The organism is Kitasatospora sp. NEAU-69, from assembly GCF_057158765.1.
On the sequence record NZ_JBWXUE010000002.1, the window covers coordinates 54640 to 112310 of the forward strand.

At 72.8% G+C, this 57671-nt stretch carries 49 protein-coding genes and 4 tRNA genes; 30 read left to right on the forward strand and 23 right to left on the reverse strand.

The window, feature by feature from the left end; genetic code table 11:
• Window positions 1-71: 71 nt before the first annotated feature.
• The 6 genes from AC060L_RS02345 to AC060L_RS02370 all read right to left on the reverse strand — a co-directional run bounded on the left by AC060L_RS02345 (window position 72) and on the right by AC060L_RS02370 (window position 6504).
• Complete coding sequence (locus AC060L_RS02345; RefSeq protein ID WP_483796680.1) at window positions 72-1166, reverse strand: C40 family peptidase; 1095 nt, start codon at window positions 1164-1166, stop codon at window positions 72-74.
• Complete coding sequence (locus AC060L_RS02350; protein ID WP_483796682.1) at window positions 1163-2434, reverse strand: SPFH domain-containing protein; 1272 nt, start codon at window positions 2432-2434, stop codon at window positions 1163-1165. The genes AC060L_RS02345 and AC060L_RS02350 overlap by 4 nt, the downstream gene beginning before the upstream one ends.
• 271 nt (window positions 2435-2705) lie before the next feature.
• Window positions 2706-5729 carry an Ig-like domain-containing protein gene (locus tag AC060L_RS02355; protein WP_483796684.1) on the reverse strand — a complete coding sequence of 1008 codons (3024 nt, stop codon included), beginning with the start codon at window positions 5727-5729 and terminating at the stop codon, window positions 2706-2708.
• A 194-nt stretch (window positions 5730-5923) separates the two neighbouring features.
• Window positions 5924-5999: transfer RNA gene (locus AC060L_RS02360), tRNA-Arg, on the reverse strand.
• A gap of 121 nt (window positions 6000-6120) precedes the next feature.
• Window positions 6121-6193 (reverse strand) — tRNA-Arg (locus AC060L_RS02365).
• A 220-nt stretch (window positions 6194-6413) separates the two neighbouring features.
• A tRNA-Ser gene (locus AC060L_RS02370) sits at window positions 6414-6504 on the reverse strand.
• 219 nt (window positions 6505-6723) lie between these two features.
• Between AC060L_RS02370 and AC060L_RS02375 the strand changes: the two genes are divergently transcribed.
• Entirely contained in the window at window positions 6724-10392 is a 3669-nt protein-coding gene (locus AC060L_RS02375) for a PAS domain-containing protein (RefSeq protein WP_483796686.1), read from the forward strand.
• Between the two features lie 50 nt (window positions 10393-10442).
• Here AC060L_RS02375 and AC060L_RS02380 read toward each other — a convergent pair whose 3' ends face one another.
• Together AC060L_RS02380 and AC060L_RS02385 are read right to left on the reverse strand one after the other, a co-directional pair.
• Entirely contained in the window at window positions 10443-12119 is a 1677-nt protein-coding gene (locus tag AC060L_RS02380; protein ID WP_483796687.1) for a long-chain fatty acid--CoA ligase, read from the reverse strand.
• 156 nt (window positions 12120-12275) lie between these two features.
• Window positions 12276-13202, reverse strand: a complete 927-nt coding sequence (locus AC060L_RS02385; protein ID WP_483796688.1) for a glycoside hydrolase domain-containing protein — start codon at window positions 13200-13202, stop codon at window positions 12276-12278.
• A gap of 169 nt (window positions 13203-13371) precedes the next feature.
• On the opposite strand from AC060L_RS02385, the gene AC060L_RS02390 reads away from it, so the two are divergent.
• Window positions 13372-14355 (forward strand): EamA family transporter, encoded by a 984-nt coding sequence (locus AC060L_RS02390; RefSeq protein WP_483796689.1) that lies wholly within the window; start codon window positions 13372-13374, stop codon window positions 14353-14355.
• 100 nt (window positions 14356-14455) lie between these two features.
• Here the strand turns inward: AC060L_RS02390 and AC060L_RS02395 are convergent, their stop codons facing one another.
• The 5 genes from AC060L_RS02395 to AC060L_RS02415 form a co-directional block, all read right to left on the reverse strand.
• Window positions 14456-14761: a hypothetical protein gene (locus AC060L_RS02395; protein ID WP_483796690.1), complete on the reverse strand. Its 306-nt coding sequence runs from the start codon at window positions 14759-14761 to the stop codon at window positions 14456-14458.
• Between the two features lie 354 nt (window positions 14762-15115).
• Entirely contained in the window at window positions 15116-16492 is a 1377-nt protein-coding gene (locus AC060L_RS02400) for an FAD-binding oxidoreductase (protein ID WP_483796691.1), read from the reverse strand.
• A 41-nt stretch (window positions 16493-16533) separates the two neighbouring features.
• On the reverse strand, window positions 16534-17355 hold the full coding sequence (locus AC060L_RS02405) for a COG4705 family protein (RefSeq protein ID WP_483796692.1): 822 nt from the start codon (window positions 17353-17355) through the stop codon (window positions 16534-16536).
• A 291-nt stretch (window positions 17356-17646) separates the two neighbouring features.
• Entirely contained in the window at window positions 17647-18186 is a 540-nt protein-coding gene (locus AC060L_RS02410) for a GNAT family N-acetyltransferase (protein WP_483796693.1), read from the reverse strand.
• A complete protein-coding gene (locus AC060L_RS02415; RefSeq protein WP_483796694.1) occupies window positions 18183-18965 on the reverse strand; it encodes a GntR family transcriptional regulator in 783 nt (260 codons plus the stop codon). Before AC060L_RS02415 ends, AC060L_RS02410 begins: the two co-directional genes overlap by 4 nt.
• A 768-nt stretch (window positions 18966-19733) precedes the next feature.
• Here AC060L_RS02415 and AC060L_RS02420 point away from each other — a divergent pair.
• From AC060L_RS02420 to AC060L_RS02510, 19 genes are all read left to right on the forward strand, one after another.
• Window positions 19734-19982 (forward strand): hypothetical protein, encoded by a 249-nt coding sequence (locus tag AC060L_RS02420; protein ID WP_483796695.1) that lies wholly within the window; start codon window positions 19734-19736, stop codon window positions 19980-19982.
• Window positions 19982-20365, forward strand: coding sequence for a WhiB family transcriptional regulator (locus AC060L_RS02425; protein ID WP_483796696.1), 384 nt, complete (start codon window positions 19982-19984; stop codon window positions 20363-20365). The genes AC060L_RS02420 and AC060L_RS02425 overlap by 1 nt, the downstream gene beginning before the upstream one ends.
• Window positions 20362-20526: a hypothetical protein gene (locus AC060L_RS02430; RefSeq protein WP_483796697.1), complete on the forward strand. Its 165-nt coding sequence runs from the start codon at window positions 20362-20364 to the stop codon at window positions 20524-20526. Before AC060L_RS02425 ends, AC060L_RS02430 begins: the two co-directional genes overlap by 4 nt.
• Before the next feature lie 128 nt (window positions 20527-20654).
• Window positions 20655-22169, forward strand: coding sequence for a DUF2637 domain-containing protein (locus AC060L_RS02435; RefSeq protein ID WP_483796698.1), 1515 nt, complete (start codon window positions 20655-20657; stop codon window positions 22167-22169).
• Between the two features lie 116 nt (window positions 22170-22285).
• The gene (locus AC060L_RS02440) at window positions 22286-22930 is read left to right on the forward strand and encodes a RapZ C-terminal domain-containing protein (RefSeq protein ID WP_483796699.1); all 645 of its coding nucleotides are present in this window, start codon (window positions 22286-22288) and stop codon (window positions 22928-22930) included.
• A 164-nt stretch (window positions 22931-23094) separates the two neighbouring features.
• Complete coding sequence (locus AC060L_RS02445) at window positions 23095-23652, forward strand: hypothetical protein (protein WP_483796700.1); 558 nt, start codon at window positions 23095-23097, stop codon at window positions 23650-23652.
• 22 nt (window positions 23653-23674) lie between these two features.
• On the forward strand, window positions 23675-24301 hold the full coding sequence (gene traA / locus AC060L_RS02450) for a plasmid transfer protein TraA (protein WP_483796701.1): 627 nt from the start codon (window positions 23675-23677) through the stop codon (window positions 24299-24301).
• Window positions 24302-24325: 24 nt separating this feature from the next.
• A complete protein-coding gene (gene traB / locus AC060L_RS02455) occupies window positions 24326-26395 on the forward strand; it encodes a plasmid transfer protein TraB (protein WP_483796702.1) in 2070 nt (689 codons plus the stop codon).
• 263 nt (window positions 26396-26658) lie between these two features.
• A complete protein-coding gene (locus tag AC060L_RS02460) occupies window positions 26659-26850 on the forward strand; it encodes a hypothetical protein (protein WP_483796703.1) in 192 nt (63 codons plus the stop codon).
• 16 nt (window positions 26851-26866) lie between these two features.
• A complete protein-coding gene (locus AC060L_RS02465; RefSeq protein WP_483796704.1) occupies window positions 26867-27019 on the forward strand; it encodes a hypothetical protein in 153 nt (50 codons plus the stop codon).
• A 25-nt stretch (window positions 27020-27044) separates the two neighbouring features.
• Window positions 27045-27449 (forward strand): hypothetical protein, encoded by a 405-nt coding sequence (locus AC060L_RS02470; RefSeq protein WP_483796705.1) that lies wholly within the window; start codon window positions 27045-27047, stop codon window positions 27447-27449.
• 119 nt (window positions 27450-27568) lie between these two features.
• Entirely contained in the window at window positions 27569-28060 is a 492-nt protein-coding gene (locus AC060L_RS02475) for a single-stranded DNA-binding protein (protein WP_483796706.1), read from the forward strand.
• 118 nt (window positions 28061-28178) lie between these two features.
• On the forward strand, window positions 28179-28766 hold the full coding sequence (locus tag AC060L_RS02480; RefSeq protein ID WP_483796707.1) for a hypothetical protein: 588 nt from the start codon (window positions 28179-28181) through the stop codon (window positions 28764-28766).
• 26 nt (window positions 28767-28792) lie between these two features.
• Window positions 28793-29800 carry a DNA cytosine methyltransferase gene (locus AC060L_RS02485; RefSeq protein WP_483796708.1) on the forward strand — a complete coding sequence of 336 codons (1008 nt, stop codon included), beginning with the start codon at window positions 28793-28795 and terminating at the stop codon, window positions 29798-29800.
• Window positions 29797-30162 carry a hypothetical protein gene (locus tag AC060L_RS02490; RefSeq protein ID WP_483796709.1) on the forward strand — a complete coding sequence of 122 codons (366 nt, stop codon included), beginning with the start codon at window positions 29797-29799 and terminating at the stop codon, window positions 30160-30162. Before AC060L_RS02485 ends, AC060L_RS02490 begins: the two co-directional genes overlap by 4 nt.
• Before the next feature lie 20 nt (window positions 30163-30182).
• Window positions 30183-31091 carry a bifunctional DNA primase/polymerase gene (locus tag AC060L_RS02495; protein WP_483796710.1) on the forward strand — a complete coding sequence of 303 codons (909 nt, stop codon included), beginning with the start codon at window positions 30183-30185 and terminating at the stop codon, window positions 31089-31091.
• Window positions 31092-31175: 84 nt separating this feature from the next.
• On the forward strand, window positions 31176-32450 hold the full coding sequence (locus AC060L_RS02500) for a DUF3631 domain-containing protein (RefSeq protein ID WP_483796711.1): 1275 nt from the start codon (window positions 31176-31178) through the stop codon (window positions 32448-32450).
• A 171-nt stretch (window positions 32451-32621) separates the two neighbouring features.
• Window positions 32622-32810, forward strand: coding sequence for a helix-turn-helix transcriptional regulator (locus tag AC060L_RS02505; protein ID WP_483796712.1), 189 nt, complete (start codon window positions 32622-32624; stop codon window positions 32808-32810).
• A gap of 62 nt (window positions 32811-32872) precedes the next feature.
• A complete protein-coding gene (locus AC060L_RS02510; RefSeq protein ID WP_483796713.1) occupies window positions 32873-34258 on the forward strand; it encodes a site-specific integrase in 1386 nt (461 codons plus the stop codon).
• Window positions 34259-34397: 139 nt separating this feature from the next.
• Here AC060L_RS02510 and AC060L_RS02515 read toward each other — a convergent pair.
• A tRNA-Ser gene (locus tag AC060L_RS02515) sits at window positions 34398-34485 on the reverse strand.
• 70 nt (window positions 34486-34555) lie between these two features.
• Window positions 34556-36280 (reverse strand): S1C family serine protease, encoded by a 1725-nt coding sequence (locus AC060L_RS02520; RefSeq protein WP_483796714.1) that lies wholly within the window; start codon window positions 36278-36280, stop codon window positions 34556-34558.
• 364 nt (window positions 36281-36644) lie between these two features.
• Between AC060L_RS02520 and AC060L_RS02525 the strand changes: the two genes are divergently transcribed.
• The 4 genes from AC060L_RS02525 to AC060L_RS02540 all read left to right on the forward strand — a co-directional run bounded on the left by AC060L_RS02525 (window position 36645) and on the right by AC060L_RS02540 (window position 41086).
• Window positions 36645-38036 (forward strand): purine-cytosine permease family protein, encoded by a 1392-nt coding sequence (locus AC060L_RS02525; protein WP_483796715.1) that lies wholly within the window; start codon window positions 36645-36647, stop codon window positions 38034-38036.
• A 94-nt stretch (window positions 38037-38130) separates the two neighbouring features.
• Entirely contained in the window at window positions 38131-38976 is an 846-nt protein-coding gene (locus tag AC060L_RS02530; RefSeq protein ID WP_483796716.1) for a glycerophosphodiester phosphodiesterase family protein, read from the forward strand.
• A gap of 341 nt (window positions 38977-39317) precedes the next feature.
• Window positions 39318-39938 carry an ATP-binding protein gene (locus tag AC060L_RS02535; protein WP_483797049.1) on the forward strand — a complete coding sequence of 207 codons (621 nt, stop codon included), beginning with the start codon at window positions 39318-39320 and terminating at the stop codon, window positions 39936-39938.
• A gap of 164 nt (window positions 39939-40102) precedes the next feature.
• Window positions 40103-41086 (forward strand): DUF5926 family protein, encoded by a 984-nt coding sequence (locus AC060L_RS02540; RefSeq protein WP_483796717.1) that lies wholly within the window; start codon window positions 40103-40105, stop codon window positions 41084-41086.
• A gap of 219 nt (window positions 41087-41305) precedes the next feature.
• On the opposite strand, the gene AC060L_RS02545 is transcribed toward AC060L_RS02540, so the two are convergent.
• Window positions 41306-42028, reverse strand: a complete 723-nt coding sequence (locus AC060L_RS02545; protein WP_483796718.1) for a bifunctional DNA primase/polymerase — start codon at window positions 42026-42028, stop codon at window positions 41306-41308.
• A 616-nt stretch (window positions 42029-42644) separates the two neighbouring features.
• On the opposite strand from AC060L_RS02545, the gene AC060L_RS02550 reads away from it, so the two are divergent.
• From AC060L_RS02550 to AC060L_RS02560, 3 genes are all read left to right on the forward strand, one after another.
• Window positions 42645-44396, forward strand: coding sequence for a PP2C family protein-serine/threonine phosphatase (locus AC060L_RS02550; RefSeq protein WP_483796719.1), 1752 nt, complete (start codon window positions 42645-42647; stop codon window positions 44394-44396).
• 120 nt (window positions 44397-44516) lie between these two features.
• Entirely contained in the window at window positions 44517-45494 is a 978-nt protein-coding gene (locus tag AC060L_RS02555; RefSeq protein ID WP_483796720.1) for a hypothetical protein, read from the forward strand.
• A 150-nt stretch (window positions 45495-45644) separates the two neighbouring features.
• Window positions 45645-47141 (forward strand): aminopeptidase P family protein, encoded by a 1497-nt coding sequence (locus tag AC060L_RS02560; protein ID WP_483796721.1) that lies wholly within the window; start codon window positions 45645-45647, stop codon window positions 47139-47141.
• 75 nt (window positions 47142-47216) lie between these two features.
• Here AC060L_RS02560 and AC060L_RS02565 read toward each other — a convergent pair whose 3' ends face one another.
• Complete coding sequence (locus AC060L_RS02565) at window positions 47217-47744, reverse strand: rhodanese-like domain-containing protein (protein ID WP_483796722.1); 528 nt, start codon at window positions 47742-47744, stop codon at window positions 47217-47219.
• Between the two features lie 145 nt (window positions 47745-47889).
• Between AC060L_RS02565 and AC060L_RS02570 the strand changes: the two genes are divergently transcribed.
• Window positions 47890-48912 (forward strand): helix-turn-helix domain-containing protein, encoded by a 1023-nt coding sequence (locus AC060L_RS02570; protein ID WP_483796723.1) that lies wholly within the window; start codon window positions 47890-47892, stop codon window positions 48910-48912.
• A gap of 37 nt (window positions 48913-48949) precedes the next feature.
• On the opposite strand, the gene AC060L_RS02575 is transcribed toward AC060L_RS02570, so the two are convergent.
• The 6 genes from AC060L_RS02575 to AC060L_RS02600 form a co-directional block, all read right to left on the reverse strand.
• Window positions 48950-50191 (reverse strand): hypothetical protein, encoded by a 1242-nt coding sequence (locus AC060L_RS02575; RefSeq protein ID WP_483796724.1) that lies wholly within the window; start codon window positions 50189-50191, stop codon window positions 48950-48952.
• Window positions 50192-50484: 293 nt separating this feature from the next.
• Window positions 50485-51855: an ABC transporter substrate-binding protein gene (locus tag AC060L_RS02580; RefSeq protein WP_483796725.1), complete on the reverse strand. Its 1371-nt coding sequence runs from the start codon at window positions 51853-51855 to the stop codon at window positions 50485-50487.
• A 64-nt stretch (window positions 51856-51919) separates the two neighbouring features.
• Window positions 51920-52738, reverse strand: a complete 819-nt coding sequence (locus tag AC060L_RS02585; protein ID WP_483796726.1) for a carbohydrate ABC transporter permease — start codon at window positions 52736-52738, stop codon at window positions 51920-51922.
• Complete coding sequence (locus tag AC060L_RS02590) at window positions 52735-53634, reverse strand: carbohydrate ABC transporter permease (protein ID WP_483796727.1); 900 nt, start codon at window positions 53632-53634, stop codon at window positions 52735-52737. The genes AC060L_RS02585 and AC060L_RS02590 overlap by 4 nt, the downstream gene beginning before the upstream one ends.
• Before the next feature lie 223 nt (window positions 53635-53857).
• Window positions 53858-55981 (reverse strand): hypothetical protein, encoded by a 2124-nt coding sequence (locus tag AC060L_RS02595; RefSeq protein ID WP_483796728.1) that lies wholly within the window; start codon window positions 55979-55981, stop codon window positions 53858-53860.
• Between the two features lie 195 nt (window positions 55982-56176).
• Window positions 56177-56734: a GNAT family N-acetyltransferase gene (locus tag AC060L_RS02600; RefSeq protein ID WP_483796729.1), complete on the reverse strand. Its 558-nt coding sequence runs from the start codon at window positions 56732-56734 to the stop codon at window positions 56177-56179.
• 95 nt (window positions 56735-56829) lie between these two features.
• On the opposite strand from AC060L_RS02600, the gene AC060L_RS02605 reads away from it, so the two are divergent.
• Entirely contained in the window at window positions 56830-57663 is an 834-nt protein-coding gene (locus AC060L_RS02605) for a MerR family transcriptional regulator (protein WP_483796730.1), read from the forward strand.
• Window positions 57664-57671: the final 8 nt, after the last annotated feature.

A 57671-nucleotide genomic window follows, 5' to 3' on the forward strand; every position in this document is an offset into this window, starting at 1 on the left:
GGGGAAGAGGTTTTGTGTGTTTTCCCCATGGGTTGGAAAGACCCCCCGACGCGCTTTGCTCTTCGCTCGCGTTACGCCGGCCGGCCGAGGTGGGTCGGGTAGTACGCGCTGTTGAGCGTGGCGATCCGGACGTTCCTGCCCGGACGCGGCGCCTCGACGTACTGGCTGTCACCCAGGTAGATGGCCACGTGGTGGATGCCGGAGGCGCGGGTGCTGTCCGACCAGAAGATCAGGTCGCCGCGGCGCAGTTGGCCGGCGCTGATCGGGGTGGTCGCGGCGTACTGGTCGTCGGCGACCCGTGGCAGGTCGATCCCGGCGCGCTGGTAGGCCTGCTGGACCAGGCCCGAACAGTCGTACCCGTCCGGCCCGTTGCCACCCCAGACGTACGGCTTGCCGAGCTGGGCGAGAGCGTAATCGACCGCGGGTTCGAGACCGGCGGACTGGCCCGACTGCGCGGCGGGCGCGGGCGCGGGCGCGGAGCCGGCGCCCGAGCCGGCAACCGGAGCCTGGGCGGTGCGGCTCAGGTAGACGTCGTAGTGGCTGGTGTACCGCCACTCGCCACTCTCGTTCCTGAACCAGTACCGCGAACCGTCCCACCCCTGCCGCATCCCGTCATCACCGGCGGCGGCCGGCGCGGGGGTGGGCGCGGCAACCGGAGCCTGGGCGGTGCGGCTCAGATAGACGTCGTAGTGGCTGGTGTACCGCCACTCACCACTCTCGTTCCTGAACCAGTAGCGCGAACCGTCCCACCCCTGCCGCATCCCGTCATCACCGGTGGCGGCCGGAGTGGGGGCAACCGCGGGCGACTTGGATGTGTGGCTCAGATAGACGTCGTAGTGGCTGGTGTAGCGCCACTCACCGCTCTCGGTCCTGAACCAGTACCGCGAACCGTCCCACCCCGGGCCGCTCGGCGCCGGCTCGGCGGCGGCCGTCCCGGCGGCGAGGCCGAGGCCGATCACGCCGGCCCCCGCGAGCACCGTGGTGGCCAGGCAGGTTCCGCGAACCATCAGGCTCAGCCGGGGTATTCGCCCCGCCCGCCCGGTCGTCCGGCTGCGCTCACCGGCTTGCAGCGAGGCGCAGTGCAGGCAGGCACAGTCCGCTGCCGCACGCAGCTCACCGCTGCGCTCGTCGAACCCGATCAGGGCGGGGCCGCCGGCTATCTTCATGTTCGATTCCCTTCCTTACGAGCCCCGTTGGCGCTGCCCGCACCGGCCTTCACGGCGGGACGGGCGGCCGGGGCCGGGACGGTGCCCGGCAGCGCGCTCGGCACGCCGGCCGGAGCGACAAAGGCCACCAGCAGCTGCTCCATCAGCGCGCTGCGGGCTGCCTCGTCCAACTCGTGTGCGGTGGCGCGCTCCAGGCGCCGGACCGCGAGCGCGGCCGCCTCCACCGCGTCGTCGACGAGCACGGTGCGCAGCCCCGCGTCGAGGTCCGCGAGCCGGCGCCGGCGCATCGACTCGGCCACCTCGGGCGCGTAGTCGAGCGCCAGCGGCTGGACCGAGTAGACCTCCAGACCGGCCGGGGCGGCCTCGGCGGCCAGCGCCCGGCTGAGCTCGTCGGCGAACCACTGGCCGTCGCGCAGCGCGGGACCGGGCCCGGCGTTGCTGTCGCAGGGCAGGATGCTGGCGGTCCTGGTCAGCACGGCGTGGATCTGCTCGCGCAGGTACTCCTCGTGGTCCTCGACGGCGAAGACCGCCCGCGCGGTGTCCCGGACCCGCCAGACCGCCAGTAGCCGGACCACGATCGGCGTCCCGGTCCGGTCGGTCACCTGCACCGGCTCACTGCGCCAGTGCCGCAGCCGGATGTCCACCCGCTGCCGCCGCAGCAGCGGGTTCACCCAGACCAGGCCCGTCCGGCGCACCGTCCCCTGGTAGCGGCCCCAGCGGGTCAGCACCCGGGTCTCACCGCTCGCGTTGGCCAGCAGGCCGGACAGCGCGATCAGGGCGCTCAGCCCACCGACCGCCGCGCAGAGCACCGACCAGTTGTCCAGCACCGGCCCGCTCGTCTCCCGGACGGCGGCGGTGCGCAGGTCCGGGATCGAGTCCGCGAAGCGCGGAACCACGCCGACCCTGGTCAGCACCAGCACGACGGTGCCCAGCGCGAGCAGGAGCGCGAGCAGCGCGATCCACCCCGGCAGCGCGATGGCCTGGCGCTCGCGCAGCCCCGCCTCCGTCTTGGGCGGGCGGCGGGCGGCGATGTCGGAGCGGGTATCCACAGGCTGTGGATGCCTGACCGCGGCCACCGGGATGCGCTCGGTGGGCTGATCGGCGGGGGTGGGGGTGGGAGCAGGGGTGGGAGCGGGTGCGGCGGTGACCGGGAGCGCCTTCGGGAGTGGCTTGCCCAGCGCCTTCAGGCCCCTGGGCAGCGGGGTCGCCCCGGCGAGCGTACGGCGGCGGGCGGGGTCGCCCGAAGCGGGGTCGTGCGGGGCGTCCATGCGGGGATCCTCCGGGTCGGTGTGTCACGCAACTGTCGGCCCGGATCTGACGGGCGGTGCGAGAGTCAGGCTAAGTACATAAGTCTTCAAATGCGACATTTGGGTGTGGCGTGTCGGCAACTTCCTGACTTCCCGTCGGATGAGATGCCGCAGGTCACTGACGGTGCGACAACTCCGCTCGACCGGGATCGGGGAGCCGCCGGGGGCACCCACATGGCGGGTAGTGGGTGGCGGGTGGCGGGTGGCGGGTGGCGGGGTAGGTGATCGGAACTCACCGGCGCCGGGTACCGGAGCCGCGGGCAAGCAGCCGCCGGGTGACCAGCGTCAGCCCGGTGAGGACCAGCAGCACCCCACAGCACACCGCCCGCCAGGAGTCGGTGGCGGGCTGACCGACCGTGGAGACGCTCTGCACCTCGGCCATCCGGCCGGGATCCGCAGGCGGGGCCGGCAGCGGCTGCACCGCGCTGGAGGGGACGGCGCTGGTGGAGCGGGCGGGCGAGGGGGACGGGGTGGCCCGGATGGGCCGACCCGCCGGAACCGACGCGGTTGGCGAGACCGGCGCTGAGGATGGAGCCGACGGGGTGGACGGGACCGACCGAGTCGGCAGGTCGGACGAGGCCGGCTCCGCCGACACCGCAGGCAACGACGACTGAGCGGGCGGCGCGGGCGGGTCCGGCTGGACAGGTGCGAGCGCAGTCGCCGAAGCTCCCGTGGAAGTCGGCGGAGCCGACTTCGGAGGGCTGGGGTGAGCCGCTGCAGTCAGGCCCAGCGGCGAAGCATCGACAGGACCACGCCCGACACTCGCCGAGGCGCCGGCCGCCACTGCACTGGGAACGGTGATCAGAGTGCCGAAGTTGCCCGGTGAAGCGGAGGGGGCAGCAGAGGCGGAAGACCCGGAGGCGCCCGAAGGACCAGCAGAGAGGGAACCGCCAGGGCCAGCCACCGGCACAGCAGAGCCGGCAGCCGAAGGCGAGGCGGTGGGAGTTGCCGAAGGCGAGGCACTGGCCGTGGCCGAAGGCGAAGCGGTGGAAGCAGCCGAAGGCGAAGCACTGGCCGTGGCCGAAGGCGAAGCAGTGGAAGTTGCCGAAGGCGAGGCACTGGCCATGGCCGAAGGCGAAGCGGTGGAAGCAGCCGAAGGCGAAGCACCGGCGGTGGCCGAGGGGGTGGCGGTAGCCGGCGTCACGTGGACCCGGACCGGGTCGCCCGTCGTGGTGTTGCCCGCGCGGTCCGTGGCGGTGGGGGTCAGCAGCTGGTCGCCGGTGCCGAGGTCGCGGAAGGCGCGGCAGGTCCAGCTGCCGTCCACCGCTGCGACCGCGCCGCACAGGGCGCCGTCCTCGCCGCCCGCGACCACCGTGACCATCACGCCCGGGTCGCCGTGGCCGGACAGGCGCGGGCGCAGGACGTGCAGTTCCTCGCCCGGCCCCGGGGAGGTGATCACCGGCTTGCCCGGCGGCACGGTGTCCACGATCAGCGTGGCCGGCTTGCCCGACGTCCGGTTGCCCGCCGGGTCGACGGCCGAGGCGGTGAGCACGTGCGGCCCGTCCGCGAGCTCCTCCACCGGGAGGCAGGACCAGGAGCGGTCCGCCCGTACCGTCGTCCCACAGAGCTCCACCGCCGCGCCGCTACCCGCGCCCCGGTCGGTGACCGAGACGGTGGTGCCCGGGCCGCCGGTGCCGGTCAGCAGCAGCCCGGGGTCGTTGGTGTACTCCGGCACCGTGAGCACCGGCGCCGGCGGCGGCGTGGTGTCCACCGTGATCCGCACCGGGGCGCCGCGCAGCACCACGCCACCGCTGGTGGTCTCGGCGGGCAGCACGGTGTGCGGGCCCTGGGCCAGCGGCGAGGACGGCCGGCAGGACCAGCCGCCGTCACCACCGACGGTGGCCTGGCAGAGCGTCGCCGAGCCCTCCTGGACGGCCACCGTCGCGCCCGGAACGCCGCTGTCGCCGCGGAACTCCGGCCTGCCTTGGTCCACCTGCGCGCCGCTCACCGGGCTGGTCAGCTCGGGCTCGGCGGCGACCACCGACAGCCGGATCGCCTGGTCCACGACCTCGCCCGAGTCGGCGAAGCCGTCGGCCGAGACCACCTGGGCCGGGTCACGGGCGAGCCGCAGCCGGGCCCAGGTGTCCCCCGCCGAGACGTCGGGCGGCACGGTCCACTCCAGCGTCGCGCTGCTCGCGCCGGGCGCGACGTCGACCTGGGCCCGCTCGCCCGCGTCGAAGCTGCCGTCGCGGGCGAAGTCGATCCAGCCGGCCAGGGTGGCCGGAGCCTGCCCGGGGCTGACCGGGACGGTCACGTCGTAGTACCCGCCGATCGCCGCCTCGGCCGGGAAGTCGAGGGTCGGATCGTTGCCGACGTGCTCGGTGCGGCCGGGCTGGGCCTCGGGCTGGAGCTCCGGCGGCGCGGGTTCGAGCCCGGTGGCGCGGTGCGCCGGCGCGCCGGAGGCGGGTTGCGCGCCGCTCGCGTCGGCGCCGAGGAAGAGGTCGGAGATCACGTGCGAGGCGTTGCCGTAGCGCTGCGGGGCGCTGCCCAGTGCCTCGTCCAGGGTGACGGTGAACGCCTGGGTCAGCACGGGCGGCGGGGTGCTGCTGCCGGGCGCGGCGGTGTCGCGGCGCTCCAGGCGCAGGGTGGCGGTGTCGAAGGTGCCGTCGAGTTCGAGGCTGCCGGCCTGGTCGGCGGCGGCGTCCGCGGTCTCGGCAGTGCCGTCCGGGCCGGCGGGCGTGAGCATGCCGCCGGCCACCCGCCAGCCGTTCCACGGGGAGCGCGCGGTGAGCGCGGGCCCGGCGGGGGTGCCGCCGGTGACGGCCAGTCGGACGGCGCTCGCGGTGCTGCCGCTCGGGCCGTTGGCCACGCCGGTCAGCCCGCTGACGTGCAGCCGGGGGTTGCGGACCGGGCGGGAGAAGCTCAGCTGGAGCGTGCCGAGGGTGCGCCAGGCGCCGTCCGCCAGCGGGCGGTCCGGAGCGAGCTGGAACACCTCGGCCGGCGCGCCGGGCCGGACGCCGTCGGCGAAGGCGGGCGCCTGCCGGTGTCCGTCGGAGCCCGCCAGGGCACCGGTGTCGGTGCGGGCGCTGATGCCCGGCGAGGCGTCGAAGTCGAGGCCGACGGTCAGGCCGGACCGCAGGACCGCCTGGTGCCCGGTGCTCCAGCGGTCCGGCGTCTGCAGCGCCTGGGAGGTGGTCGGCAGCCAGCCGAGGCCGAGCCCGCCGACCAGCGCCACCGCGACGACCGCCGCCCGGCGCCGCTGCCCACGCCGCCGCACGTGCACCCGCGTGATGATGAGCTCGCGCCGCTCGCTCATGAGGCCTCCTGTGCACGTGATGTGACAAGAAGGAATCACGATCTAACGGTCAGCCATGGGAGCCGCCTGGGTGGCACCCGCCGGAACCACCCGTACGGCCGCCCCGCCGACGAAGAGGGAGAGCGCGCACGAAGAAGGGGAGCGCGCACGAAAAACGCCGAAGGCCCCTCGGGAGGGGCCTTCGGCGTTTCAGCTGGTGCGCTCAGCAGGATTCGAACCTGCAACCTCTTGATCCGTAGTCAAGTGCTCTATCCGTTGAGCTATGAGCGCCCTCAAGCCGGTCGGAACCGGCCTGCGGTCTGCTCGGACAGCCTACCCGATATCGGGAGGACCGCCGCGCACTTCGCAAGCGACGAGGCCCCGGCCGGAGCCTGGGGCCTCGTCTTCGCGGTGCGCTCAGCAGGATTCGAACCTGCAACCTCTTGATCCGTAGTCAAGTGCTCTATCCGTTGAGCTATGAGCGCTCGCCCTGTCGGCGTGAACCTCTTGGGCGGTGCGGGGACAACATTACATGACTGCCGACCTGGGGTGAAATCGATTGATGCGGCAGGGGTCGCGGGGCCTGCGGGACCGCCCGGGGAGCGCCTGCGGGCGGGAACAGATCCCTCGCGCAGCGGGAGGTACAGCAGAGGGGGGAAACACCAGAGGGCCCCACCGACCGGAGTCGGTGGGGCCCTCGTGAGGCGGAGGCTGAGGGATTTGAACCCTCGATGGGCTTTAAGACCCAAACCGCATTAGCAGTGCGGCGCCATAGACCGGACTAGGCGAAGCCTCCATCCACTCAGAGCTCACCGTCGCCGGTGGTCTCTGCGTGCATGTGATGATGCCATAGCCAGGGGCTCCGGCACCAACCACCGCTTACGTTACTAGGCAGGTCGTCCTCTCGGCAAAAACAATGGGATACTCCAACCCCCGGAGCAGCCCGGCCCACGGTCGCGAACCACATCGCGGACACGCGGAGCCGAAGTCGTAAGTCGTGAGGAGACCTGTCGACGTGAGCAGCAGGCCGATCCGAGGCGCTGCTCGCCTCGCCGCGATACTCGACGCGCTCCCCGACGCGCTGCTGCTGGTGAACAGCAACGGCACGGTGGTGGATGCCAACAACGCGGCGGTGCGCAGCCTGCAGACACCGGGGACCTCACTGGTCGGCATGGGCGTGCTCGACCTGCTGCCGGACTTCGACCCGAGCCGGATCCCCGGCTCGATGCGCCCGGCCCCGCGCGACCAGGACGAGGCCGACCGGCCGGTCCGGATGACCGCCCGCCGCACCGACGGCACCACGTTCCCGGTCGAGGTCTCGGGCAACGACTTCTCCGACGAGAACGCGAGCGAGGGCCGCGGCTACGCGCTCTCCCCCCTGGTGCCGTACGACCCGTACCGGGACGGCGGCCCGCGCGCCTCGTCCGCCAACGACCTGCTGCTCCTGCTGGTGCGCGACCTCTCCAGCCGGCTCGGCGTCGAGGCGGAGCTGCGCCGCCAGCACAAGCAGACCGAGATGATCCTGCGGGCAGCGGCCGAGGGCGTGCTCGGCGTCGACCTGGAGGGCCGGGTCGTCCTGGTCAACCCGGCGGCCGCGCACATCCTGGACTTCCGCGCGAGCGAGCTGGGCGGGCGCGAGCTGCACCCGCTGGTCCAGCACTCCCGGGCCGACGGCACGCCGCTGGCCGCCGAGGAGTCCGCGCTGCTCGACACGCTCAACTCGGGCCGCAAGCACCGGGTGCGCGGCGCGACGCTGTGGCGCAAGGACGGGCGACCGGTCACCGTCGATCTGACGACCGCCCCGGTCCGGGACGGCGACCAGCTGGTCGGCGCGGTGATGACGTTCACCGACCGGACCCGCGAGCTGGCGCTGACCGCCCGGGCCGAGCACCTGACGGCCGTCCTGGAGACCGAGGTCAGCGGTGCGCTGGAGGCGCTGCGGCAGCGGATCGACACGCTGGTCGGCGACCCGGCGAGCCAGCTCTGGCCGGAGGCCAACTGGACGCTGCGCGCGCTCGCCGACGACTGCCGGCGCTTCGGACTGCTGATCGACGGCGTGCTCGCGCACCAGCGCCACGAGCGCAGCACGGACGCGGGCGGCGCCTCCGCCGCGGCCACCGCCTCGACCGTCACGCCCGCCGCCCCGGCCACCGAGCCCGCCGACCCGCGCGAGGCGGGCGACGGGGGCAAGGCGCGCGACCCTCGGGCCGCCCATGACCCGCGGGAGAGCCGGGCCGGGCGCGAGCGCGAGGCCCGCGACGGCGCGGACGGGCTGGACCGCAGCCGGACCACGCTCGACAAGCTGATCGCCGGCGCCGTGGAGTTCGCCACCCGGCTGACCGGCCCCGGCCGGCTGCGCTTCTCGGTGCACGCCGCACCGGTCGAGGTGACCGCCGACCAGGAGCGGCTGGCCCAGGCGCTCGGCTACCTGGTCGCCGACGTGAGCGGCACGACGCTCGCCGACTCGGCCGCCTCGGTCGGCGCCGACGGCCCGGCGCCGATGGTGGTGCTGGCCGCCGCGCAGCGCGGCGACGTGGCGCGGATCGAGGTCCGCGGGCCGGGCCGGGGCGGCAGCAAGGTGCACGTGCCGATCGCGCGCGGTCTGGTGGAGCGGCACGGCGGGGTGCTCCAGCCGCACGAGCTGCCGCACCACGCGGGCACCACGTACGTGGTGGAGCTTCCGCTCGACCCGGCGGCGGCCCGCGCCGCGGCCGCCCGAGCCGCGCAGGACGGCGGGCGGCAGGTGCCGCGCGAGACCGACACCGCCGTGCTCCCGGACCTGCCGGGCATGCCCGGCGTGCTGCCGGAGCCGGGCGCCGAGGAGACGACGGCGACGGACGAGGGCGTGGCCGCCGCCCAGGCTCAGGCCTCGGCCGAGGACGCGGCGCGCGCGCCGATCGCGCTGGGTTCGACCACAGCGGGCCCGATCGCGCTGGGTTCGACCGCAGCAGGCCCGACCGAGCCGACCGCAGCGGGCCCGATCGCGTTGGGCCCGGCCGAGCCGACCGCCCCGGCGGCCGTCGCCGATGGCGCAGCCGTGCGGACCGAGGCTCCGCGCGGACCGTTCGCCCTCGGTCCGGGCAGCAGCGCCGGGGCCACCCCGGCCGAGGAGGAGCCGCAGCAGTCGCAGCCGACCCGTCGGCGCCGCGCGCTGCCGGCTCCCGGTGAGGCTCCGCAGGCCCAGGCAGCGCTGGCGCTGCCTGGCATCCCGGACCCCGGCACCCCGCTCTACCCCGGACTGGAGCACTCGCTGCCGCCCGTCCCGGCCGAGCCGCCCACGGTCGGCCCGCCGAGCCTGCCGGAGCAGCAGCCCACCGGGCGGCGGCGCCGCCTCGGCATCCCCGCAGGTGCGGAGCCGCGATCGGCCTCGAGCGATGCGGCGAACAGCGCTGCCCAGGACACGGCCCAGGCCGGCCTGAACGCAGGCGGCTCCGGCGGCCCGATCGCGCTGGCCCCGGCGAGGGCTGCCGCTGCCGAGCCGGGCCGGCCGGACGGCGGTCCGGTGGCCGACGCCCCGTCCGCCGCCCTCGCGCTGGCCGCCTCCCCCGGTGCCACGATGGTTCCCGCCGCCCCGCCGATGCCCGCTCCGCCGATGCCGGGCACGCCACCGGCCGCGCCGCTCGTCCCGCAGCAGGTGCCGGTGGGCTCCGGGCTGGGCGAGCTGAGCCCGCCACGGCCGTCCGGCTTCGCGAGCGCGTTCCCGGCGGCGTTCGCCGGCAACCCCGGCGCGCCGGCCCTGGCCGCCGCCGAGGCGCCCGCCGACCAGCGGTCCGCGCCGCGGCCGGTCGCCGAGCTGGCCCCCGCTCCGTCGGCCCCGGGCGTCATCGGCGCCGGACCGGAGACCGACCCCGGGCTGCCACAGCTCTCGGGCGAGGACGACCCGGCCGGTCCCGACGCCGCACCGCGGGTCCCCGAGTACCCCGACTACCCGACCATGGTCACGCCCACCGTCGATGGCGGGCCGCGCCGGCTGCTGGTCTGGCCGGAGCCGGATCCGTCCACCAAGCAGGCACTGCAGGAGCGCGGCTACCGCCCGGTGATAGTGCGCTCCCGCGAGGAGGTGGACGCCCAGGTCGCGGCCTTCCCGGCGGCGCTCTTCGTCGATCCGCTGACCGGGCCGATCACCCGGACCGCGCTGCAGTCGCTGCGCACCGCCGCGCTCAACAGCCGGGTCCCGGTGCTGGTCACGGCCGGTCTCGGGCAGGCCACCAGGGACGCCGCGTACGGCGCCGACCCGGCCGTGCTGCTGCGCGCACTGGCCCCCCGGGACAGCGAGAACCACGCCGCCCGGGTGCTGCTGGTGGAGTCCGACCCCGACATCGCCGCCGCGCTGACCAGCAGCCTGGAGCGGCGCGGCATGCACGTCGAGCACGCCGTCTCGGAGAACGACGCCGTCTCCAAGGCGAGCAGTGTGCAGCCGAACCTGGTGGTGATGGACCTGTTGCAGATCCGCCGCCGCCGGCTCGGCCTGCTGGACTGGCTGCGCGCCAACGACCGGCTGCACCGCACTCCGCTGGTCGTCTACACCTCGGTGGACCTCGACCCGGCGGAGCTGCCGCGGCTGCGCACCGGCGAGACGGTGCTCTTCCTCGCCGAGCGTTCGACCAGTGCGGACGTGCAGTCGCGGATCGTGGACCTGCTCGGCCGGATCGGCGCACTCGGCGAGGTCGGAGCTGTCGGGTAGCAGTGACCTGAGCCGGCGCGGCGGCGTGCTGCCGCCGCGCCGGGCCCCGCTTACTCCTTGCCGAGCACGGTGACGGTCAGCTCGTCCGCGGCGTACTGCGCGCGGATCACCTTCTTGTCGAACTTGCCGACCGAGGTCTTCGGCACCGCCTCGACCAGCGCCCAGCGCTCCGGCAGCTGCCAGGACGCGATCCGTTCGGCCAGGAACGCGCGCAGCGCGGGCAGTTCGACACCGGCGCCCGGGCGCAGCACCACAGCGGCCAGCGGCCGCTCGCCCCACCGGTCGTCGGGGACGGCGACCACGGCGGCCTCGGCGACCTCCGGATGGGCCATCAGGTGGTTCTCCAGCTCAACCGAACTGATCCACTCCCCACCGGACTTGATGACGTCCTTGGCCCGGTCCGTGAGCGTGAGGAAGCCGTCCGGGGTGATGGTGCCGACGTCGCCGGTGCGCAGCCAGCCGTCCTCGGTGAACTTGTCCTCGGGGCGCTGCGGCTCCTGGCCGGCGCCGCCGTAGTAGGCACCCGCGATCCACGGGCCGCGCACCTCCAACTCGCCTGCCGAGACGCCGTCGTGCGGCATCCGCTCGCCGCCGGGGCCGCTCAGCCGGGCCTCCACCGAGGCCGGGAAGACGCCCTGGGTGAGCCGGTAGCGCCACTCCTCGTCCGGTGCCAGGCCGGCCGGCGGCAGCGCGAAGGTACCGAGCGGGGAGGTCTCGGTCATGCCCCACGCGTGCACCAGCCGGATGCCGTGCCGCTCCTCGAAACCGCGCATCAGGGCCGGCGGACAGGCCGAACCGCCGATCACCACCATGCGCAACGACGAGGTGTCATAGGGGGTTTCGCGACCGGTGGGGTGGTCGAGCTCGTCCAGCAGGCCGCTCCAGATGGTCGGCACGGCGGCGCTGAGGGTGGGGCGGATCCGGTCGATCATCTCCGCCAGCGGCTGCGGCTGCAGGAACCGGTCCGGCATCAGCAGACTGGCGCCGGACATGAACGCGGCGTGCGGCACGCCCCAGGCGCCGACGTGGAACATCGGCACCACGGTCAGCACTGTGTCCCGCGGGGTGAGCCCGAAGGTGGCCGCGGAGTTCACCTGGAGGCAGTGCAGGTATATCGAACGGTGGCTGTAGACAACGCCCTTGGGGTCGCCGGTGGTGCCGGAGGTGTAGCAGATCATCGCCGGGCTGCGCTCGTCGATCTCGCTCTGCCACGGGTAGTCGGCCGGGCGGCCGGCGATCAACTCCTCGTAGTCGTGCACGGTTCCGGCGAAGCCGGCGAGCAGCGAGCGGTCGCCCGGGCCACTGACCACGATGTGCCGCAGCGTGGGCGCGAGTTGGGGCAGCACGCCGGCCAGCAGCGGGAGCACGCTGCCGCTGACGATGATCACCTGGTCGGCGGCGTGGTTGATGATGAACGCCAACTGGGCCGGAGGCAGCCGCAGGTTGAGGGTGTGCAGCACCGAACCCATGGCCGGCACGGCCAGGTAGGACTCCAGGTGGTCACCGTCGTTCCACATCAAGGTGCCGACCACACTGTCGGCGGTGACGTCCAGCTCGTCGCGCAGCGCGTAGGCGAGCTGGGCGGCGCGGGCGCCGATCTCGGCGAAGGTGCGCACCGAGGGGCCGGCCGCGGTCCAGCTGGTCACGGTGGCGCGGCTGTGGACGGTGGACCCGTGCTCCAGGATCCGGGCGACGGTGAGTGGTACGTCCTGCATCGTGCTGAACACGCGGGCCTCCTTGACCGGGCTGAGCTGCCTGCCGGGCCGCCGCCTCCGGTGCGTTACCGACCGGTAGTGGGATGGCCCGATGCGATTCTGTCGCCGACCGCGCCCGATGTCAGCAGCGCCACGGCGAATGAGACGAGCAGCTCAGCGCCGGGACGGTCAGCGCGCGACCAGGGTGTCCAGCTGGTCGTCGTCGATGGTCAGCTGGACGCCGCCGTACGTCTCCTTGACCTCGCCGAGGTACTGGTGGTCGCGCTGATGGGCGGCCCACAGGTCGGCGGGCAGCAGGCCGCCGCCGTCGGTACTGGCCCGGCCGTCCCAGCGGGCGTACCAGATCGCGTCCGGCAGCGGGGCGGCGCCGTCCCGGGTGGCCGCGACCAGGTCCTGGATCCCGGAGCTGATGCCGGAGTAGAAGCCGGACCAGTAACCGGCGCTGTGCAGGCCCTGGGTCCAGCCGAGTGTGAAGTCGACCACGGCCTTGGAGCAGTCCGGGTCACCGGTCTGGTAGTTCTCCATGTCGAGGTAGACCGGGCTGCCCGGGCCCAGGCCCACCGCCTGCGCGCCCTGGACGGCCTCGGCGGCCTCCTCGGCGCCCTGCTGGACGGCGTTCGCGGGGTCGATCCGCTCCGGCTTGCTCGGGTTGTCCATGCACGGGGCCTGGCGGCCGACGTGGGTCGGCACGAACCGCCAGCCGAGCGCGCGGGCCTGGCGCACCCAGTCCGCGGTGAGCAGCGGCTGGGTGCAGGCGCGCTGACGGCCGCTGGTGTAGATGCCGACCGCGCCGTACGGCGAGGCGCCGCGCCAGGCGCGCAGGGCGTCCAGCGGCGGGGCGCTGCACGCGTCGAAGCCGCTGCCGGCGAAGACGGTCTGCGGGACGGCGGCGAGCCGGGCCCGGCCGGGGTCGGCCAGCACGGTCGCCGCCCGCGGTCGCGGTGCGGCCGCTGCCGGGTGACGGGTGGTGCCGGTGCCGGGCCGGCCGGTCAGGTCGCCGGGCAGGTCACCGGCTTGGGCGGCGGTGCCGTCGGTGGCCAGCAGCAGGACCAGGGCGGCAGTCATGAACGTTGCCGAGCGAAGGTAGCGGACCATCCTCCGATCCTGAGCTCGGCCGACGGCCGGTCGGCCGAACACACGGCCGACGCGCCGGACGGCGGCCCGGAACTCACCCGTCCGGCGGCCCCGAGCGGGCCGGCGAGCCCCCACATCGGCAGCCGTAAGTAGCTTGCCAGCCCTGTGCTACTGACGTCAGACTCACGCCATGCCCACCGCCGATCGCTGCGAGCAGGTCACGCCGGCCGCCCCCGCCGCCACCCCCGCCCCTGGTCCGGCCGGCCCCGCCCCGCGCGCCGGCCTGCTGGACCGCACGCCGGCGCCACTGCTCTGCGTGCTGTCGATGCTCTCCGTCCAGACCGGCCTCGCGCTGGCGACCTCGCTCTTCCACACCCTCGGCGTGCTCGGCACCTCGTTCCTGCGGCTGGCCTCGGCTGCGGTGATCATGCTGCTGGCCACCCGCCCCCGGCTGCGCGGCCGCAGCCGCCGGGACCTGGGCGCCGCCGTGCTGCTGGGCACCACGTCCGCCGGCATGACGCTGCTCTTCGCGCTGGCGACCTCGCGGCTGCCGCTCGGCACGGCGGCGACCATCGAGTTCCTCGGCCCGCTCGCGGTGGCGCTGGTGCTGGCCCGCCGGCCCAGTCACCTCGTCTGGGCGCTGCTCGCGGCCGGCGGGGTCGCGCTGCTGACCCTGGTCGGCGGCCACGGTGGCAGCCCCACCGGCGGGCACGGTGGCGGACACGGCGGGCTGGACCCGGTCGGGCTCGGGTACGGCGCGGCGGCGGCCGTCTGCTACGCCGGGTACATCCTGCTCACCAACCGGGTCGGCGCCGTCTTCCCGGGCCTCCAGGGGATCGCCGTCTCGATCACGGTCGGCACCGTCGTGCTCGCTCCGTTCGGCCTGGCGCAGGCCTGGCACGGGCTGGCGGCCTCGCCCCGGCCCTGGCTGCCGCTGCTCGCGGTGGCCGGTGTGGCGCTGCTGATCCCGATCGCACCGTGGTCGCTGGAGATGACGGCCCTGCGACGGCTGCCCGAGCGGGTGTTCAGCATCATCCTGAGCCTGGAACCGGCGGTCGGCGCGCTGGTCGGACTGCTGGTGCTCGGCCAGCTGCTGGACTGGGCCGAACTCTGCGGTATCGCCTGCGTGGTGGCCGCGAGCGCGGCGGCCACGCTGACCGGCAGGAAGTCCTGAACACCCCCATCCTGATGATGCGTCAGAGGCGCTGGGAAGAAAGCCCGATGGGCGGTGCCGTCACCGACACCGCCCATCGGACACCGGAGTTGCGGCGCCGCTAGCCGCCGATCGGCGAGAAGACGATGTGCACGTCCTTGTCGGACTGGTCGGTCCAGACGAAGCCGGAGTTGTCCTTCACGCCGAGCGTGTTGTTCTGGTTGGAGGCACCGGCGCCGGTGGCCGTCTGCTGGGTGAAGTTGCTGTTGCCGTCGACCGTCCCGAAGATGTTGCCGGTGCCGACGTTGGAGACGACGCTGCTGTTCGAACCGTCACCGGCCCCGGCGCCGTTGTCGGCGAAGGCAGCACCGGCGCCGGCCAGCAGCAGCCCTGCGGCGAGCGGTGCGACGGCAAGGACGGCCACCATGCGGCCACGCCGAACCAGGGGAGTGCGGAAGCGAGCCATGGAATCCTCCAGATAACCCGAAGTCGATTATGCGATGCGGGAGTTCGCGGCCAGACGAACCCCTGCGGGCTGCGACGCCGAGATCAAGATTCCGCACCCGGCGGATAAAAAACCAGACCCACCCAGCCTTTTCCCTCGATCGCGTGACGCCCGGGGGCTAAACCCGGGGCCCGGGAATGCCGATAACAGTGGATCGTCTTCGGCCAGTCAGTACCGCCGGAGCCGGTTGGAACTGGCACGAACGAGCCCCGCGCCACCCCACCGCGCCACCCCGGCCACCGCCATGTCGGCAGCGCGATTCCGGTCCGGAATGGCTTAGAACAGCTTGCCCGGATTGAGGATTCCCAGAGGGTCAAACAATCCTTTCATCTGCTTTTGCAGCTCCAGTCCTACCGGCCCCAATTCCCGGGCCAGCCAGTCGCGCTTGAGCAGTCCGACCCCGTGCTCGCCGGTGATCGTGCCGCCGAGCCGCAGGCCCAGCGCCATGATCTCCTCGAAGGATTCCTCGGCCCTGGCCACCTGGTCCGGATCGGCCGCGTCGAAGACGACGATCGGGTGGGTGTTGCCGTCGCCCGCGTGGCAGCAGACACCGATGGTCAGGCCGCAGCGCTCGCCGATCCCGGCCACCCCGGTCAGCATCTCGGCCATCCGGGAGCGCGGCACCGCGACGTCGTCCACCATCGTGGTGCCCAGCGCGTCCATCGCGGTCAGCGCGAGCCGGCGGGCCTGCAGCAGCAGCTCCGACTCGGCCTGGTCCTCGGCCGGCACCACCTCGGTGGCCCCGGCCGCCCGGCAGAGCTCCGCCACGGCGGCCAGCTCCTCGCGCTGGCGCGGCCCGTCGAACGCCACCATGAGCAGCGCCCGGGTCGTCTCCGGCAGGCCCATGTTCGCCAGCCGGTTGACCGCCCGGATCATCACGGTGTCCATCAGCTCCATCAGCGAGGGCGTGAAGCCGGCGCCGATCACCGCGTTGACCGCCGCGCAGGCCGCGTCGGTGCTCGGGAACTCGGCCGCCAGGGCCAGCTGCGGCGCGGGCGCCGGGCGCAGCGCCAGCACCGCACCGACCACCACGCCCAGCGTGCCCTCGGAGCCGACGAAGAGCCGGGTCAGGTCGTAGCCGGCCACCCCCTTCGCGGTGCGGCGGCCGGTGCGCAGCAGCCGCCCGTCGGCCAGCACCACGTCCAGGCCCAGCACGTACTCGCTGGTCACGCCGTACTTCACGCAGCACAGGCCGCCCGCGCCGGTGCCGATGTTGCCGCCGATCGTGCAGGACTCCCAGCTGGACGGGTCCGGCGGGTAGGAGAGCCCTTGCTGCTCCGCCGCCCGGGAGAGCGTCGCGTTGACCACCCCCGGCTCGACCACCGCGATCCGGTTGGCCGGGTCCAGCTCCAGGATCCGGTCCATCTTCACCAGCGAGAGCACGATGCCGCCCTCGACCGCGTTCGCCCCGCCGGACAGCCCGGTCCGCGCGCCCTGCGGCACCACCGGGATCCGCAACTCGGTCGCGGTCCGCAGCACGTGCTGCACCTGCTCGACCGAGGACGGGAACACCACCACCGCCGGGTCCCCGGCAGCGCAGAACCCGGCCATGTCGTGCCGATAGGCAGCCGTCACGTCCGGGTCCGACACCACCGCCGACTCGGGCAGCCCCTCCAGCAGGCGCTTCGTCAGCTCGTTCACTGCCACGCTCACCGCGACCCCTCTCGCTCGGAGGAGCCCAGTGTGACCGATCCTCAGGCCCGGTGGGACCGGCGTTCGACCGTCGAGACCTGCCGCGCGCCCTGCTTCGCGCCCTGCTTCGTCAGCACACCGACGAGGATCGCGATCAGCACCGTCAGCGCCAGGCTGACCGGGCCGAAGCCCCAGCCGAGGCCGTGGTGGCTGCGGTCGGCGCCCATCCAGTCAGCGTACGAGGCGCCCAGCGGCCGGGTCAGCACGTAGGCGATCCAGAACGCGAGCACCGCGTTCATCCGCAGCTTCCAGTGCGCGAGCGCCGGCAGCGCGATCGCGACCGTGAAGACCAGGCCGGCGGAGAAGTAGCCGAGCCCGCCGGTGCTCGCCGTCAGGTCGCCGACCGCGGTGCCGAGCGCGAAGGTGGCCAGCACGGCCGCCCAGTAGAACGCCTCCCGGCGCACGGTGTGCACGCTGTGGATCGACAGCGTGCCCTCGGTGCGGCGCCACAGCGCGAAGACCGCCACCAGCACGACCAGGAACCCGGACGCCGAGACCTCGTACGGCACGCCGAAGCCGACGTGCAGCACGTCGGCCGCCATGGTGCCGAAGACGCTGACCATGGTGACCGCGAGCCAGTAGATCCACGGCACGTACCGCTTCGCCCGGAACTGCACGGCGAGCGCGGCCACCAGCAGCAGCCCGCCCAGCCCCACGGCCGGCACCGGCTGGAGCGTGCGCACCAGGAAGTCGGAGGCGTCCTCGCCCATGCCGGTGGTGAGCACCTTGGTGATCCAGAAGAGTGCCGTCACCTCCGGCACCTTGCTCAGCAGGATCCGTCCGGAGGCCACCGGCTCGCTCGGCCGGAGTTGAGCAGTCGTCATGGCCAGAACCATGCCACGCCAGGCTGAAGCCCAGCTGAAGATCGCACAACGATTCGCACACCGTGCACGAGCACCCCGGAAACGGCGCCGGCCCCCGACCTGTTGCAGGTCGGGGGCCGGTTGCGCGGCGGAGAGCGTGGGATTCGAACCCACGGTACGGGGTCACCGCACGACAGTTTTCAAGACCAAAAACCCGGGCGCGTCCATTAGGGCCCTGACCTGGGCCGGAGGCCGGAGATGGTCCCCAGTGCGCCCGCGCTGGTCCACAGCTGGTCCATAGGCCCCTTGGGATCAGCGCTCTCCGGGGCCCCGAGTCGGCCCCGAGCCGTCGGCGGAGACGCTGCGTTCGAAGAGCGCCCCAGACTGCCGGTGCGGCAGATCTACCATCCTCACGAGCGTGAAGGACTGGCCAAGGTAGTAGCTCTGAAGGGCGGGGTTCGACTTCCACGCGTCCAGCCGCAGGCGGGCCTTACCAGCCACCTGTGCCCGCGCGGCGGCCCAGTCCAGCATCCTGGCACCGACGGACCGGCCGGCCGCATCTCGCGAGACGGCCATCCGGTGGACGTAGAGCGCCGAGTCCGGCCGGTCCGCAGGCGTCCAGAACTCCGGGTCCGCGAGGTTGTCCACGGTGATCGTGCCAATCGGCGCGCCCTTGCAGAACGCCAGGAAACACTCGTCCCGGCTCATGGAGTCAAGCAGGCGTTCGCGGCGCGGCGGGAACTGCCACTGATCGATGCCACGGGATGCCAGCCACGCGCTGGCGCCCGACAGCATGCCCTCGACTACTTCAAGATCACTCTCGCTGGCCGCTCGCATTTCAAGGTCGGTCACTGTTCTCCCTCGCTGGACTCACGCTGCCGCTCGTACGAGATGACGTGGCGATCGCCCGGCAGCACGGTCACCGCGACGCGGACGGGGCGCCCGTCTTCCGTGTACCCCGTGCAGACGTGGTAGCCAACCGGGTTCCCGGCTCCGAGCTCAAGGCGCCGTGACTCCTCCGGCGTGGGCATCCGCACGTAGAGCTCGTCAATTGCCCGGACCTGCCGATACCCGAGCTCAGCGAGAACCTCGTTCGCGCCCCGGGTGATGTCCTCGGGCCGCATGATCTCGGACTCGCGGACCAGGTCGAGCGGGAAGTAGCTGTCGTTCAGGTTGAACGGCTCGCCGTCAAGCCAGCGGATCCGGCGACGTACCGCCGCCAGCTGGCCAGGCTCCAAGCGCAGCCGCTTCGCGATGTCTGGCGCGGGCTCGACAATGGCCACCTCGATGAGCTGGCGCGGCTCTCGCCCGTCGGCGGAGTGCTCCAACACGAAGGCATCCATCTCAGCCGAGTATGGCCGCGCACGGAACTCAGCCTGCGGCCGAAAGACCATCGGCCGGCGCTCCCGCACGAAATAGCCGCGAGGCCGCGCAGCCACCACCAGCCCTTCGTTGACCAGGCCGCGGAGCGCCTCCCGCACAGTGCCTCGCCCCACGTCGTACTGCTCGGTCAGCTCCGCCTCGGTCGGTAGCTGCGCTCCCGCGGCGAGCGTCCCGTCTCCGATCTGCTGCCTCAGTGCCTCCGCGATCTGCTGGTACAGCGGGGGTCGCCCCGCTCGTGTCGCTGCCATGACCCCATGAAACCGCTGGCTGCGACGCATTGTCCAGTCAATGCGAGCAATGGGCTTGACCGTCGGTCGCAGAGCGTGCCAGCATCTTCACCGGCGGCATTGTCCGAACAATATGGACGATGGAACCAGTGGGACAGGTGGCCCTTCTTTGGGCTGCCCTGACCTGCACAAACGTGCCCGGAGGGTGGGTGACCACTCGAAGGAAGCGGCTGTTCCTTGAGAACTGAAGAGTGATCGTGCGGGACCGACGCGAGGGCGGCGGTCGCGGCAGGCGTCTAGGCCGAGAGGCCGGGGGCGGACCACCGTGATGAACGAAGCCCTCCCCCTACGCAGTGGCGTGCCACCTCTTGCGGGGTGTGGGGATGGACGGTGGCGCTGACCAGGCCGATTCGTACGGCTGGACGGCGCGCCGGGAGACCAGCGGAGTCCCATGCACGTGGCGGGATGAGACAGACCGCCCCCGTGGTGACCGGGTGATGTCGCCGGCGGTAGCAAGCCACGCAGCCCCCTTTCGGGGTGCCGCCCTGCTCGTGCTGAGCAGAGAGAAGCACCGGACCAGGCCCGACAGACCTGACGCCCGTAGGACGGGCCGCTTCAACTCTGATCGCTCTACCAGTGATCACGGCTCCCGACGTGCGCCGCCCTTCGGGCGTGAAGCACGTCGGGTTCCGCGGCTGCTCGTTGAGCGCCGATTCCGATACGGCTGCGGCCCCGGTGGTGGTGCACCGGGGCCGCGTAGGGCCGTCCGCGTGAACGGAGATACGACCCATGCGTTTGATTGTCGCAGGTCATGAGGCCTGCACACCCGACGAGTTCACGGAACTCGCGCTCGGCTTCGGTCTGGACGCCGAGCTGTTCACCGGAGTGCCGGAGGAGTCGCCGCTGGAGCGGCAGGCTCGTCTGGACGCCTGCCGCGAGATCGTGCGCGACCTCGACCCGATCGCCCGCAAGTTCGCCGACCGGCTGCTGCGCAGCGCGGACCGCGTTCGGGCGCTGACGTGGAGGGCTGCCGCGTGATGACTGCTCCCCGTGCTCTGGTGCTGGTCGGCACCCGTACGCCGCACGTCACGGCCCGACCCGGCACTGCGGCGACCGCCTCACTGCTTGCGGCGGTTCGGCCGGCCGGTGGTGGCCTGCGTGGCGCCGCGTGCGCCGACGTGGATCCGGATCTGTTCTTCGGTCCGGATGAGGACGACTTCGAGGACGCCGCTGAGCTCGCCGCGGCGCGGGCGTTCGCCGAGCGGCGAGCTCGGTCGATCTGCGCCGGGTGCCCGGTGCGCTCGGCGTGCCTGGCCGGTGCGTTGGAGCGGCGCGAGCCGTCCGGCATCTTCGGCGGCCTCGACGCCGGCGAGCGGGACCGGCTGCACTACCTCAACTTCCTTCCGGCGGTGCTCCGGTGAGCGACCCGACTGCCGGCATGGCCGGTTCGCGGGCTGGTGAGGCGATGCGCGCGGCGCTGGTCCGCACCGAGCACCTGGGCATGATGGTCGGCCGGCACCTGGACGCGCTTCACCCGCAGCAGCCCGCACCGGCGCCGTCCGGGAACGGGGGTGCGCGATGAGTGCGCTCACCTCTTCCCCTGCGACTGCGGCTTCGGCGCCGCCGGGGCCGGTTTCGGCCCCGGGCGGTGTGGCTTCAGGTGCGCGCTCGGCCGTTTCGACGGCGCGCGTCAAGGGGCCGGCCTTGGTGATGGCCGGGCTGACGGTCCTCGCGCTGGCGGGGGGTGCGGTGCTGGCCGGGATCGGCTTCACCGGCTCGTACGCGGCGTTGGTGCATCTGGGTTTCAGTCACCACCTCGGTCGTTTCAGCTACGCGTTCCCGGTGGGTGTGGATGCCGGGATCGTGGTGCTGCTGGCGCTGGATCTGCACCTGATCCGCAGTCGCACGCCGTGGCCGGTGCTGCGGCTGCTGGCGCACGGTTTCACCTGCGCGACGATCTATTTCAACGCCAGCTCCGGCGGTCCGCTGCTCGCGGATCCGACCGGGTCGGCGATGCACGCGGTCATCCCGGTGATGTTCATCGCCGCTGTGGAGGCCGGGCGGCGGCTGGTCATCAGGGTCACCCGGATCGAGGCCGGCCACCCGTCCGCGGGCGTGCCGGCGCACCGCTGGATCCTGGCGCCGCTGCCGTCCTGGCGGATGTACCGGCGCATGCGCCTGTACGGGATCGACTCCTACGACCGCGCGGTCGAGCTGGAACGCGAGCGCATCGTCTACGAGGTGATGTTGGGGCGCGACCACGGCGACGCGAGCAGCGCGCCCGCTGATCTGCGGCTTCCGCTCACGATGGCCCGGTTCGGGCTGAGCGTGGACGAGGCCCTCGCGCTGCCACTTCAGGCGGCCGAGAGCGCCCTGCTACGCGAGGAGCGGCAGCAGGCGTTCGCCGCCGACTTGGCCGCCCGCGCGCAGGACCGCGAGGCCGCCGCGCAGATCGCCCATCTGCGCTCCACCGGCCGCGTGGAAGCGGCCGGCTTCGAGGTCGGCGCCGAGACCGCCACCGCCAAGGCCCACGCACACGCCCGCACGCTGGCCGCCGGCCGTGAGGCCGATGCCGCCGAGCGGTACGACCAGGCCGAGGCGGTCTTGAAGGCGACGGCCGCCGAGCAGGAGGCCGCCGACGCCCGTCTGCGTGCCGCCGAAACCGACCAGGCCGCTGCTGAAACGGAACAAGCTGCCGCTGAAACCCGGCGCCGTGCCGCTGAAACCGACCGCGAAGCCGCGGCCGTCGAGCGGGCCCGCACCGCCGACGAGGAAGCCGCCGAAGAGGCCCGGCTGCGCGCGGCTGAAACGGCGCGGGCCGTCGCCGAAACGGAAGAGGCCACCGCCGAAGCCCGCCGCCGCAAGGCCGAAGCCGAACGCGACACAGCCACCGCCGAACGCGCCCGGCTCGCGGAGCAGGAGGCCACCGAGACCGCCCGACTGCGCACGGCTGAAGCACGCGAGCGTGCCGCTGAAACGGAGCTGCGCGCGCTCGAAGCAGAGGATCAGGCGCGCCTGACGCCGTCGCAGCGCGCGGCGCGCAAGGTCGCCCGGATGATCCTCACCGACGGCAACGGCATCCCGGACTCCGTCGATCTCCAGACCATCGCCGATGCCCTCGGTGTCTCCGTCGCCACCGCCTCCCAGCGCCGTGCCGACGCCGCCGAACTCCTCGCGTCCGGCTACCGCCCCAACGCCGGCGCGCTGACCGGCGCCCTCACCTGAGCGAAAGCGAGATCAGCCGTGAGCGACCACAACGTCAACGGCGGTTACGGCCACCGGCCGCAGCCCACCCCGCCCCCGCAGCCGAACGAGCCGTCCCCCGGAAAGGGGTGCTGACCATGCCCGACACCACCGAGCCGACCGTGCGCATCGTGTCCTTCGGCTTCCTGCACGGCGCCCCGCCCGCCGGCGCGCACCTGACCCTCGACCTGCGCCAGCACTTCAAGGATCCGCACGTGGACCCGGCGCTGCGCGAGCTGACCGCACACGACGAGCCGGTGCGGCGCGCGGTGATGACGACCCCCGGTATCCGCGAGCTGGTCATCAGCGCCGCGGGCGTGGTGGAGGCGTTCGACCTGGGTCCCAGCGCCGGGCCGGTGCTGGTCGCGGTCGGCTGCGCGGGCGGCCGACACCGCGCCGCCACCGTCGCCATTGCGCTGGCCGATCGGCTGCGCAAGCTGGGCCTGTCGGTCGCGGTCGAGCACCGCGACCTCGACAAGCCCGTGATCGAACGGCCCGCCTACCGCCAGGATGCCCATCCGGCGTGGATGCGCGACCACCTGCCGCCGCGTCAGGCCGTGCGGCGTCCGAGTCCGGGCCGCCGACTGCTGGACGCGGCGGGTGGCTACACCACGTTCCTGTGCCCGGTGCCGGAGTGCTCGCTGCAGGTGCGGGTGCGCGGCATGAAGCCGGGTGAGAAGCGCCGGTACCAGGAGTTCGCCGCCGACCACGCCCGGCACGGCACGCAGGGGCGCAGCGCCTGAAATGGCGCCCGCGGCGCCCGGCAGGAAGCGGGGCCGGGTGGCCCTCTTCCGACGTCGGGCGCCGCGTCCTGACCTGCTCGTTTCCTCGTTTCGTCTCGTGATCGGAGTTGCTCGTGCGTTCGCGTTCCTCGATCCGGATACCGCGTCAGCGCGGTCGGCGGCGTATGCCAGCCGCGCAGGTCATCGACTTCGGCCGGGGCACGGCCCCGGTCGTGGTGATGGCCCCCTACCGTCCGCCGCTGGCCGCCCAGTTGGCCGCCGCGACCGCGCGGGGCCTGTGGCGCACCCGCGCCGTCATGGCGCCGAGCTGGGCGGCGGTCGGCCTGTTCGCCTCGACGGCCGCGCTCGGTGTGGCCGTGCCGCTGGCCTGGGCCCCGCTCGGCGGCCTGGCCCTCATGGTCCCGGCCGGGTGGCACGTGGCCCGGCGGCGGGCGCCGCTGGCCGCTCAGCGCCGTCGGCTGCGCGAAGCGCGCCCGAGCGTGGCCGCCGCAACCGTGGTGCTGGCGTGGATGTCCGCCGCGATCGGCCTCGGTCCGGCGTCGGCGCCGGTGGTCGTGCTGTGGGCGGCCGGCACCGCCACCGCGCAGGGCCTGTGGTGGCACCACCGCAGCCGGCGCCGCGCTCTCGCCGCCGTCCCGCTCACCCCGTCCGCCGACCCGGTGTCGGCCGAGCAGCAGCCCGCTGACGCCGTCCCGTTCGCCCAGCAGCCCGTCCAGGACTGAACTCCCTTAAGGAGAAGCACAGATGAGCACTCCTCCTCCGAACGGCCGCGGCCGTGGCGGTCAGCAGCCCTACACCGGTCAGCAGCAGCCGTGGCCGGGCCCGCAGCAGGGCCCGGCCGGCGGCTCGGGCGGCGGTGGCCGGGGCGGTAACTCCTACAACTTCAGCTACACCCGGGCGCGTACCAACGTGCGCGGAGCCGCCGGCGGTGCGGGCCCGGCCGGCGGCGGTGGCATCGGCCGTGGCGGTGGGCAGGGTGGCGGTCGTGGTGGTCAGGGTGTGGGTGGTGGGCGGTCGTACTCGCCGCTCGGTGACCCGGAGTTCTTCACCAACGCGGACATCCGCCAGTACTGCGAGCACGGCCGGCAGGCGTTCGTGCAGATGTCGTTCGAGCTGGCGATCGCGGGCGAGGTGCTGCAGCAGGTGCTGAAGGAGGTCCCCGACGCGGACGGGCGCCCGTTCGGCTCGCAGATGCGCGCCCGCCGGGTCGCCAAGCACCTGAAGAAGGCCGCCGACCAGGCCAAGGACGCCGCGGCCGAGCTGGCCCGCACCTACGCGGCGTTCCAGCGCGAGTACGACCCCGAGCTGTCCGCGATGGGCCGTCGGCGCGGTCCGGCCCGGCCGCGCCGCTCGTTCGACTTCAACAACTAGCCACCCCCGGGAGGGAGATCCGTCGTGTCCGGTACCGACCGTCACGCCCAGCCGCTGCACCTGCAGCTCGAAGCCGCCCATCACCAGGGCGGCCTCGGCGAGTACCTGCTGCACCGCGCCAAGCCCTACCTTCCGCCGTGGCTGCTCGCGGCCGGTACCGGACTGCTGTCCCTGCCCGCCCACCTCATGTGGTCCGGCTCCGCCGCCGCCTCCGCCGGCCTGACGCTGGCCTCCGTCGGCCTGACCGGGGCGACGTGGTGGGCGGGCAAGCCCACCACTGCTCAGCGGCGCCTGCACTCAGCGATCACCGTTGCGGCGTCCACGAGTTGGTTCACCGCGGCGGCGCTCGCGGGGCCGATGGCCGGGCCGATCCCGAGCCTGTACCTGATCGGCGCCCCCGCGCTCGCGGCGACGTGGAACGTTCGCCAGATCCTGCGCGTCAACGCCGACGGGCAGGGCGAGAGCACGGACAAGGGCCTGCTGGAGAAGGTCGGCCTCGCCAAGACCCTGGTCACCAATGCGAAGGTGTCCCCGAACAAGGCGTCGTTCGACCTGCGGCTGCCGCCGGGGGAGTTGACGCCGGACGACGTCGCCAAGGCGCTCCCGAAGCTGGCTTCCGCCCTCGACGTCGCCAAGACCGCGGTGCGGATGGTCGCTGACCCTGACTCCAACGGCCGGGCTCAGCTGACCGTGGTCCCGCACGACCTGCTCAGGGCCGGAGCTGCGTTTCCTGGGCCGTCCTCGCCGGGAGGGTCGATCGCCGACCCGGTGGTGGTGGGGATCTACGAGGACGGCGAGCCGCTCGTGATGTGGTTCCCGGGTGACCCGGACGAGGGCCGCAACGCGATGCACCTGCTGATCATGGGGATGACCGGCTCGGGCAAGTCCGAGGGCGGGATCACCGCGCTCGGCGAGATCATCACCCGCCGCGACGTCGTCGTGTGGGCATCCGACCCGGCCAAGGCCGAGCAGACGTTGGGGCCGCTGCTGCCCGCGATCGACTGGGCCGCCCTCGACATGAACTCCACCAAGGCCATGATCGAAGCCCTGCGGGCCGTGATCCCGGCCCGGACCGCGTGGCTGGCCAAGTACGGCTACAAGCAGTGGGTTCCGGCGTGTGCGGAGACGCAGGCCGACGGTTCGCCGGGCATGCCGTACCTGATCGGCTGGTTCGAGGAGGCCGCCAAGACCATTCGCGAGACGGATGACGACGTGTTCACCGGGATCGCGCAGGAGGCCCGCTCCGCCGGCTTGTCGCTGGTCGTCTCGCTGCAGCGCGCATCCGGCTCGCAGATGTCCACCGACACCCGCGCCTCTCTCGGGTCGTCCTGGGTGTTCGGGCTGCGGGACGAGCGCGACGCCGGGTTCGCCCTGCCCGATGAGGCGATGGACGCGGGGGCGGCGCCGCACGCGTGGAAAGACAAGCGGCCCGGCTACAACTACCTTGTCGCAAACGGGATCCCGGAGACGTTCTGGGCCGTGCCCGCCCGCTCCTACCTCACCCCCGCCGACTACCTCACCTGGGCCGTCGTGGAGTTCGCCGACGTCCGCTCCGCGCTCGACCCCGTCACCGCCGGCGCCACCACCCAGACGGTCGGCCCGGCCTACACCGGGCGCACCCGCCACCCCCTGCCCGAACTCGACACCCCGCACCCCGGCGACAAGGACGACTGGGACGAGCAGGAGGAGTACGAGGACGAGCAGCCCCTGTACCTCACCGACCACCGCGAGGACTCCGACATGGACCAGCAGGACGACACCGACCCGGACGAGGGGTGGATCGACCCGGAGGAGGAACTCCCGCCGGTGCGCGCCGACGAGGTGGTGCGCTTCGCGCTGCCGGAGATCCCGCCGCGGACCAAGCCGAGCAAGGCCGAAGCCCACCGGATCATGGTGCAGCTCCTCGATGGCTTCGAGGCCGAGGGGCGCACCACGGTCGCCCCGGCGGACTTCATGGAGTACTGCGACTATCACCACCGCTCGCGCGGTTGGGTCTCCGGCGAGGTCGCTGCGATGGTCATGAACGGCCGTCTGCGCGAGACCGGCGAGACCGGACGGTACGAGATCGTGCCTCAGGACCGCGCCGCGGCCTGACCCCTGCCGGGGCCGGTTTCTGACGCCTCTGACGGTCCTGACGCGTCTGACGCGTCTGACGCGTCAGGACCCGCGGCGGCCCGTTTCCCTGGGTGACGCGTGCGCGCGAGGCCCGTCTGACGCGTCAGACGGGCCTTTCTGACGCCCCTGACGCCCATTCCTGACGCTCCTGACGCGCCCTGCCACGCGAGCGTCTGACGCCCCGACACCCCGCCACCACGCCCCCGGGAACCGTCCCCCGGGCGCGCCGGAAGGACCCTGCCGTGATCCTCACCGCCTCCTCCGCCCTCGTCTTCGCGATCATCACGTTCCTGATCGTCCGCTCCGGACGCGTCACCGTCCTGGTCGCCTCCGGTATCTGGCTGAGCGGCTTCACCCTCGCCGGAACCGGCCTCGCAGGTCCCGTGAACCACCTGCTCGCCGCCGGCGCGCACGCACTCGCCCACATCCACTGACCCGACCGGAGCCCTCGTGAGCGACTACGCGATCACCACCGTCCTGGTCCTCGCCGCCGCCGGCTTCTTCCGGCTGCGACTGACCTCCTCCCTCGCCACCAGCCTCGTCCTGTCGGCCACGCTCTACGGCCTTTGCCAGCTGCTGATCCACGCCCACCTTCACCTCTGACCACCGCCCAGCGAGGAGGACCGCCGTGAACCAGCCCCAGCAACCCGCCCCGCCCGTGATCGGCTACACCACCGACGGCCAACCGCTCTACACCGCCCACCCCGCCGCCGCCCCGCTGGTGCCCTACCAGCCGCAGCCCGCCCCGGTCGTCCTGCACCACCCGGGCCCCGCCTACCTGCCCACCCAGCCCTACACCCCGCCCGCGCCCGGCCGGGACCCGTGGCCCGCGCGCCTCGCGGCCGGCGGCATCGGCATAGGCGCCGCCGGCGTCGGTCTCGGCTTCCTCGCGCAGGCTCTGGCCGCCGCCACGACGGGTCTCGCGCTGCTGGTCGGCGTCCTCGCCCTGGTCTGGCTGATCAAGTCCGGCCACGGCGGCGGCCGGCAAGGCGCCGTCAACGTCAACGTCACCACCCACAACCGCAACCGCTGACCTGCCCGACCGGCCGTGCCGCCCGACCCCGCCGCACCCCGCGGCGGGCCCCGGGTGGTGCGGGGGACCGGACAGGATCCGCGCTCCCGGACCACCTGACAGCCCTCTTGGAGGCTCCTGTGTCCGCCGGAGAGACCCCGATCACCATCGTCGGCAACCTGACCGACGACCCCGAACTGCGCTTCACCCCGGGCGGTGCGGCCATGGCGAAGTTCACGATCGCCTCGACGCCGCGCGTCTACGACAAGACCACCGGCCAGTGGAAGGACGGAACCGCGCTGTTCCTGCGCGCCACTGCCTGGCGCGAGATGGCCGAGCACGCCGCCGACTCGCTCTCCAAGGGCACGCGCGTCATCGCCAGCGGCCGACTCGTTCAGCACAACTGGCAGACCGAGAACGGCGAGAACAGGTCGATGCTCGGCCTCGACGTCGAAGAGATCGGCCCCTCCCTGCGGTTCGCCATCGCCAAGGTCACCCGCGCCCAACGCGCGACCGGCGGCCCCGCCGGCAGCTCCGGGCAGGCCGCCGACCCGTGGTCCACCGCGGCCCCCGCCCCGGCCGGGGCACCGGCGGGCGGCAGCTCCGGCATCACCGACGAGCCGCCGTTCTAGACGCCGCTCGCCCCGGCCACGCACTGCACGGGCCCCCGCGGCAGCCGTCCACCTTGGCCGGACGGCGGCTGTCGCAGGGGCCCGATCAATCCCGAACCCAATCGAGATCGGAACCAGCATGCCCAAGTTCACCCCGCACACGCTCGCCGTCGTCGATGACGCCGACGACCGCGACCGCGCCTCGAACGGCTCCTCGCGCTACGGCGCCTACCTCGACCAGTGCGCGCACTGGTTCGCCGACGACGGATACCCCCTGGACGCCGCCCGGTTCGCGGCCGCCGCGTGGATGGTGGCAACCGGTCCGATCATGGCCCCCGGTTACGTCCGGCTCCGCCCGGACCTGCTGGGCGTCAAGGTCTACGTCGGCGACAGCGGCGAGCTGCTCATGAACGTCATCGTCCCGCTGCGTCAGCACGCGCTCGCCCACCGCCCGGCCGGCCTGGCCGACTGGGCCAGCGACCGCTACTCGTGGGACACCGACGCCACCTGGCCCCGGCTGACCGAGCCGGACATGACCACCCGCTCGACCCTGCTGCTCACCGCCTCCCTGGTCATCCCGGTGCCGCTCGCGCTGCTGGACGAACCCACCGCCAAGGGTCCGGGCGCGGTGCTGACGATCGAGGCCAAGGAGACCGTCGCCACCCTCGTGGCCGTGCTCAACAGGCACGCCCAGAGCGTCAACGAGCTGACCGGGGACGCAAGGTGAACCCCGACCGGCAGGGGCGTCGGCCCATGGGCACCCACACCCCGACTGCCCCGGACACGGTGGACCTGTTCGCCGGCCCCGGCGGGCTCGACCTCGCCGCCGTTCGGCTCGGCCTGAACCCGATCGGGATCGAGCGGAGCCCGGACGCGTGCGCGAGTCGCCGCACTGCAGGTCTCACCACCATCGAAGGCGACGTGCGGGACTTTGGGCCCGGCGACTTCCCGACCGTCCGTCACCTGCTGGGCGGGCCACCCTGTCAGCCGTTCTCCGTCGCCGGAACCGGCGCCGGCCGCCGAGCCCTGGACCAGATCGTGCACCTGGCAGGCCGGTTGGCGGCACGGCGCACCGTCCCCCAGGCCCCGGCCGTGGGGGACGAGAACATCCGACTCGTGCTGGAGCCCCTGCGCTGGGCCCTTGCCGCCGCCGACGACGGGCGCCCGTTCCGGACGATCGTGTTGGAGCAGGTCCCTCAAGTCCTGCCGGTCTGGCAGGTGTTCGCCGGGATTCTGCGGGCCGAGGGCTACCGGGCGGTGTGCGGGGTGCTGCGGGCCGAACAGTACGGCGTGCCGCAGAGTCGCCGCCGCGCGGTCCTGATCGCCCGCCTCGACGGCCCCGCCGCCCTCCCGACCCCGACCCACCGCCCCTACCGACCCGGCATCCCTCAGGACGCCGGGGATCCGGCCCTGTTGCCGTGGGTGAGCATGCGCCAGGCACTGCGACGCGCCGTGCCGTTCACCGTGGTCAGCAACTACGGCACCGGCGGCGACCCGGCCGCACGCGGGCGCCGGACCTGGGACCAGCCCGCCGCCACCGTCACCGGGAAGATCACCCGCAACCGCCTGATCGGCCCCGACGGCACCGAGCAGGCCCGCCTCACGTGGGCCGAGGCCGGCGCCCTCCAGTCCTTCCCGCACGACCACCCCTGGGCCGGTGGGGACATCGGCCAGCAGATCGGCAACGCCGTCCCGCCCCGACTCGCCTACGCGGTCCTGGCCGCAGCCGGCCTCCCCGCCCTCGTTCGGGAGGCGGCATGAACGCCCACACCCGGGTCGCGCCGCTGGTCTGCTCCGAGCTGTGGTCGGCCGTGCTGGCCGCCGCCGCGGGCCGCTGCCAGTGCCGCGGCACCTGCGGCAAGAGCCACAAGGCGGACGGCGGACGGTGCCCGCGCGAGCACGCCGGCTATCGCCACCGGCACGGCGGCGGACTGGTCCACCTGATCGCCGCCCCCGCCGACCCGGCCGACATGCTCCTGCCTGACCACCGACAGGCCGCCCTGCCCAAGCGGGCCCTGGCCGCGTGGTGCCCCGACTGCCACCACGGCAGCCACGCCGCCGCCCGCAGGACCGCCCGCACCAGCGCCCCGGCCGACGCCGCGGACACGCTCTTCGACCTCTGATCGGCCACCAGGAGAACCCCGTGTCCGACCAGACGAATCGCCTGCCGAGCCCGCTGGACACCGCCCTGTGGCTCGCCCACCGGGCGGTGCCGGTGCTGCCCCTTCGGGTCGGCAAGGTCCCGTTCGGCAACTGCCTCACCTGCAAGGACGTGGCGTGCGGCGGCCGACCGAACATGAAGACCCCCGGCCCCTGCACCTGCCCGGCCCCCTGCCACGCGTGGGCCGCCGCCACCACCGACCCCACCGTCCTCACCAGCCCGGCATGGGCCGCAGCCTGGCGTGAAGCCGTGACCGTGGCCTACCACCCCGGCGGAGTCGGGGTCACCGTTCTCGACCTCGACAACGCCGCCGCCCTCGCATGGGCCCGCGCCACCCTGCCGCCGACCCGCGTGATCGTCACCACCCGCGGCGAGCACTGGATCTACCGCGGCGTCATGGCCTCCGCCAACGGAGTGCGGCCCGGCGTGGACATCAAGTCGCGCATGCACTATGCCCGCTGGCTCGGCCCCGGCACCGGCACCACCGTCCCACTTCCTTCCCTGGTGAGGGACTTGGTCAGGAAGGAAGAGGCCACCCCGGCCCGGATCGGCGGCGGGGTGGCCTCTTCCGCTACCGGCCCGAGGTGGACCCGCACCAGCCGTGGCGGCTGCCGCCACACCGACGGCTACCTGGCCACCGGCCTGAACCGGGGACTCGACAAAGTCCGCAGCCACAGCGAGCACGGCGCCGGATCGGCGGCATTCGGCGTCGCCCGCTTCCTCGCCGCCCAACACACCCACTGCCCCGGCCCCTGCGACCTCGCCGGAATCGCCGAACAGATCACCGCCACCGCCGTCTCGGTCGGCGTCCCCCACGACTACGCCGTGCGAGCCGTCACCCGCGGCTTCACCACCGCTGGCACCACTCTGTCCGCCCCCATCGGGCGCTGATCCGCCGGAGCGACCGCCCCTCTCCCAAAGACAAGCGGTCGCCCCGGCTCCCCCTGCTCCGCAAAGAAACAGGAGACCCCCAGCATGACCGATCCCACCCCGCCCGCGCCCGAGAACGGCAGCCCGCCCCCGATCGACGGTGCCACGCTGCTGGACGAGGTCGAGCGGCACCATCGGCGCTTCAACGTCTTCCCCTCCGAAGCCGCGTACGTCGCGGTGGTGCTGTGGGACGCGCACGCCCACCTCCTCGACTGCTTCGAGTCCACCCCGCGCATCGCGTTCCTCTCCCCGGAACCGGGCAGCGGCAAGACCCGCGCGCTGGAGATCATCGAAACCCTCACCCCGAGGTCGATGCTGACCACCGACGTCACCCCGGCCGCGCTGTTCCGCTCCGTGTCCGACCCCGCGGCCCGGCCGACCATGTTGTTCGACGAGATCGACACCACCTTCGGCGCCAAGGCCGCCGGCAACGAGGACCTGCGCGGCCTCATCAACTCCGGCCACCGCCGAAGCGGCGTCGTCCTGCGGTGCGTCGGCGACGGCTCCACCCAGACCGTCCAGCCCTTCCCCGTCTACGCCGCCCTTGGCATGGGCGGCCTCGGGGACCTGCCCGACACCATCATGAGCCGATCCGTCATCATCCGGATGCGCCGCCGCGCCCCCAACGAGACGGTCGAGCCCTTCCGTGAGCGCACCACCAAGGCCGAGGGTCACATCCTGCGGGACCGCCTCGCCACCTGGGCCGACAGCGTCCGCGGTCAACTCGCCGACGTGTGGCCCGAGATGCCCGACGGCATCAGCGACCGTCCCGCCGACGTCTGGGAACCGCTGCTTGCGGTCGCCGACGCCGCCGGCGGGCACTGGCCTGAGCGCGCCCGCAAGGCCTGCGTCGCCCTCGTGACCGCCGCCAAGGCCAACGACAAGGGCTCCGTCGGCATCCGGCTGCTCGCCGACCTTCGGGACATCTTCAACGGCGCCGAACGGATGCTCAGCATCGACCTGCTGAGCAAGCTCGCCGAGCTGGACGACGCCCCGTGGGCCGACCTCGACGGCAAGCCCATCACCGCCCGCGCCCTCGCCCGCATGCTCGGCGACTACGTCACCGCTGACAACGACCCCATCAAGCCCCGCAACATCAAAACCGGCCCCAAGAGCAGCGCCAAGGGCTACTACGCCGCCGACCTCGCCGACGCGTGGCTGCGGTACTGCCCGCCCCGCTCCCAGGAATCCGCTACTGCCGCTACTGCCGCTACCGCGCAGGTCAGGCACCTGATTCCGGTAGCGGATCCGGTAGCGGTAGCGGATACCAACCCGCTACCCACCCCCGAGAACACCGCCACCGCCGCCACCCCGCGGTAGGCCGCACCGCCGCTCCCGACCACGCCCGGGAGCGGCACCAATCCGCTACCGCTACCCAATCCGCTACCAAAAACATGCCCCTGGCCAGGGAGGTAGCGGCAGTAGCGGCAGTAGCGGATTCCAGGAGAGAGAGCCGAGCCAGCCTTTCCAACTCACCATGAGGTAGCCGCCATGCCCAAGCAGGAGTACCTGAAGCTCCGTGCCGTCCTCGAAGAGATCGACATGTCCCGGTCCGCGTTCTACCGCATGCGCGCCAAGGGTCAGGCCCCCGAAATGATCCCGCTCCCGAACGGCCACCTCCGGTGTACCCGCGCCGCGCTGGATGCGTGGTGGGCGGGCCGCCGAGCGACCGCCGCCTGACGCTCGTCCCGCCAACTTCGGGGCCCCGGCAGCGCCGGGGCCCCTTGCCGTGAGGTCTCCCGTTGCTGACACATGAGTTCGTTCCCTACTCGATCCGCCACCGGCCGGACCGGGCCAAGCCGTTCCAGACCCGCTGGCGGGTCGGCGACCAACAGCACTCCCAGAGCTTCCTACTCAGAGTGCAGGCCGACGGCCGACGCGCTGAGCTGATGGCCGCAGCTCTGCGCCGCGAGCAGTTCGATGTGCAGACTGGGCTGCCGGTCTCGGAGTTGGAGAGGCTCCGGAAAGCCGCCGAGCCGGCTGAGCCAACCTGGTTCGAGCACGCAAAGAAGCATGCCGAAGTGAAGTGGCCCGACGCTTCCGCAAAGGAGCGTGCGGCGCGGGCGGATGGCCTTGCCACGATCACCCCCGCATTGGTCGTCGACCACCGTGGGGCCCCGCAGGAAAGAGTTTTGAGACGCGCGCTCTCCTGCTGGGCGTTCAACTTCTCCCAGCACAGGTCAGAGCCACCGCAGGAGATCGTCGCGGCCCTCGAATGGCTGGCGCAGAAGTCGCTTCCGATCTCGCAGCTGGAGGACTCCGACACCATTCGGGAAGCGTTGAAAGCCATCACGCTGAAGCTAGACGGCAAGCGGGCAGCCGACAATACGATCAACCGCAAGTACGCCACCTTCAGCGGTGCGCTCAAATACGCGATCGAGCGGAAGCTTCTCACTGCCCACCCGCTCAAATTCGTGGACTGGTCACCCCCGGAGACTGACTCTGAGATCGATTGGCGCTACGTCCCGGCCCCCCGCCAGGCCCGGGACCTGATCGAGGCCGTGCGGAACCTCGGGCGGCGCGGGCGGCATCTCTCGACGTTCTACGGCTGCATCAACTGGGGTGCGACGAGGCCCGCTGAGGCAACGAACCTGAGGCTGCCAGACTTCGTGCTGCCGGAGACCGGGTGGGGCTTGATCGTGGCACCCGGCAGCTCGCCCCGGGTCGGCTCCCGGTGGACCGACGACGGAGCGTCGTTCGAGGAACGGGGGCTCAAGCACCGGGCCCGCGCGGCGACTCGGGACATCCCGATCCCGCCGGTGTTCGTCCGGATGGTGCGTGACCACGTGGAAGAGTTCGGACTGGGCTTGGACGGCCGGATCTTTCAGGGGGCCGAGGGCGGCCTGCTGACGACCAAGGAAACCTCAGCCGTCTGGAAGCAGGCCCGTGAGCTGGTGCTTACTCCCGACCAGGTGAAGACGCCGTTCGCGGGGGTGCCCTACGACCTGCGGGCAACCTGCGTGTCTGGCTGGCTCGCGGCCGGGCTGGATCCGACGGAGGTCGCCTACCGCGCGGGCCACAGTGTCGCGGTGCTCTACAAGTTCTACGCCAAAGTGGTGGACGGCCGGCGCGACCGGTCCAACGCCCTGATCGAGAAGTTCCTGAGCGAGGAGTACGACCAGGGGTAGCAACCGTGGACCTGGTCCACGGCTGGTCCACACACTCTGACTCACCTTGGCATCAGGTGGGACAGTCCGGCACAGGAACGGTCAGGGCGGGTATCGGCATGTCACCGATACCCGCCCTGACCAGGCTTTCGCCCACCAGCGGAGAGCGTGGGATTCGAACCCACGGTACGGGGTCACCGCACGACAGTTTTCAAGACTGTTCCCTTAGGCCGCTCGGGCAGCTCTCCAGGCGGAGGTCAGCCTAACGGGTCCCGGGGCGTTCGGTGCACCAGGTTTCGCGGGTCGGGCCGGGGTGCGTCAGTTGCTGTCGCCGGTGCGGCTGCCGAGGGTGACGGTGGTCTTGGCGGCGACGCCGTTGCGGGTGTACTCGACATCGACCTGGTCGCCCGGGGAGTGCGTCCAGATCGTGCTCACCAGGGCCTGGGAGTTGTCGATGGTCACGCCGCCGAGCTTGGTGATGACGTCACCGGCCTTCAGGCCGGCCTTGTCGGCGGGGCCGCCGGGGGTGACGGCCGGGGTGCCCTGGACGGCACTCGGGTTCACCTGGGCGCCGTCGCCGTTGTAGTTGTCGTTGCGCAGGATGCCGAGCGTCGCGTAGACCGGGGTGCCGGTCTGGATCAGCATCTGGGCGACCCGCTTGACCTGGTTGATCGGGATCGCGAAGCCGAGGCCGATGCTGCCGGCCTGGCCGCCGCCGCTGTTGGCGGTGCTGGACTGGATCGCCGAGTTGACGCCGATCACGGCGCCCTGGGCGTTGAGCAGCGGGCCGCCGGAGTTGCCGGGGTTGATCGAGGCGTCGGTCTGCAGCGCGCTCATGTACGAGACCTGCGAGCCGCTCTCGTCGCCGGAGGCGACCGGGCGGTTCTTGGCGCTGACGATGCCGGAGGTGACGGTGCCCTCCAGGTCGAACGGCGCGCCGATGGCGACCGTGGTGTCGCCGACCGCGACCTGGTCCGAGTCGCCGAGCGGCAGCGGCACCAGCTTGTACGGCGGCGGGTTGTTCAGCTTGATCACCGCGAGGTCGTAGCCCTTGGCCTGGCCGACCACCGAGGCGTCGGAGGTGCTGCCGTCGGAGAACTTGACGGTCAGCTTGCCGCCGTTCGCGGCGGGGGCGACCACGTGGTTGTTGGTGACGATGTGGCCCTCGGTGTCGAAGACCCAGCCGGTGCCGGTGCCGGACTCCTGGCTGCCGTCCGCCTTGATGGTGACGACGCTGGGCAGCGCCTTGGCGGCGATCCCGGCCACCGAGTCGGGGGCCCGGTTGAGCACCTGGGTGCCGGGGACCGAGAGGGTGGTGCTGCTGTGCGAGCTGCCGGAGGAGGCCGGCGAGCTGGAGTTGCCGCCCTTGAGCGCGGCACCGGCCAGGCCGCCGGCCACGCCGGCCACCAGCGCGACGGCGGCGATCAGCGCGACCAGTCCGCCGCGGCCCTTGCGGCGCACCGGGACGGCCTGGCCCGGGTACTCGCCCGGGTAGCCGGGCTCGCCGTAGCCGGGGCCCATCGGGCCGCCGGGCGGGGTCCCCCAGCCCGCGCCGACCGGGTGGCCGGCGCCGAACGGGTGGTGCTCGGCGTGCTCGGCGTAACCGGCCGGCTGGCCCGGGGCGACCGGCGGCACCGGCGCGGTGGGCGCGCCGTACGGGTCGGTCGGCCGCTCGGCCATGGTCGGCGGCTGCGGGACGGCCGGCGGCGGCGCGTCCAGGTAGGTCGGCGCGGGGGCCGCAGGGGCGGCGGGAGCGGCGGGGGCCGCCAGCGGAGGCGCGTCCAGGTACGTCGGCGCCGGGGCGGCGGGGGCCGCGGGGGCCGCAGGGGTCTCGTCGTGGGCCGCGGCGGCCGGGGCCGGGGCGGCCGGGGCCGGGGCGGCCGGCTTGCTGAATACGACCGTCGCCTCGGGCTCCGCCGGAGTGGCCGGCGCCCCCGTCGTCGGTGTACCACCGACTGCCGGAGTGCCCCCCGGCTCCCCGTGGCCGCTGGAGAACTGCTCCCCCTGCGGCCCGGTGGAACCACTCTCGTGCTCGGTGCTCACGGACGACCTCCATTGCTGGCTGGGACCTTGGCCCCTAGTTTTTCCCATGGCCGATCTGGTTGCCGTAAGGGGCCGCCTGAAGAATGGTTAAGAATCCTTAGGCAGACCGAACGGCGCAGTCCACGAGCGGTTCCGGTTCCCCGACCGGAGTTCCGCCATGCGGGACGGTAATTGCGCCATCTTGGCCGATTCAGCAGGCCCGGCTAGCCTGTCGAGTCCACAACACGACACGCGGGAGCTTGGACCCCATCCACGCTGAGAGTGCGCTGGTCGACCGTACGCCATGGCCCTGGGCCCGGTACGGCCGAGGGAGCGCTGACCGCCGGAACCTGTCCGGGTAATGCCGGCGTAGGGAGTCTCGGTCATGACGGCTGCTCCGCCCACCCCTTCTGCACCCCTGCCCCCCTCCACACCGCTGCTCGACGACCCGGCCCGGCAGTCCGCCGGCCGCGCCGAGGCGCCGCTGGTGCTCGACACCGCGCCCCCGCGCACGCTCGGCTTCAAGGACCAGTTCGCGCTCTGGGCCAATCTGGGGATCAGCCTGATCGGCTTCACCAGTGCCGCGACCGTGCTCGGCGCCCCCGGGAGCGAGCTCTCGTTCACCGCGGCGGTCACCGCGATCGTGGTCGGCACCGTGATCGGCACCGCGATGCTGGGCGTCGCTGCGCTGATCGGCACCCGCACCGGCGCGCCCGCGATGGCCGTGCTGCGCGGGCTCTTCGGCACCCGGCTCTCCTACCTGCCGACCGCGCTGAACATCCTGCAGTGCGTCGGCTGGGGCGTGTACGAGCTGATCGTGATCGCCTGGGGCGCGCAGACGGTGGCCGACACCCAGGGCTGGCGCTGGCTCTTCGTGGTGCTGGCCGGCGGGGTGACCACGGCGCTGACCATCTGGCCGCTCGGCTCGATCGCGGCGCTGCGCAAGTACGTGGCGATCGCGGTGGGCATCGCGATGGTCTACTTCACCGTCCAGCTCGCCCGGCACGGCGTGCCGGACCCGGGCGCGGGCAACTGGAAGGGCTTCCTGGGGGCGACGGACGCGATCATCGCCGTCTCGATCTCCTTCGTGCCGCTGGCCGCCGACTACACCCGGCACGCGCGGACCGGCCGCTCCTCGTTCTGGGGCACCTTCTCCGGCTACACGATCGCCCAGGTCTGGTGCTACCTGCTCGGCCTGATCGCGCTGCTGCAGTCCGGCGGAAAGGAGGACAACCTGCTCGACTCCTTCACCGGGGTCGCGGCCGGCTGGGCCTTCCTGCTGGTGCTGGTGCTACGCGAGGCCGACCAGTCCTTCGCGAACGTCTACTCGACCGCGATGTCGCTGCACAACCTGTTCCCGCGGGTGGACCGGCGGCTGCTGACCGGCGGGATCGGCCTGCTGGTGACGGTGCTGGCGCTGAAGATCCAGGCCTTCACCGACTCGTACTACGCATTCCTCGGGCTGATCGGCTCGGTCTTCGTGCCGCTGCTCGCGGTGCTCGCGGTGGACTTCTTCCTCGGCCGCGGCCGGCGGGGCTGGGACCTCTCGCAGGACGCGCCGGCCCGGCCGCTGATGCTGCTGCCGTGGGCGCTGGGCTTCTGCACGTACCAGTTCCTCGCGCCGACCAAGATCGCCGGCTGGTGGACCGGCTTCTGGACCGACCTGCAGGGCTGGGTGCACTTCACGCCGCAGCAGTGGTCCTCGGCCTCGCTCTTCTCGTTCCTGGTCGCGGGTCTGGTGACCTGGGGCCTGGCGAAGCTGGTCCCCAGCGCCTGACGGCGCCACCCCGTGCCGGACGCCGCGGCACCGCGGGGTCCGGCGTTGGGGTGGCCGTCGCACGCCTGTCACCTGGGGGTCCTAGGGTTGGCGTGTGACGACTCCCGACCTCTCCGCCGACCCGACCCGATCCGCCAGGGCGGTCCAGGTGGTCGCGCACCGCGGCTCCTCCGAGGCACTGCCCGAACACACCCTGACGGCCTACCGCCGAGCCCTGGCGGAGGGCGCCGACGCGGTCGAGTGCGACGTCCGGCTGTCCCGGGACGGCCAGCTGGTCTGCGTGCACGACCGGACCATCAACCGGGTCTCGGACGGCGGCCGCAAGGTCGTCTCGGCGCTCACCCTGGAGCAGCTGACGGCGTACGACTTCGGCTCCTGGAAGCCGGGCGGCACCCCGCAGGAGCGGGCCGATCCGGAGCGCCGCTCGGTACTGCGGCTGGACACCCTGCTGGAGCTGGTCGCGGACTGCGGCCGCCGGGTGGACCTGGCGATCGAGACCAAACACCCGGTGCGCTACCGCGGCCACGTCGAGGCCGAGCTGCTGCGGGCGCTGGACCGGTTCGGCATCAAGGGCGCGGCGCACGGCGGCGAGGGCGACCCGGACCGCCCGCACGCGCGGATCATGAGCTTCTCCGGCCTGGCCGTGGGCCGGATCCAGCGCGCCGCGCCGGAGTTCCCGCGGGTCTTCCTCTTCGAGCGCCCGGCGGCGCTGCGGCTGTGGCCGGGCAGCGGGCTCCCCGGCGGCGCCGTGATCGCCGGCCCCGGCATCGAGCTGGTTCGGCGGCAGCCGGAGCTGGTGACCAGGCTGCGGGCGGCCGGGCACCGGGTGCACGTCTGGACGGTGGACCAGCCGGAGGACGTCGAGCTCTGCCTGCGGCTCGGGGTCGAGGCGATCATCACCAACCGGCCGCGCGCCGTGCTGGACCAGCTGGGGCGCTGACGCCGGCCCGCACGCCGGCCCGCCCGTCTGCCAAAGCCGGCCGGCCCGCCCGCCCGCAGGCGGTGGGCGGGCCGTCCGGATACGACGCAGGCCACGCGCACACCGTGCGGATTGGCGTACGCGGGGCGCAGCCGCGGGGGGTGCGGCGAGCCCGGCGGGCGGATTCCGGCCCTTGGTTCGACGCAGCGTAAGCAGCTAATCACCTTTTGCGCACAGCGTGTTGCCACAGCTTGCCCGACTTCACAATTGACGGGCCACGAGCGAGTGAACCCGTTTCCAGTGCATTCCCCCGGGGCATCCATCCATCGGCAAACGCTGAAGGAGGTCCGGGGGTGGCGTTGATGGTGGCGCGCGAAGTGCCGACTTCATCGACCATGGCGGTGCCGCACGGCCCGGCCAGTGTCGGGGCCGCCCGGCGCCGGCTGCGGCGTGATCTGGGCGACCGCGAGGTCCCGGACACCGTCATCGACGACGCGGTTCTGATCCTTTCCGAACTGCTCAGCAATTCCTGCCGTTATGCCCGGCCGCTGGCGCCTTTGCTGGATCTCGACGGAGATCTGCCCGGCGCCGACCCGGATGTCATGCCGGATGTCATGCCGGGAGATGTCCGGCGGGATCTGCGGCGAGATGTTCCCGGGGGGGCCGATTCGAAATTCCCGGACAACACCGCGGATATGACCCGGTCGTCACGGGAAAGCGAACAGCCGGAGAAGCCCGGCGGGGTCCTGGTGCGCTGGCAGATGCACACCGACGGCCTGCTGACCCTGGAGGTCACCGACGGCGGCTCGGTCACCCGGCCGCTGCCGGCCAGCCCGTCGCTCACCGCCAAGGGCGGTCGCGGCCTGAGCATCGTCGGCCAGCTGGCGGCGGACTGGGGGGTGCGGGACGCGCCGGGCGAGGTGACCGTCTGGGCCGCGCTCCCGGCGCACACGGTGCACGGCGAGCACGCCCGCTCGGCCTGACCCGCCATCGGCCGGACGCACCCCGGAAGCCTCCCCGGTGGATCCTGCCGGGCGCGCCGGGGCGTCTCGCGGGCGCCCGCGCGCGCCGTCCCCGCAGTCCGGCCCGCACAAACGTCAGTAGGCTGCCCCGGAGACCGTCACCACCGTCCCGGGAGAGCCGCACCATGGCCAAGAAGGCCGCCAAGAAGTCGCCCCAGTCCACCCGCACCGCCGTCCCCGCCGGCAGTGTGCCGGTCGTCGGAGCCCGCGAGGACTGCCCCTGCGGCTCCGGCCGCCGCTACAAGGCCTGCCACGGCCGCGAGGCCGCGCACGCGGTCCAGGAGCTGGTGAACCGTCCGTTCGAGGGACTCCCGGGCGAGGCCGACTGGGTGGCGCTGCGTGAGCTGGTGCCCGCCGCCACGGTGCCGCTGACGCTGGCCGCCGGTGTCGCCGACGGCGCCTCCGGTGAGATCCCGTCGGTCACCCTGGCCACCGTGCTGCCGCTGGCCTGGCCGGCGCTGCGCCGCCCCGACGGCTCGATCCTGCTCGGGCTGCAGACCCAGTCCTCCTCCGGCGACCTCAGCCGGGACCTGGCCGACGCACTGGTCGAGGCCCTGGTCACCGAGCCCGGCAACCCGGTGCCGACCCGGCGGGCCCCCGCCGACGGCCCGCGGCTGCAGGACCTGCTCGACCTGAGCGCACCGTTCGTGCCGGCCGTGCACACCGGCTTCGAGTTCTGGCTGGAGGACGCCGAGGCCGCGACCGGCGAGGTGGCCGCCTCGCTGGAGCGGGCGAACGCCTCGGCGATCCCGACCGAGAAGGTCACCAGCGTGGACTCCGCCTACTGGTGCGGCACCCCGGACAAGAACCACCTGCGCTGGGTGATGACGGTGCCGGAGGAGCAGCTGCTGGACGCGCTGGCCCGGCTCTCCGCCGCCGGCCGGACCTCGATCGGCGAGGGCACCAAGCTGGTCGGCTCGTTCCGCGCGCACGGCCTGACCGTGCCGGTCTGGGACCTGCCGACGTCGATGACGGCCGCCGACTGCGAGAAGCCGGCGGCGGAGTTCGCCGAGCGGCTGGCCGGCGCGCTCGCCGTGACCGAGCCGCTCAGTGGCGAGGAGCGCCGGTCCCGCGCGAACCTGGTGAGCCGTCAGGTCACGCTCAACTGACCACTCCTGTCCGTCTGTGATCATTTTTGATCGCTCGGACGTGACTCTGGTCACATTCGGCGTGCCCACGCCGAAAACGCCCGGTCAGCTTCGCCAGGGAAATTGGCTACGGCGCCAATCCTTGTTACTGTTTTAAACAGTCCGGTCGCTGGTGCATCCCCCGTCGCCAGCGGCCGGATCTTCCATTTGCGCAGGTGAGTTGAGACCGGCGGGCCACTGTCAGTACGCGAGCCGGCTGCCGTCCGGCGCCGCCGTCCCCGCCGCCACCAGCGCCGCCAGCAGCACCGCCGCCCTGGGCAGCCGCACGCCGCCGCCCGGCGCGGCCACCGGACGCCGCAGCCAGCGCACCGGCGCACCGCGACCGGCCCCGGTCGGCGAGGGCGGCAGCACCAGGAACCCGCCCGGCCCGTGGAAGCGCACCGAGCTCGGCACCCGGCCCGGCCCGCCGCCGGAGCACAGGGTCTCCTCCTCGGCCGCCAGCAGTTCCGCCAACTCCTGGTACTCGTACGGCTCGACGAGCAGCGCGTAGCGGGTCGCACCGGCCAGCACCGGGCCGGTCGGCACCCGTAGCTCGTCCAGGTAGTCGAGCAGCAGCGCGCCCGCCGTCGCCGGCAGGCTGACCGCCGCCACCGCTCCCCCGGTGGCGACCAGGATCGGCGCCTGTGGACTGTGCCGCTCCCACCACCAGCGCACCATGCCCGCCTCGGTGGTGGCCGCGAGCAGCGGCTGGTCGTGCGGGTGCGCGCCGGGCACCGGGCAGTCGTCGTCACCGCAGGAGCAGACCGCCGGGCCGAGCAGCGGCAGCTCGTCGCCCGCCCGCTCCACCATGACCGCGCCCGGCACCACCGGCCACCGCCACTGCTGGGTACAGGTCAGCGCCGCCTGCAGCAGCGCCTGCCGGGTTCTGTGGCGGCGCCTCGCCAACTCCCGCGAATCTCGCATGGGCACTCGTTCCTCTCCGCAACCGGGTGGACCTGGATCTCGATCAAGAGCTGGTCCGGCGCCGCCAGGACATGGTCTGGCGCGGCCGGGAAACCGCTTCGTTCGCTCGGACCGACCGGATGGCTGCCGACCGAATGGCTGCCGGGCGGCCCCGGAGTCGGGTGGTTCGCCGACCGGGGCACTCGCCGGGTGGCGCGGTTCCGAGTGGAGCAGGGCATTGGGTGGAGCAGCGCACCGCGACGGGACGCCGGGCTGGGCAGGCCGCGGACGCGTCCCTGGAACGAGAATCCCTCATGCGACCAGATGGACGCCGATCGACGTCCTCCGGTTCCACCGTAAGAGTGAGTGACTTCCGGTCAGCCGGGTTGCCGGACGGGGGACCCCTACGATCCGCGCGGGGACCGGCAGCCTCTGCTCAGCTTCTGCCCGTTCACCGGGTGCTCCACTCCAGCCGTCGGCGGGGGCGCGCGGCCGGTGCAGAAACAGCCATCCGGCGCTGTCCCGATTCTGGACACGCCCCGACCGACCTGTGTAGAAACGGGGCATTGAGAACGGTTTGCCAGGGCTCGTCCTGACAGAGACCGCTGACACGTACCACAGCGCTGGGAGTCGCGGTATGAGTGACAAGCTTCCATCCGCCCCCGGCGTGAGCGGCGCCGGCGCCGGCGCGTCCGAACCGGCCGAGGGTGCGAGCGGCTTGTCGGGCGCCGGTGGGACCGGTGCCGCCGAGCCCCCGGAACCACCGACCGGACGGCTCGCCACGCTGCTGAGCCTGCCTCAACCGGCCGTCCCGAACGACTCGTCCGACGCGGTGCCGGCCGGTCCGGCTGACGCTCCGTCGCATCGTTCGCCCGAGCGCGCCGCCGACCGGCCCGAGGACCACCCGGCCGCCCGCGCCACCGGTCACGCACCCGACCACGCACCCGGTCATACCCCCGATCACTCTGCCGACCAGGACGCCGGCCACGACGCCGGCCGCCCGGCCGAACTGGCCGCGCTCGACTGGCTGAACCGGCACACCGAGCGGCTGGCCCGGGCCCGCGGCCTGGCCGCGACGCTGACCACGCTGCTCGACTCGGGCGCCGAACTGCTCGGCGCCGACCGCGGACTGCTGGTCCCGATCGCCCGCGACTGCGGCGAGAGCACCCCGCTCGCCGCCGTCACCCCGGCTGCCGCCGTCGCCGGCCGGCCCCGCCTGCCCCGCCCGGTCCGCCCCGGCCCTGACGGCCTGTCCGGCGCCGGCTGGCACGACCACGCCGGCTACGGCCCGATGATCGGCCTCGGCCTGGACTGCGCCGCGCTCGGCGCGCTGGAGACCGTCCCGGTCGAGCACGGCCCGTTCGCCGGCCTGCTGAACCAGGCGGACCGCCCGCACCAGCTGCTCCACCCCGACCTGGCCGCCGGCCCGTCCGTCGATCCGCGGCTGCACGAGGTCGCCGCCACGCTCGGCCTGGCGGCCTGCTACGCGCTGCCGCTCGCCACCGAGGAGGACGGGCCGCTCGCCGCCGCCGTCTGGTTCTTCGCCACGCCCACCCGGCCCAGCCCCGAGCGGCAGCGGCTGGCACACCGCTACATCGCGTTCGCGGCGCCGCTGCTGGCCGGCCGGCTGGAGGCGGAGCGCCGCTGCCGGGCCACCGAGGCGCTGCGCCGCGGCCTGCTGCCCGACCACCTGCCGTACGTCCCCGGCCTGCGGCTGGCCGCCCGCTGGGTGCCGGCCGGCCTGGACCGCTCGGCCGGCAGCGACTGGTACGACGCGATCGCGCTGCCGGACGGCTCGGTCGGTCTGACCGTGGGCTCGGTCTCCGGCGACGGCCCCGGCGCCGGACCGGGCTCGGCCCCGGGCGCGGCCACCGCGATGGGCCGGGTCCGGGCCGCGCTGCGCGCCTATGCGGTGCTGGAGGGCGAGGACCCGGTCTCGGTGCTCGGCGACCTGGAGCTGCTGCTCAAGACGACCGAACCGGCCCGCACCGCGACCGCCGTGTACGCCTGCCTGGAGCCCGGCGAGCGCCGGATCACGCTGGCCGGCGCCGGCCACTGCCCGCCGGTGCTGGTCACCCGCTACGGCGCGAACTTCGTGGAGACCTCGCTCTCCGCCCCGCTCGGCATGCTCAGCTGCTGGGAGGCGCCCGGCGTGGAGCTCAGCGCCGAGCGCGGCGACCTGCTGCTGCTCTACACCGAGGGCCTGGCCCGCTGCTTCGGCCCGACGCTGCACACCGGCCAGGCCCGGCTGCGCAAGGCCGCCGCCGACGCCCCGCGCGAGGTCCGGCACGATCCGGAGCGGTTGTGCACGCACCTGCTGGCGATGTGCGCGGACGAGGTCGCCCGGCTGACGGACGATCTGGTCGTGCTCGCGGCACGGTTCGAGTAGGAAATCTACGCACGCCGCCGGGCGGGACCCGGGGCTCGCCCGGGGTGACAATGGATCGGCCGCACCGTGCTCGCGGGCGGCTCAATTCCACTGTGCGAAGCGAGCCTTGGGGGAGAAAGCATGCGCAGAACCGAACTCGGAGGCAGCCGCCGCCGCAGACTCGCGGCGGCTGCACTGGCGGCCGGCCTGGCCGGCGGGCTGCTGGCCGCCACAGCGCCGATCGCCTCGGCCGCGCCGACGGCCAGGGCAGCGGCAGGCAAGGCGGCGGGCACGGCGGCAGGCAGGACCGCGGGCACGGCGGCGCCGGGTCGCCAGTGCCAGGCGTTCTCGGGTGACGTCACCGGCTCCGACCCGCTGCTCACCGGCGAGCGCCTCGCCCCCGGGCAGGTCAAGGTCGACGGCAACGAGCAACTGTCGATGGACCCGGACGGCGACCTCGTCGTCTACCTGCTGGGGGCCGAAAGCTCTCGGGGCCCCTCGCTGTGGGACACCGGCACCGCCGGCCACCCGGGTTCCTACGCGGTCATGCAGCCGGACGGCAACCTGGTCGTCTACCTGCCCGGCCGCAGCGACCCGGCCGGCGCGCTCTGGTCCAGCCACACCTGGGGCCACCCGGGTGCGTGCGCCAAGATGACCGCCCTCGGGGACTTCCAGGTGAACTGGCCCGGCCACCAGACGGGCAACGGCACGAGCACGCTGTGGAACGCCGGGGCAGGCCGGGCCGACGAGTACACGATGGGCCTGAACTCCGGCCAGTGGCTCAACCCCGGCCAGTGGACCGGCTCCGGCACCGACTACCTGGTCATGCAGCCCGACGGCAACCTGGTCCTCTACCGCACGCTGCGCCCCATCCCGGTCTGGAACAGCAGGACCGAGGGGCACCCGGGCGCCTGGGCGATCATGCAGCCCGACGGCAACCTGGTCGTCTACCTGCCCGACCGCGGCGACCCCGCCGGCGCGCTCTGGTCCACCGGGACGTGGGGCAACCCGGGCGCCTACCTCGCCGTGCAGGAGGACGGCAACGCGGTCGTCTACCGGATCGGGCCGATGCTGCCCTCGTACGCCCTCTGGGCCAGCAACACCGTCGGCACGACCTGAGCACCACCCGTTCGGGAGCGGGCCCGGGAGCGGTCGGCCCCCTCCCGAACGGGCGATCGGACGATCCTCCGTACCATGGGAGCCACAGCCGCCCGACCGTGTCGTGATCCGACGCGCCGGGGCGGAGTGACTCGCAAGGAGGCGACGTACGTGACCGAGGACCGCACCCCGGCATCGGCCGAGAACCCCGAGGGGGCCGGCACCGAGGAGACCGAGGCCGAGCAGCCGATCAAGGGCCGGAAGAACGGACTGTACGGCGACGTGTCGGACGAGCTGGCGGCCTCGATGAAGTCCGGCTGGGCCGACACCGAGCTGCGCGGTCTGGAGCCGCTGGCGGTGGCGTCGTACGCCGCCACCCGGCGCGCCGCGCTCTCGGCGGCCTTCCCCGGCGAGCGGCTGGTCGTCCCGGCGGGCAACCTGCGCACCCGGGCCAACGACACCGAGTACTCCTTCCGCGCCGCCAGCGAGTACGTGCACCTGACCGGTGACCAGACCGAGGACGCGCTGCTCGTGCTGGAGCCGCTCGCCGAGGGCGGGCACCAGGCCGCGCTCTACCGGCTGCCGCGCTCCAACCGGGAGAACGGCGAGTTCTGGCTGGACGGCCAGGGCGAGCTCTGGGTCGGCCGGCGCCACAGCCTCACCGAGGCCGAGGCGCTGCTCGGGCTGGCGACCCGCGACGTCCGCAAGGCCGTCGAGGAGCTGCAGGCGGCCGGCGGGGTGCCGACCCGGATCGTGCGCGGCTACGACGCCGGCCTGGAGGCCGCGCTGACCACCGACGAGGAGCGCGACGACGAGCTCAAGGTCTTCCTGAGCGGCCTGCGCCTGATCAAGGACGAGTGGGAGATCGGCGAGCTGCGCGCCGCCTGCAACGCCACCGTCAACGGCTTCACCGACGTGGTGCGCGAGCTCGGCCAGGCCGTGGCCACCTCGGAGCGCTGGATCGAGGGCACCTTCTGGCGCCGCGCCCGGGTCGAGGGCAACGACGTCGGCTACGGCTCGATCGCCGCCGCCGGCCCGCACGCCACCACGCTGCACTGGGTGCGCAACGACGGCGACGTGCGCCCGGGCGAGCTGCTGCTGCTCGACGCCGGCGTGGAGACGCACACGCTCTACACCGCCGACGTGACCCGCACGCTGCCGATCAACGGCACGTTCAACCCGCTGCAGCGCAAGATCTACGACGCCGTGTACGCCGCCCAGGAGGCAGGCATCGCGGCCGTCAAGCCCGGCGCCCGGTTCCGCGACTTCCACGACGCCGCGCAGCGCGTGCTCGCCGAGCACCTGCTCGCCTGGGGCCTGCTCGACGCCTCGGTGTACGACGTGGAGAAGGTGCTCGAGCTCGGCCTCCAGCGCCGCTGGACGCTGCACGGCACCGGCCACATGCTCGGCCTCGACGTGCACGACTGCGCCCAGGCGCGCCGCGAGTCCTACGTGGACGCGACGCTGGAGCCCGGCATGTGCCTGACCGTCGAGCCCGGTCTGTACTTCCAGCAGGACGACCTGACGGTGCCGGAGGAGTACCGCGGCATCGGGGTGCGGATCGAGGACGACATCCTGGTCACCGCGGACGGCAACGAGAACCTCTCGGCCGGCCTGCCGCGCACCGCGGACGAGGTCGAGAGCTGGATGGCCTCGCTGACGGGCTGACCGGCTGACGCCTGCGCCTGTGGTGCCCCCGTCGCGGCTTCGGCCGGGGCGGGGGCACCGCCGTTTGGTGGCAGGTCAGCAGACCAGGCCGAGGTCGGCCGGGGTGGCCTTCGCCGGGTCGATCGGGCGCCGGCCCTCGGTCGGCCAGCCCTCGCGGATCCAGTACTCCAGGCCGCCGATCATCTCCTTGACCTCGCGGCCGAGCGCGGCGAGCTTCATCGCGGCCTTGGTGGAGCCGTTGCAGGCCGGGCCCCAGCAGTAGACGAGCAGCAGGCCGGCCGGCAGCTCGGCAACCCGCTCGGGGGTGATCTCGGCGACCGGCAGGCTGATCGCGCCGGGCAGGTGGGTCTTGCGGTGCGAGCCCTCGGCGCGGACGTCGAGGATGGTGAAGTCCTGGCGGCCGTCGCGCATCGCGTACCAGACGTCGGCCGGGTCGGCCTGGCAGCCGAGCCGCTCGGCGAAGAAGGCGAACGCGCGCTCGGGCGACAGCGCCGGGATCTCGGTGACCGGCGAGAGCACCGGCGAGGCAGCGGGCGAGCCGGGCGAGGCGACGGACGCGACGGTGGAGGAGGCGACGGACGCGATGGTGGACGTAATGGTCATCTTCGGGCTCCTGGTGGTCTCTGAGCGGCTCTGCCTGGCGACGAATCGATCTTCGCGTCCGGACCGCATCGCCGGACAGTGGCGCTGACGACTACACTCGCCAAGATCCCGCCAACCACCACCGACGTGATCGAGGGGCCAGCCGATGCCAGAACCCGTCTCCGTAGCGATCGGCCGCCGCCCGGAGCCGGTGCACACCGTGGCCGTGTACGCGTTCGAGGGCATGGCGCCGTTCGAGCTCGGCGTGGTGGTGGAGGTGTTCGGCCTGGCCAGGCCGGAGCTCGCCGGGCTGCTCGCGGCGCCCTGGTACGGCCTGAAGGTGTGCGCCGACGAACCGGGCCGGGAGCTGAACGCGCTCGGCGGCTTCGCGCTGACGGCCCGGCACGGGCTGGACGAGCTGGCCGCCGCGGACACCGTGATCGTGGTCGGGGTGGCGAACGCGTTCAGCGGTGAAGTCTCCCCCGCGCTGGTCGCCGCGCTGCGCACCGCGCACGAGCGCGGCGCGCGGATCGTCTCGATCTGCTCCGGCGCGTTCGCGCTGGCGGCCGCCGGCCTGCTGGACGGCCGGGAGGCCACCACCCACTGGCGCTACGCCGAGCTGCTCCAGCAGCGCCACCCGCAGGTGCGGGTCAACCCCGACGTGCTCTACGTGGACGGCGGCGACCTGCTGACCAGCGCCGGCAGCGCGGCCGGCATCGACCTCTGCCTGCACCTGATCCGGCGCGACCACGGCGCCAGGGTGGCCAACACGGTGGCCCGCCGCTTCGTCGTGCCGCCGCACCGCGACGGCGGACAGGCCCAGTTCATCGAGGCCGCGGTCAAGCCGGTGCAGGAGGAGGACGACGGCATCGCGGTCAGCATGCAGTGGGCGCTGGACAACCTCGGCTCACCGCTGACCGTCTCGCTGCTGGCCCGCGCGGCGCACATGTCCGACCGTTCGTACCTGCGGCACTTCACCGCCCGCAACGGGACCAGCCCGATGCGCTGGGTGGTGACCCAGCGCATCGCGGCCAGCCTGCCGCTGCTGGAGTCGCTGGACGGCACGGTGGAGGAGATCGCCATGGCGGTCGGCTTCGAGAGCGCCGCGACGTACCGCCACCACTTCGGCCGCGCGATGCGCACCTCGCCGACCGCCTACCGGCGCAGCTTCGGCCGCGGGGTCGCGTAGGGGCCGCGCCGCCGCCTGCCGGGGCAGGCGGCGGCGCTCAGCCGTGCAGCGTGCTCGCCGGGCTCTCGCGCTGTTGCGGTACCGCCCCGCGGCCGCGAGCGCGCCGGCCGCTGCCCGTGGGCGCGACCGCCACCGGCTCCGGTGCCCCGCGCCCGGCCGCGCGGGCGGCGCCGCGTTCACGGCGCGGGCGCTTCGAGCCGATCTGCCCGCCACCGGTGCCCTTGCCCCGGCGCCGCGGCTGTTTGCTCGGCCAGAGCAGCACATAGGCCGTGGAGATGACCACGAAGGCGAGCCGGACCATGCCCTTCGCCGAGTCGGACGGGATGAACAGCGTGCCGCCGTAGAGCGAGGCGAGCGCGATCCAGCTCCACCACGGGATCAGCCGGCGCTGCCCGACCGCGTCCCAGAGCAGCGTGCCGAACAGGATCGAGGCCGTGTAGTACGTGTAGACGCTCGGGTCGAGCAGGATCCGGGCGTTCGCCCCGACCAGCACCACGGCCGGCCAGCGCCCGCGCCGCACCGCCACCACGCCCAGACCCATGCCGACCGCGAACTGGGCCGGCCGGTCCCACCACGGGGTGGACGGGTCGGAGACGCCCAGCCAGCGCAGCGAGGAGGCCGGCTGGTTCGGGATGGTGAACTTGGCGGCCGCCAGCGAGCCGAGGTTGCCGAGGTAGAACGGCAGCCAGGCGATCGCGACCAGCCCGCAGAACCAGGCGAAGGTGCGGAACCAGACCGGCCGCGGCAGCGCCAGGATCAGCGGGATGAAGGCGATCGCCCAGGGCTTGGAGTCCACCGCCAGCGCCAGGTAGATGCCGGTCGCGGTGTGCTTGTTCTGCACCAGCGCGTGCACCGCGAGGCAGGTGAAGAAGAGCGCGAGGACGTCGTCCATGTGCGCGAAGCGGACCGAGACCTCCACCCACATCGGGATGAAGGCCAGGCCCGCGATCAGGATCTGCTGCTGGAGGCGGCGGTGGTTGGTGCCGGTGCCGCGGTAGTACCAGGCGGCGGTGCGGCCGACCAGCACCAGCATGATCAGGCCGAGGGCGGACATCGTCCCCTCGGCCAGCACTTGCCCGAGGTGCGGCGGGAACGGCGAGAAGACCCGGGCGAACAGCAGGCTCACCGGGCCGATCTGCAGCTCCGGGTGGTGCGCGTAGAGCGAGAGACCGCCGTCCGGCTGGTGCGCGAAGAGCAGCTGCTCCCCTTGGCGCAGGTAGTGCCAGGAGAAGCCGCCGCTCGGCTCGACGATCAGGAACCAGATGACGGTCCAGACCACCAGCAGAGCGTGGTGTCTGCGGACAGGGAGGCTCGCAATACGGCCGGTATCCGACCCGTAGTCCGCCGCGTTCTCCGCCGCGCTTGCTCCGCGCACCTGTTCCTCTTCCCCGCACCGGCCCTTCGGCCGGACATCCTATGCGATCAATGGGAACAGTCGACCGGTCCGTGCGGGTTTGGGACCGACGCGCGAGCGGTCCGCGCAGGTCAGGCCGGTGCAGGCCGACCATGTGCGGACCGCGTCACAGGCTCTTTCAGGCTGACGCGCTGTTCCGGGTTGACGTGACCTGGACCTCAGCCGACCGAGCTGTTGTAGGCGTCGATGGCCGGCTGGATCGCCTTGGCGGCATCGGCGAGCGCCTGGTCGGCCGGCTTGCCGGCGATGGCCTGCTGGATCGCCGTCTCGACGCCCTTGCGGGCCTGCGGCATCACGCCGAGCAGGCAGCCGGCGGTGGCCGGGGTCGCCTTCGTGGCGTGCAGCTCGTCGATCGCGGTCTGGAACTGTGGGTACTTCGCCAGCCAGGCCTTGTCCGCCGGCTCGTCCAGCGCCTTGCTGTTGATCGGGAAGTAGCCGGTGCCGGTGTGCCAGACGGCCTGCTGGGCCGGGTCGCTCAGGAACTTCACGAACTCCCAGGAGGCCCGCTGCTCGGCGGCCGAGTGGCCCGGCCCGTCGATCCACAGCGAGGCGCCGCCGACGATCGGGCCGCCCTGGTCGGAGTCGGCGATCTTCGGGAACGGCGCGGTGGCCACGGAGAACTTCGCCGCCTGGGTGTAACCGCCGAGGACGCCGGTTGACTCCAGGTTCATCGCCATCCGGCCGGCCTTGAACGCGGCCTGCGCGTCCGCCGTCACAGTGCCGGTGTTCACCGCGTAGCCGTTCTTCACCAGATCCGCCCACCACTGGAGCACCTGCGCGCCCTGCGCGGAGTCGTACACCACCTTGCTCGCCTTGGCGTCGCGCCCGTTGCCCTGGTCGCAGTAGAGGCTGCCGGACTCGGCCAGCAGCTCCTCGACGAACCAGCCGTAGATCGCGGCGCCGAAGCCGTACCGGGTGGTCTGCCCCGAGGCGTCCTTGACGGTCAGCTTCTTCGCCCAGTCGCCGAGCTCGGCCAGGCTCTGCGGCGGCTTGGCCGGGTCGAGCCCGGCCGCCTTGACCGCGTCCGCGTCGAGGTAGAGCAGCGGCATGGAGGAGTTGAACGGCATCGAGTCGAGCTTGCCGCCGACCGTGTAGTAGCTGCGGATGTTCGGTTCGATGTCGCTCAGCGAGTAGCCGTCCTTGTCGACGAAGGCCTGCACCGGGACGGACTGCTTGGCATCGACCATGAACCGGGTGCCGATGTCGTAGACCTGCACCAGCGACGGGGTGCCCTTCTGCTGCACCGAGGCCTTGTACTTGGCGATCACGTCGTCGTAGGTGCCCTGGAAGAGCGGCTTGACCTCGATCTTGCCCTGGTGCTGCTGGTTGAAGGTGGCTATCAGGCTGTTCAGCACGGTGGCGTTCTGGCCGGTCATCGCGTGCCAGAAGGTCACCGTGGTGACCCCCTTGGCGTCCTGCAGCACCTGGGCGCCGGGCGCGCCCGACTGGGCCGCACCACCGCCCGAGCTGGAACTGCACGCGGTCAGGGCGAGGCCGGCCACCAGGGCCGTTGCCAGCAGCTTGCGCACGGCGGATCTCCTTCTGGACAGACGAGACGGACGAATGGATCAGCGTTCCGGACGGGCGAGCGGGTCAGCGGACGGCGCCGGCGGTGAGCCCGCGGACGATGAAGCGCTGCCCGAAGACCACCAGGGCCAGCGTCGGCAGCAGCGAGAGCAGCACGCCGGCCAGGATCAGGCCCGGGTCGGCGGAGTCGGCGTCGCGCAGGCTGGTCAGCCCGATCTGCAGCGTCTGCATCTGCGCGGTGCGGGTGATGATCAGCGGCCAGAAGTACTGGTTCCACGCCGACAGGAAGACGTAGACGGCGATCGCGGCCAGCGAGGGCTTGTTGAGCGGCACCAGGATCCGCCAGAGGAACCGCCAGTGGCCCGCGCCGTCGATCCGAGCCGCGTCCCGCAGCTCGGCCGGGAACTGGCGGAAGGACTGGCGCAGCATGAAGGTGCCGAAGCCGGAGGCGAGGAACGGCAGCACCAGCCCGAAGTAGCTGTTCGCCAGCCCCCAGCCGGCGATGGTCAGGTAGTTCGGGATGATCACCGCCTCCCACGGCACCATCAGGGTGGCCAGGAAGAGTGCGAAGACCGGCCCGCGCCAGCGCAGCGGCAGGAAGACCAGCGCGTACGCGGCGAGGATCGAGGTGAGCAGCTGGGCCACGGTGATCGCGGTCGCGGTGATCGCCGAGTTGGCGTACTGCCGGGCCAGCGGCACCGAGCGGGCCGCGCCGCCGAAGTTCGCCGTGGTCAGGTGGTGGGGTATCAGCGCGGGCGGGTAGGTCGCCAGGTCGGCGGGCGTCATGAAGGCACCGGCCACCGCGTAGTAGACCGGGAACATCACGGTCAGCGCGGCTACGGCGAGGACCAGGTAGACGGCGGCGCGGCCGACCAGCGTTCTCATGAGTAGTGCACCTTCCGCTCCAGCACGCCGAACTGCACGGCCGTGCAGGCGAGCACGACGACCAGCAGCACCACGGCCTGGGCGCTGGCCGCGCCGAAGTCGCTGGAGCCGTTGGCGAAGGCCTTCTCGTAGACGGAGTAGACCAGGGTCCTGGTGGCACCGTCCGGGCCGCCCTTGGTGAGGATGTTGATCTGGCCGAAGCTCTGCAGCGCGTTGATGGTGGAGACCACCACCAGGAAGAAGAGGTGCGGGCCGAGCAGCGGCACGGTCACCGAGCGGGCCAACCGCCAGCCGCTCGCGCCGTCCAGCCGGGCCGCCTCGGTGATCTCCGGGGTGATCGAGCCGATCCCGGCGGAGAGCACCAGCACGTTGTAGCCGAGGTTCATCCAGACCGTGGCGCCGGCCACCGAGAAGAGCGCGACCTGCGAGTCGGTGAGCCAGTTCACCGGCCCGGCGCCGAACCGCGAGAGCAGCCCGTTCAGCACGCCGGTGGCCGGGTTGTAGAAGACGCCGAAGACGACCGCCGCGCTGGCCACCGAGAAGGCGAACGGCAGGGCGAAGGCGGAGCGGAGCAGCCGCACACCGCGGATCCGGCTCTCCAGCAGCAGCACCAGCAGCAGCGCGCCGAGCACGCCGGGCAGCACGGTGCAGAGCACGAAGAGCGCGGTGGTGCCGAGCGTGCGGGCGAAGTCGGCGGAGCTCAGCAGGTCGGTGTAGTGCTTCAGGCCGACGTAGGTCGAGGGCGCACCGAACAGGTCGTTGGCGTGGGCGCTGAGGTAGAGCGTGCGGTAGAGCGGATAGCCGAGGAAGAGCGCGAAGACGGCCAGCGATGGCAGCAGGAAGGCCCAGGCCAGGACGCGTTCGCCCGCTCGGCCCCTCCGTGGTGGTCCGGGCATGGCGGACGCCCCCCTCTCTCGACTCCCCGGGTGCTGTGCTCCAGACGGTTTCGCGTCCGGGTGACCGGCCGATGGCCGTGCGGTGGCGCCAGAGTGTCATGCCCACAGCGAGAAGCGGACGAACCTCCGCCCCCGGAAACCGTGCTTCCGGGGGCGGAGGTTCGCAGCGCTGGGCTCAGGAATCCGGCTCAGGAGCCGGGCTCATCGGGCTCAGGCGTCGGGCTCAGGAGGAGAGCGCCTGGGCCTGCTGGATCAGCTTGCGGGCCTGGCTGACCAGGTCGTCCGCCTCGTCGTGGCGGATGTTCTGGTGGCCGAAGGCCGCCTTGTCCAGGATCTGCGCGATCTGGCCGGCCAGCTGGTCACGCTGGGCGCCGAGCGCGGTCAGCTTCGCGGTGCCGGTCAGGTACTGCTGGTCACCGGGGGTGTTGGAGACCACGTTCGCGGTCGAGGCCTTCAGCGTGGCGGCGGCGAAGGCGCCGACACCCGCGTCCAGCTGCTTGTAGGCCACCGAGAGCTGCTGGTAGTCGTACGTGTGGTCCTTGAGCGAGTGCGACAGGTCCTGGCGGTCGGCGAACTCGGTCAGCACCCGGCCGTCGTGCACGTACGGGTCGGAGAGGCCGAGCAGCGACAGCATGGTGGGCCGGATGTCGGTGTGGTCGGACCACACCGCGTTCGTCACGCCGAGGTGGCGCACGCCGGGACCGACCAGGCCGAGCCAGGTGGTGTTGATGTCGGGCGAGAAGTCGCCGTGGTTCCAGGCGTAGGCCGGGCCGAGCGCCACGCAGGTCGGCGAGCAGGTGCTGCCACCGGAGTAGACGAAGTAGTTCGGGTCGGAGAAGGAGGTGAAGGTCGGCGTCCGCAGCGGGTCACCGGTCTGCATGTGCAGGATCTTCTGCTCCGCCTGGTCGGCCAGGTACTTCGAGACGGTGTCGGTGTTCCCGGTGATCGGGTTGACCGCGGTCACCTTGGACCATGCCTGCTCGAAGGCGCGCGTCTTCGGGTCGGTCGGGGCGGGCTGCCCGTTCAGGTAGAAGTTCGGCGCCGAGTCCGCGTGCACCGCGAACGGGGTGGTGACCCCCTGCTGGGTGGCCAGCATGCCCTTGGCGTTCGCGTTCACCTCGCCGATCTGCTTGTACGTGCACGGGACGGTGACCCCGTCGCAGTTCGCCGGGCTCGGCGCGCCGCCGACGAAGTGGTCGTTCTCGTCCGAGGTGACGACGAAGAGCGTGTTGTTCTTGTTGATCCCGTCGTTCTGCAGCCGGTTGAAGAAGCTGCCGAACGCGTTGTCGTAGGACTTCAGCTGCGCCACGTAGTTGGCGTCACCGGGGCCCATCGCCCCGTAGCCGGCGCCGTGCTGGTCGTGCGCGTCGGAGAGGTACGCGTAGGTGACCGGGACGCCGGACTCCTGCATCTGCGCGACGTAGCCGAGCGAGTTGTCGGCCGTCATGCCGTCGAAGCCCGGGAAACCCGGGTTGCCCTTCGAGTCGGTGATCGGCGTACCGGCGGTGCTGCGCACCACGCCGTTCGCGCTGATCGCCGGGTCCACGCTCTTCGCGCCGTACAGCGCCTGGAAGTTGTTGTAACCGCCCGGCTCGTCCGGCAGCAGGTCGGGGCTGGTGGTGCTCTTCGCGCAGAGCTTGGAGTTCTGCGCGCAGTGGATGCCCAGGCCCTCGTAGTCGGCCGCCGCCTTCGCCGGGTCGGCCTTGGCCTCGGCCGCCTGCGGGGAGTTCGCACCGAAGACCTTGTTGACGTCGACCGTGGTGTTCTCCAGCACGGTGTTCGCCGCGGCGACCGAACCGAAGTCGCAGCCCGCCTTGGTGTAGGCGGCCCACGGCGCCGGGGCCATCTTGCCGTCCGCGCCGACCATGGTGGGCGCGGAGTCGGACGGGGTGGGCACCGAGGAGTCGGCCACGCCGTCGGTCCAGTAGGCGAAGCTGCTGGCCGAGTTGGTGGTGCCGTCCGGGTTGTAGTAGCGGTACGAGTTGGAGACCGCCTGGCCCTGCCGGTCGCCGTACAGGCCGGTCAGCGACGTCAGGATGTCGTCGGCCGTGTGGGCGATCAGCGGGGTGTGGCGGTTGTCGTCGAGCGTCCCGTTGCTCTCCAGGAAGTTGAGCAGGTGCGGCATCTGCTCGAGGTCGGAGGGCACGTTCGGGTTGTCCCGGGTGAAGTGCACGTTGTCGAACTGCAGGTAGATCACATGCTGGACCTGGCGGCCACCCGCCGAGATCTGACAGGTCGTCTGTGACGGCTTGTGGCCGGCCGGTTCGGCCGACGCAGCGCCGGCCGAGACCATGCCCAGCCCCAGCCCGGCCGCCAGCGACAGGGCCAGCACCTTGCTCTTGCGCATCCCGCTCCCTCTCTGGACGCGATCTCGCGCCCGCGGACGGAACACGCGTAGATCGCCGTTCGGAGAGCACTGCGGTGCCCCCCGGCGTGCGTGCCACAGGCTGCCACAGCGAACCTGAACGCAACAGGTTGCGTTCGCAGTTGGGTGGTGAAGTCGCAGTGAAGCTCGGGTGTCGCCGGCTACCCGGCCGGGCGCCTACCCGCGATCGACGACGAGCTCGCGATCGGTGTAGACGTTGACCAGCTCCTGCTTGAACGGATCGTGGCGCAGGCCGTGCTCGACCATGCCGAGGCGCCTGGCCAGCGCGTTCGACTCGGCGTTGTGCCCGTGCACCCAGGCGTACACCGGGAGCTCCGGGCTGTGCTCGTGCGCGGCGGCCAGCGCGGCCCGGGCCAGCTCGGTCGCGTAGCCGTTGCCCCAGTGCGGACGCGCGAGGCGGTAGTAGAGGTTGAAGTGGCCGCGGCCCTGTTCCTGCACGCCGCCGATGCCGATCACCTCGGGCGAGCCGATCCGCCGGGCCGTCCAGTAGCTCAGGCCCGGCGCGCCGTCCTCCCGCTCCACCCAGCGGGCCATCGCGCGCTCGATCCAGTCCCGGGTCTGCGCCGGCGTGGTGTGCCGGCCCTCGGGCTGGTGGCGCCAGACCTCGGGGTCGCGGTTGATCTCGTGCAGCGCGTCGAGGTCGTCCAGGGTGACGGCCCGCAGCTCGAGCCGATCGGTGGTGCGAACGGAGAACGGCGAAGTGATCTCGGTCATCCGGCGAGCTTAGATCGCGGGCGAGCGGGCGATCCAGGGCATTATTTCCTCGGCCTTGACCCTCACACCGTGTCAGGGCATGGAGTGGAGGAACCATGTTCACCATCGGAGACTTCGCCAGACACGGCAGCGTTTCGGTCCGCATGCTGCGGCACTACGACGCCATCGGCCTGCTGCGCCCCGCGCAGGTCGACCCGGTCAGCGGCTACCGCTTCTACCGGGCCGACCAGCTGTCCCGGCTCAACCGGGTGATCGCGCTCAAGGAGCTCGGATTCACGCTCCAGCAGGTCCAGGCGATCCTGGACGAACGGCTGGACACCGAGCAGTTGCGCGGGATGCTCCGGCTGCGGCAGGCCGAGCTGGCCGAGACGGTGGCCGCGGCGGCGGCCCGGCTGGCCCAGGTCGAGACGAGGCTCCGGACAATCGAGAGTGAGGGCGAGATGAGCACCGACGACGTGGTGGTCAAGAGCATCCCGGCGGTCCGGGTGGTCGAGCTCAGCGCGACGGCCGCGAGCTTCGAGCCGCAGGAGATCGGCCCGGTGATCGGGCCGCTCTTCGACGAGCTCTGCAGCCGGGTCCAGGCGGCCGGCGTGCCGGTCATCGGACCGAGCATCGCCTACTACGAGGACGCCGGCGACGGAACGGGCGCGGTGCTGGTGCACGCGGCGCTGCCGATCAGCGCGAACACGGTCGTGGACGTCGGCCTGGCCGACTTCTCGATCGTGGACCTGCCCGCGATCGAGGCGGCCGCGACCATCGTGCACCGCGGCCCGATGGCCGGCGTGATGCCGACCGTCCAGACCCTGGCCCGCTGGATCGACGCCAACGGCCACCGGTCCAGCGGGTACGCGCGGGAGTACTACCTCGAGTGCCCGGCCGACGAGGCCGGCTGGGTCACCGAGCTCCAGGACCCGCTGACGACTGTCTGACGCGGCGG

Excerpts from the sequence above, each read along its gene's own strand:
- AC060L_RS02390 (WP_483796689.1), top strand. The coding sequence starts at position 13,372 with ATGCCCACCGCCGATCGCTGCGAGCAGGTCACGCCGGCCGCCCCCGCC.
- AC060L_RS02590 (WP_483796727.1), bottom strand. The coding sequence starts at position 53,634 with ATGCCCGGACCACCACGGAGGGGCCGAGCGGGCGAACGCGTCCTGGCC.
- AC060L_RS02425 (WP_483796696.1), top strand. The coding sequence starts at position 19,982 with ATGACTGCTCCCCGTGCTCTGGTGCTGGTCGGCACCCGTACGCCGCAC.
- AC060L_RS02595 (WP_483796728.1), bottom strand. The coding sequence starts at position 55,981 with ATGCGCAAGAGCAAGGTGCTGGCCCTGTCGCTGGCGGCCGGGCTGGGG.
- AC060L_RS02350 (WP_483796682.1), bottom strand. The coding sequence starts at position 2,434 with ATGGACGCCCCGCACGACCCCGCTTCGGGCGACCCCGCCCGCCGCCGT.
- AC060L_RS02550 (WP_483796719.1), top strand. The coding sequence starts at position 42,645 with ATGAGTGACAAGCTTCCATCCGCCCCCGGCGTGAGCGGCGCCGGCGCC.
- AC060L_RS02570 (WP_483796723.1), top strand. The coding sequence starts at position 47,890 with ATGCCAGAACCCGTCTCCGTAGCGATCGGCCGCCGCCCGGAGCCGGTG.
- AC060L_RS02485 (WP_483796708.1), top strand. The coding sequence starts at position 28,793 with ATGGGCACCCACACCCCGACTGCCCCGGACACGGTGGACCTGTTCGCC.
- AC060L_RS02435 (WP_483796698.1), top strand. The coding sequence starts at position 20,655 with ATGGCCGGGCTGACGGTCCTCGCGCTGGCGGGGGGTGCGGTGCTGGCC.
- AC060L_RS02480 (WP_483796707.1), top strand. The coding sequence starts at position 28,179 with ATGCCCAAGTTCACCCCGCACACGCTCGCCGTCGTCGATGACGCCGAC.
- AC060L_RS02525 (WP_483796715.1), top strand. The coding sequence starts at position 36,645 with ATGACGGCTGCTCCGCCCACCCCTTCTGCACCCCTGCCCCCCTCCACA.
- AC060L_RS02545 (WP_483796718.1), bottom strand. The coding sequence starts at position 42,028 with ATGCGAGATTCGCGGGAGTTGGCGAGGCGCCGCCACAGAACCCGGCAG.
- AC060L_RS02540 (WP_483796717.1), top strand. The coding sequence starts at position 40,103 with ATGGCCAAGAAGGCCGCCAAGAAGTCGCCCCAGTCCACCCGCACCGCC.
- AC060L_RS02585 (WP_483796726.1), bottom strand. The coding sequence starts at position 52,738 with ATGAGAACGCTGGTCGGCCGCGCCGCCGTCTACCTGGTCCTCGCCGTA.
- AC060L_RS02535 (WP_483797049.1), top strand. The coding sequence starts at position 39,318 with ATGGTGGCGCGCGAAGTGCCGACTTCATCGACCATGGCGGTGCCGCAC.
- AC060L_RS02505 (WP_483796712.1), top strand. The coding sequence starts at position 32,622 with ATGCCCAAGCAGGAGTACCTGAAGCTCCGTGCCGTCCTCGAAGAGATC.
- AC060L_RS02605 (WP_483796730.1), top strand. The coding sequence starts at position 56,830 with ATGTTCACCATCGGAGACTTCGCCAGACACGGCAGCGTTTCGGTCCGC.
- AC060L_RS02490 (WP_483796709.1), top strand. The coding sequence starts at position 29,797 with ATGAACGCCCACACCCGGGTCGCGCCGCTGGTCTGCTCCGAGCTGTGG.
- AC060L_RS02445 (WP_483796700.1), top strand. The coding sequence starts at position 23,095 with ATGCCAGCCGCGCAGGTCATCGACTTCGGCCGGGGCACGGCCCCGGTC.
- AC060L_RS02385 (WP_483796688.1), bottom strand. The coding sequence starts at position 13,202 with ATGGTCCGCTACCTTCGCTCGGCAACGTTCATGACTGCCGCCCTGGTC.
- AC060L_RS02555 (WP_483796720.1), top strand. The coding sequence starts at position 44,517 with ATGCGCAGAACCGAACTCGGAGGCAGCCGCCGCCGCAGACTCGCGGCG.
- AC060L_RS02500 (WP_483796711.1), top strand. The coding sequence starts at position 31,176 with ATGACCGATCCCACCCCGCCCGCGCCCGAGAACGGCAGCCCGCCCCCG.
- AC060L_RS02395 (WP_483796690.1), bottom strand. The coding sequence starts at position 14,761 with ATGGTGGCCGTCCTTGCCGTCGCACCGCTCGCCGCAGGGCTGCTGCTG.
- traA (WP_483796701.1), top strand. The coding sequence starts at position 23,675 with ATGAGCACTCCTCCTCCGAACGGCCGCGGCCGTGGCGGTCAGCAGCCC.
- AC060L_RS02345 (WP_483796680.1), bottom strand. The coding sequence starts at position 1,166 with ATGAAGATAGCCGGCGGCCCCGCCCTGATCGGGTTCGACGAGCGCAGC.
- AC060L_RS02420 (WP_483796695.1), top strand. The coding sequence starts at position 19,734 with ATGCGTTTGATTGTCGCAGGTCATGAGGCCTGCACACCCGACGAGTTC.
- AC060L_RS02565 (WP_483796722.1), bottom strand. The coding sequence starts at position 47,744 with ATGACCATTACGTCCACCATCGCGTCCGTCGCCTCCTCCACCGTCGCG.
- AC060L_RS02415 (WP_483796694.1), bottom strand. The coding sequence starts at position 18,965 with ATGGCAGCGACACGAGCGGGGCGACCCCCGCTGTACCAGCAGATCGCG.
- AC060L_RS02600 (WP_483796729.1), bottom strand. The coding sequence starts at position 56,734 with ATGACCGAGATCACTTCGCCGTTCTCCGTTCGCACCACCGATCGGCTC.
- AC060L_RS02355 (WP_483796684.1), bottom strand. The coding sequence starts at position 5,729 with ATGAGCGAGCGGCGCGAGCTCATCATCACGCGGGTGCACGTGCGGCGG.
- AC060L_RS02440 (WP_483796699.1), top strand. The coding sequence starts at position 22,286 with ATGCCCGACACCACCGAGCCGACCGTGCGCATCGTGTCCTTCGGCTTC.
- AC060L_RS02405 (WP_483796692.1), bottom strand. The coding sequence starts at position 17,355 with ATGACGACTGCTCAACTCCGGCCGAGCGAGCCGGTGGCCTCCGGACGG.